Source organism: Bradyrhizobium sp. UFLA05-125 (assembly GCF_059803515.1).
In genome coordinates this window covers 1-57,671 of sequence record NZ_JBANBJ010000050.1, presented here as the reverse complement: position 1 = coordinate 57,671, position 57,671 = coordinate 1, and the positions used below count along the sequence as shown (strand labels likewise).

Below are 57,671 nucleotides of genomic sequence, written 5' to 3'. Positions count from 1 at the left end.
GCATCGTCTCGTAAAGCACTGAACACTTGGGCGGCCATTTCGCTTAGCTTGGCCAGGCTCCTTTCGATGTCGCTGTGCATCCGAGCGAGTTCACGGGATTTTTGATATTTGCTGAACTTTATAATCTGAGCCGACATGGCAATGCTCCGGCGGTATGTCTTGCCAGAGTAGTCGCTGGTAGGCGGATTTTCCTATCTGCCAATTCAGGTGGCAGGCGCATTCTTTTGGGTGGCAAACACGTGTGCCATCGACGAGCCTGCCGTTCACGTTGGCGGGACGTTTCGTCTCGAATTGGGGAAGCTGACGACAAAGCCGACTTCCCGCCCGGCGATCAATCGGCCGGGGTCATATACGGGCCATAGAGTACGTCTCGCCGTCGCCTGTATGTCTTCGAGATAGCCCGGATCGCGGCGAGGCAAATTACAGAACAAGCGATTTCAATGATCACTTGAGTCGTTCCGTATTAAAAAGAACAGATAATAATTGCGGACATTAGCAGATTCTGGGCGGCTGGGGCCGGAAGATCGGCCATTTCCAAAGCCGGACATTGATCTTTTTCTGAGCATGCGACATTTTTGTCACCGCTCGCAATTGCGAGGGAAACAGCGGCTACGTCGGCCCAGGCCTCAAGACAGGCCGGCCACCAACGGGCGCTGCAGGTGTCTTGCCATCAGGTCCGCCGCCTCGGCATACTGCCGCGCTTCCAGGATGTCGAGCAGGCGCAAATGCTCACGCACGTGCCGGCGCATGCCGTCGCGGTCGGCGAAGCTGCGATAGGCGAATAGGCGCCTGATCGAGTTCACGCGCTTGAGAGCCTCAACGAAGAACGGATTGCCGGCGCCGCGGACGATCTCCTCATGGAATTCGCAGCCGGAGTGATAGATCTCGCCGATCGTCATCTTCTCGAGCTCGCCTTCCAGGACGCGCAGCTGGCGCTCGCGCAAACGGGCGATCACCTCCTTCGGCAGCATGAAATCGGGCTGCGCGATCGCCGCGGGCTCGATCACCGCGCGAAACGCCATCGCCTTGGCCTGCGCTTCGGGGCTGGAGATGGTCTCCGCAAAGCGCCAGCCATAGCCCGGCAGGCGTGCGATCCAGCCCTCGGCCGCGATCCGATCCAGCAGCCGCTGCAGCTCGGCCCGGCTCAGATCATAGCGGCGCATCAGCTCCGCCTCGGTGACGTCAGCCGGCAACCTGCTCGCGAGCACGTCGCCCGCGATCGTCGCATAGACCTGCTCGCTGCGCCTGACGGCCGCGAGCGCCGGTTGGGCCGCGCCGCTGGTCGGATTCTTCGCCAGCACGAAGCCGCGATGCGGCTCACCGCGCGCCAGACCTGCCGCCTCCAAAGCCTTGAGGCCGAGCCGGATCGGCGCGCGTGAAAGGTCCAGCGCATCCGCAAGCCTTTGTTCGATCAAGCGATCGCCGGCTTTCATGCCCTCTCGCCGGGCGAGCGCCATGATCAGGCCGGCGAGGTGCTCGGCACGCTCGGAACCGCCATTCCTGGCGCCGCGCAATCGGGAACTGTCGGACGTGGTCATTGCAGTGCACGCAAAGTTTAGGGCTTGACAGACTGTCTCACAGATTGTTCTTTTATGCAATAATATACAATCAGCAGGGAGAGCCCGATGGCGCGCGCGCCGGATGTCCATATATGCGAGGTCGCTCCTCGCGATGGCCTCCAAAATCTGGATGTGTTCGTTCCCACCGAAGCCAAATGCGCGCTGATCGACACGATCGCTGCTGCCGGCGTGTGCGAGATCGATGCCGGGTCCTTCGTGCCGCCAAAGGTCGTGCCGCAATTCGCCGACGTCGATGTTGTGATGGCGCATGCGCTCAGGCACAAGACGGCGACCATCGGTGCGCTTGTGCCGAATCCGAAGGGCGCCGAGCGCGCCATCGCCGCCGGCGTCAACGCCGTCTATTTCGTCATCTCGGCAAGTGAGACGCACAATCGCGCCAATGTGCGCCGCTCGGTCGAAGAGCAGCTCGAAGGATTTCGCGCGGTCCGTGCCGCGATCGACGCCCGGCCGGTGGAGCAGCGACCGCAACTGATGGGCGCGATCTCGACCTCCTTCGGCTGCTCCCTGGAAGGCGAGGTCAGCGAAGCGGCCGTGTGCCGGGTTGCGCGTGCCTTTGCCGAAGCCCGTGCCGACGAGATCGGGCTTGCCGACACCGTCGGCTACGCTACCCCCAAACTGATCAGGCAGATCGTCGAAGCCGTCAGGCGCGAGGTCGGATCGCAGATGACGCTGCGGCTGCATCTGCATGACACGCTCGGCGCGGGCCTTGCCAATGCGGTCGCCGGCCTCGAGGCAGGCATCCGCCGTTTCGATGCGGCGGTGTCCGGGCTCGGCGGCTGCCCCTTTGCCCCGGGCGCGCGCGGCAACGTCGTCACCGAGGATCTCGTCTTCTTGCTGGAGCGGATGGGCCTTTCCACCGGCATCGACCTCGATCGCCTGATGCAAACGCGCGAGATTCTCGCCCGACATATCCCGGCAAAGCATCTGACGGGCCATCTGCACGAGGCGGGCATCCCCAAGGTGCTGCGGAGGGCGGCATGACGGCTTCTATGCGCGAGACCGCATCGGAGCTTCGTCCGCTGGCCGGCCTCCGCGTCATCGAGTTCAGCCAGATGGTGATGGGGCCGAGCTGCGGGCTGATCCTCGCCGATCTCGGCGCCGACGTGATCAAGGTCGAGCCGCCCAAGGGTGACCGCACCCGCTATTTCAAGGGTCCCGCCGCCGGCTTCTTCGCCACCTACAGCCGCAACAAGCGCAGCGTGGCGCTGGATACGTCGACCGTGGAAGGCCAGAACATCGCGCGGCGGCTGATCGAGAATAGCGATGTCCTGATCGAGAATTTCCGGCCGGGCCTGTTGAAGCGCGTCGGCCTCGACTACGAGAGCGTCGCGGCCTTTGCGCCACGCCTGATCTATTGCTCGCTCAAAGGTTATCTTCCCGGTCCATACGAGAATCGCCTTGCGCTCGACGAGGTCGTGCAGATGATGGGCGGTCTTGCCTACATGACCGGCCTGCCGGACCGGCCGATGCGCGCCGGCGCATCGGTCAACGACATCATGGGCGGCATGTTCGGCGTGATCGCGATCCAGGCTGCGCTCGCCGAGCGGCAGCGCACCGGCCGCGGTCGTTACATCCAGAGCGCACTGTACGAGAACAACGTGTTCCTGATGGCGCAGGCCATGATGTGCGAGGTGGTCAGCGGCCAGCCGTCGATCCCCTATTCGATCAAGGACAGCCCCTGGCCGGTCTACGACCTCTTCGACACCAGGGACGGCTCAAAGCTGTTCGTCACCATCGTCGGTGAAGAGCAATGGGAGGCGTTCTGCCGCGCTTTCGATCGCGAGGCGTGGCTTGCCGATCCGCGCTTTGCGACGAGCAATGACCGCGTCGACCATCGCGGCTGGCTGATCCCCGAGATCGCGAAGATCTTCAAGCAATGGGACAAAGCCGATCTCGCCGCGCGCCTTGAGCAGCTCGATCTGCCCTATGCTCCGGTGAACAAGCCCGGCGATCTCTTCGATGACCCGCATCTCAACCAGTCGGGTGGGCTGACCCACATTCACCTGCCTGACGGCGGTGAGGCAAAAACGCCGTTGTTGCCGATCTCCATGGACGGCCGCCGCTTGCCGAACCGTTACGACCCGCCGCAGATCGGCGAGCAGACGAGCGAGATCCTGAGCGAGATTGGCCTGTCCCCGAACGAAATCGAAGCGCTGCGACAAGCTGGAACGATCAAGGTCGCACCGTCCTGACGCTTGGCGCCATCAAAGAGAACACAGGGAGGAGCACATGAGCATTACCAGGCGCCAGGCGCTGATCGCGGGCTCCGCATTGGCCGGCGCACCGCTGCTGGCGGGACGATTGCACGCGGAGGGAAAGCAGGTCTCGCTCGCCTTCGGACCGGTGTCGCCAGTCTACGCGATCGGCATGATCGCGGAGCTGAAGGGTTACTTCAGGGACGAAGGGCTCGATTCGAAGCTCGTGACCGGCAATGCCGGCACGTTCGGTCGTCAAACGCTGGCGGCAGGGCAGGCGCTGTTCGCGCATGGCGATGCCAGCCATCCGTTGCAGCTCAGCGCGCGCGGCAAGCCGTGCAAGATCCTGCTCGCGACCGAGATGGTGTGCTCCTACGCCAACATCATGGTCCGGCAGGATCTCTACGAGAGCGGCATCACCACGGTCGAGAAGCTCGCGGACTATAAGCGCGCGGACGGCGCCAAGCCGATCGTTTCGGCCACCGCGATCGGCTCGGGCACCTGGGTGTTCGGCACCTATGTGTTCGAGGCGCGCGGTCTCGCCGACAAGGTGAATTGGGTCGCCGGCGGAGGGCCGAACACGATGTTCCCCTCGCTCCAGACCAAGCAGTTCGACGCCATCATGGCGCCGCCGAGCTGGATCGTCGAGGTCGAGAAGAAGGGTTTTGGCAGGATCCTCTACGACACGTCAAAACCCGGCGTGTTCGAGAAGGATTTCGGCGGCACGCTGCCCGTGCTCGTAATCTACACACTTCAGGACACGGTCGAACAGGACAAGGCGATGGTGCAGGCCTATGTCAACGCGATCTACCGCGCGATGGCCTTCGTGAAGGCGACGCCGCTCGCGGACGTGCAGGCGCTGGTCACGCCGAAATATTTCTCCGGCATCGACCCCGATGCGATCAGCGCCGAGCTCGGCTTCGACAAGTCGACCTGGGCCTATGACGGGGTCATCGACAAGGTCTCGTTCGAACGCGGCGCCAAGCCCTGGTACCGTAAGGGCACCGACATTCCCGAGACCAAGTACGAGGATGTCGTCGACATGAGCTTCCTCGAGGCAGCCAGGGCGAAATACAAATGATGGCCGCACCCAGCCCGGGCCTCGCGCGCGCGAGAGACGACGATGACAGGGCCGCGGCGCGCACGCGCATCGCCGTGCAAGGTCTGGCCAAACGCTTCAACGCGAGCGGCCGCGAGTTCGTGGCGGTCGATGACGTGTCCTTCGAGGTCAAGCAGGGCGAATTCGTCGCGTTGCTCGGACCATCGGGCTGCGGCAAGAGCACCATCCTCAACATGGTCGCGGGGCTGTTGCCGCGCTCGAGCGGACGCATTCTGATCGACGACGACACCGTCGAGACCGGCAAGGTCAACTCCAGGGTCGGCTACGTCTTCCAGCGCGACACACTGTTTCCCTGGCGGACCGTGGAGCAGAACATCGGCTATGGGCTGGAGATCGCGGGGCTGCCGAAGGCCGAGCGCGCCCGGCGCGTCGCTTCGGCTGTCGAGAAAGCCGGGCTCAAGGGTTTTGCGCAGAGCTTTCCGCGTATGCTTTCCGGCGGCATGCGGCAGCGCGTTGCCTTGATGCGGACGCTGATCCTGGAGCCCGAGATCCTGCTGATGGACGAACCCTTCGGTGCGCTCGACACCCACACCAAGCTCGAGATGCACGAGACGCTGTTGGAGATCTGGGAGCGCGAGCGACAGACCGTGCTGTTCGTGACGCACGACCTCGGCGAGGCCCTGACTCTGGCGAGCCGCATCATCCTGCTCTCGGCGCGGCCCGGACGGCTCAAGGAGGATTTCGACGTCGCCATCCCGCGGCCGCGCGATCCCGTGGCCGTGCGCGAGACCGCCGAATTTGGCCGCCTCTATTCCCACATCTGGCATTCGCTCGGCGAAGAATTTCGCCGCACCAGGGCTGACTGACCATGGCGAAAAGCCGCACCGTGATCCTGTTCTGGCAACTGGCCATTCTCGCAGCTGTTCTCATCATCTGGCAGTGGGGCTTTGAATGGAGCAAGGCGCTGCTGCCGAAGGCTTACGTGCCAAAAATCCTGGATCCCTATTTCGTGGCCAAGCCGTCGCTGATCTGGCAGAGCTTCCTGCGGCTTGGCTGCTTTGCCGATGCCGGCGGCTTTGCTGCCTGCATGAGGGGCAACGATAATAATTTGTGGCTCGCCACGCTGGTTACGTTGAAGAACACCTGGTGGGGATTCTTGTTCGGATCGGCGAGCGGAATCGCGGCGGGCCTGATCCTCGGCCGCTCGGATTTCCTGGCCCGCGTCTTCGGCCCCTACATCGTGGCGCTCAACTCCATCCCGCGCATCGCGCTGGTGCCGCTCGTCATCCTGATCTTCGGCCTCGGCGATCTCTCCAAGATCGCGACTGCCTGGCTGGTCGTATTCTTCGTGGTGTTCTTCAACACCTTCGAGGGGACGCGCGCGGTCGATCGCGACCAGATCGCTGCGGCCCGTCTGCTCGGCGCCAGCGAGTTCACCGTGCTGCGCACCGTGGTGATCCCGTCCGCGCTCGCCTGGGTGTTCGCTTCGCTCCTGCCAGCGGTGTCTTTTGCGCTGATCGGCGTCATCGTCGGCGAGTTCATCGGCGCCGAACGCGGGCTCGGCAAGCTCATCATCGAAGCCGAGGCACGCGCCAACGCCAGCGAGATGATGGTCGCCATCTTCGTCATGATGTTCGTCGGAATTTTGCTGGCGGTTGCCGTGCGCTCGCTGCAATCCTACCTGCTGCGCTGGCAGCCGCAGTTCGAGCCATCAGCATAAGGGCCTGGCGGACCGGCGAGGCAATCGGCTTTCGTCGTTAGCGGCTGAACCGCGCGACCAGCTCGACATGCGGCGTGTGGCGGAACTGGTCGACCGGCACCACGATCTCGAGCTTGTAGCCGCCGTCGATCAGGAGCCGCGCATCGCGTGCGAACGTTGCGACGTTGCAGGACACGGCGATCACGACCGGCACCTTGCTTGCGGCGAGTTTCAACGCCTGCGCCTGCGCGCCCTGGCGTGGCGGGTCGAACACGACGGTATCGAACTCGCGCAGCTCCTGTGGCACCAGGGGACGGCGGAACAGGTCGCGCGGCGCGGCCGTGATCGGTTTCAGGCTTGGGGTGCGCGCCGCTTTCGCGAGCGCTGCGACGGCGCCGGCGTCGCTGTCATAGGCCGTGACGCGAGCCTTCTCCGCAAGTCTCAAGGCAAAGGGACCGACACCGCAGAAGAGATCGGCGATCTCCTTCGCCTTGCCGACGCGCTCGCTCACCAGTGCGGCCAACGTCTCTTCGCCTGCGACAGTCGCCTGGAGGAAGGAGCCGGGCGGCAGCGTCACCTCTGCGCGGCCCATGCGCAGCGTCGGCGGCAGCCGCTGCAGCACGAGCTCGCCATGCCGCGTCAGCCGTGCGAGTCGATGCTGCTCGGCGACGCCCGAGAGCGCCGTGATCATCGCTGCCGGCAGCGGACCCGAACCGCGCACATCGACATCGAGGCCGTTCTCGGTCGCGGTGACCTGGATGTCGAGCGGCTTGGTCGCCGCCATTTTCGACGTCAGCGGCTCGGCGATCGCCCAGGCAGCATCGAGCGCGCCTTCGAGCGCAGGATCGAGGATCGGACAGCGATGGATCGGGATGACGTCATGCGAGTTCGTTGCGGCAAAGCCGACTTTCAGGATCTCATGCGTGCCGAGCCGGCCATGCAGCGTGATCCGCCGCCGGCCCGCGCCATGCGCATCGACCAGAGGTGCCACCTCGCACGCGACGCCAGCCTGTGCCAGCGTCTCGACCACGATGTTGCGCTTCCAGGCCTGGTACGGCGCGGCCGCCCAATGCTGGATCGCACAGCCGCCGCAGACGCCGAAATGCGGGCAGAACGGCGCGATGCGCTCGGGACTTGCCACATCCACCGCGAGCAGCTTGCGGCGGTCGGGATGGTGGCCGGGAACCTGCTCGACCTCGACGGTCTCGCCCCCGAGTGCGTAGGGCACGTAGATCGCCTCGCGCTCATCGAGGCAGACGCCGTCGCCGCGATGGCCGACATGATCGATCGTCAGACGTTCAACCACGGCGCGCGCCCAGGAAGAATTCGATGTTGCCGTCGCCACCCGTGATCGGCGAGGGGAACACCTCGATATCGATGCAGCCGAGCGAGGCGGCGAAGGCCGCGATGTCGTCGCAGATCTCCTGATGCACGGTGGCGTCGCGGATAATCCCCTTTTTGTTGTGCTTCCGCTCGGCCTCGAATTGCGGCTTGATCAGCGCGAGCAGGCTCATCGGTGCCGCCGCCAGCGACAGCGCCACCGGCAGCACCGTCTTCAGCGAGATGAAGCTGACGTCGATGACGACGATATCGGGCCGTGCCGGCAGGCGCTTGCCTTCGTAGGAGCGGATGTCGGTCTCCTCCATCGAGACGACCTTGGGGTGACCGCGCAGCGACGAATGCAATTGCTCGCGCCCGACATCGAGCGCGAAGACGAGGCTCGCGCCGTTCGCCAGCAGCACCTCGGTGAAGCCACCGGTGGAGGCACCGACGTCGAGGCAGACGTGGTCCTCGATCTCGATGGGATAGCGCTCCAGCGCACCAGCGAGCTTGACGCCGCCGCGCGAGACATAAGGATGCGCCGGCTCGGCCAGGAGCACTGCGTCCTCCGCGATCGCCTCAGAGGGCTTTGTGACGGGCTTGTCATCGGCGGTGACGAGCCCGGCCTCGATTGCGGCGCGTGCCCGCGCCCGGCTTTCGAACAGGCCGCGCTCGACCAGCAAAACATCCGCGCGCTTGCGGGGAGGGGACATCAGGCTCTCCGGACGACCAAAGCGCTCATGTAAGCAAGCGTCGCGCGGCCGCCATCCGGACGCAAGTCTCGAACGCGGCGAGATCGTGCCAGACGTCGACGGGCATCTCGGCCGGCGTCACCAGCGGGCAGCCGTGCAGCTCCAGCGCGTGGATCATCATGAGGTTGTCGACCAGACCAAAATCCTCGATCGTCAGCCACTGCGCATCGACCAGGCGGCCGTCCTCAGTGGTGATGTCCATGAAGCGACTGAGGCGGTCGGCGTAGATGGCGGGATCGTTCGAATAGGCGAGGCACAGCTTGCCGCGGCCCGCCATGTAGCCGAGCTCGTAGACGGTGCCGGGATCGGCGCCGGCGCCGCGGAAGGGTGTAAGATTGGCGATGATGGCGTCGGCCGCATCCATCATCGCCTCGTTGGCGGCGAAGATCTGCCGCGAAGCATCGGCCACGGTGAGATCGATCGCGTTGTCGAGGGGATAAAGGCCGACGAGACCGTGCGCGGCGCAGATCGCGGCCTTATGCCGGCCAACCTCGACTGCATCCGGCAGGAACACGTCGGGGCCTGCCAGATAGATTTTCATGGAGTGACCGTTCAGGAGAAGTCAGGCGAGCCGCGAACCGCGGCGAATACTGCGCTCCCCCGCTGGCGGGGGAGGGCTGGGGAGAGGGTGTCTCCGCAATCGAGAACCCCCAAGAGGAGAAAGCCCTCACCCGGATCGCTTGCGCGATCCGACCTCTCCCGCAAGCGGGAGAGGTGAACAGCCGTCAGGCGAGCTTGACCGTCTCGGTCTTCACGTCCTTGCCGAGCGCCTCGAACACCTTGGCAACGATGCCCTTGGCGTCGAGACCGGCGCGGCCGTACATCGCGGCCGGTGTGTCATGGTCGAGGAACACGTCGGGCAGCACCATCGTGCGGAAGCGCACGGCGCCGCTGTCGAGCACGCCCTGGTCGGTCAGGAACTGCGCGACATGCGAGCCGAAGCCGCCGACCGAGCCTTCCTCGATCGTGATCAGGATCTCGTGCTCGCGGGCGAGCTTGAGCACCAGATCGGTGTCGAGCGGCTTCATGAAGCGCGCATCCGCGATCGTGGTGGAGAGGCCGTGCGCGGCGAGCTCGTCGGCCGCCTTCTCGCACTCGGCAAGGCGGGTGCCGAAGGAGAGCAGGGCGATCTTGTTGCCTTGGCGGACGACGCGGCCCTTGCCGACCTCGAGGGGAATGCCGACCTCGGGCATCTCGACGCCGCGGCCTTCGCCGCGCGGATAGCGCAGCGCGCTCGGACGGTCGTCGATCGCGACCTGGGTGGCGACCATGTGTACCATTTCAGCCTCATCGGAGGCGGCCATGATCACCATGTTCGGCAGACAGCCAAGATAGGCGTTGTCGAAGGAACCCGCATGCGTCGCGCCGTCGGCGCCGACAAGGCCGGCGCGATCGATGGCGAAGCGCACCGGCAGGCTCTGGATCGCGACGTCATGCACGACCTGGTCGTAACCGCGTTGCAGGAAGGTCGAGTAGATCGCGCAGAACGGCTTGTAGCCCTCGGTGGCGAGACCTGCGGCAAACGTCACAGCGTGCTGCTCGGCGATGCCGACGTCGAAGGTGCGGTCGGGGAACGCCTTGTTGAAGATGTCGACGCCGGTGCCCGACGGCATCGCCGCAGTGATAGCGACGATCTTGTCGTCCTTCTGGGCTTCCTTGACGAGGCTCTGGCCGAACACGTTCTGGTAGGCCGGCGCATTGGGTTTGGCCTTGACCTGCGTGCCGGTCGCGACGTCGAACTTGACCACTGCGTGGTATTTGTCGGCGGAGGCTTCCGCCGGGCCGTAGCCCTTGCCCTTCTGGGTCACGACGTGGACCAGGATCGGGCCGGTCTCCATGTCGCGCACGTTCTTCAGAACGGGGAGCAGGTGGTCGAGATTGTGGCCGTCGATCGGGCCGACGTAATAGAAGCCGAGCTCCTCGAACAGCGTGCCGCCGTCCATCATGAAGCCGCGGGAGTATTCCTCGACGCGGTTGGCGCGGTTGGCGATGATCTTGGGCAGGCGCTTGTTGATCTGCTTGGCCGCCTCGCGCAGCGTGCGATAGGTCTTGCCGGAGTAGAGCCGCGACAGGTACGCGCTCATTGCGCCAACCGGCGGGGCGATCGACATGTCGTTGTCGTTGAGGATGACGATCAGGCGGGAGTTCATCGCGCCCGCATTGTTCATAGCCTCATAGGCCATGCCGGCGGACATCGCGCCATCGCCGATCACCGAGATGACGTTGTTCTTCCCCCCGGAGAGGTCGCGGGCGACCGCCATGCCGAGGCCGGCCGAGATCGAGGTCGAGGAGTGCGCCGCGCCGAAGGGATCGTAGTCGCTCTCGCTGCGCTTGGTGAAGCCAGAGAGGCCACCGCCGGTGCGCAAGGTGCGGATGCGGTCGCGCCGCCCGGTCAGGATCTTGTGCGGATAGGCCTGGTGGCCGACGTCCCAGATCAACCGGTCGCGCGGCGTATCGAAGATGTAATGGATCGCGGTGGTGAGCTCGACCACGCCGAGGCCCGCGCCGAAATGACCACCGGTCACGGAAACGGCGTCGATGGTCTCCTGCCGCAGCTCGTCGGCAACCTGGCGGACCTGCTCGATCTTGAGCTTGCGCAGATCATCCGGCGTCCGGATGGTGTCGAGAAGCGGCGTCTTGCTGTATGCGTTCACGGCGAGTTCCAATTTTAAGGGCCGGACGACCGTCCGGCGCGAGATGGGTATGCATAATATTGGCGCAGCGCGAGCCCTGACTGTCGGAGCCACCTGCGCGGGGCAAAGCCCCTTCTTCAAGCTTAAGTGAGCCTAAGTGCGCTCCGGTTCAGTCCTGTGATCTCTGTCACCCAGCTCGGCGTCACCCGTCCCAGCCAATTTCATTAGCGATTTGAAGCGCTTGCCGTGAGCAATGCTTGCTCACGAAAGGCTCGCAAAAAGCCATAGTCCGGGCAGCTTTACACCAAAGCTGCCGCCAAAGCCAACCCGTTAGGCCCGTGGACAGGGTATGCGCCCGCAAACCTTGGGTTGGCTTGGTTAACCCCGGCTCCGGGCCGGAGGTTCCATATTGCCGAGTTCCGGGGCAGGAATTTGACCGCGGGGACAGGAATTTTCCAGCTCAAGCCGCCGCCAGGCGAACTCGCGGGCCGAGGGGTCCCCTATCGCGACCGCGAGCGCCGCGTCCGGCATGGCCATGCGCTCCCGCAAGGGAACCGGGCCACACACGATCATGAAGAAGTCGTAGGCGTGTGGCCGCTCATTGGCCATCACGAACTGGAAATGGACGCGGAAGAACTGCCAGCGGAACAATTTGTAGTGCTCGGGCGCGATAATCTCCCGGAAGCGCACCGGCACGATCGCGGCGGGATTGCAGCGCGCCGCGCCGACGTCGATGCCATGGGCCGCGATCGGATCGAACTGGAAGAAGTTCATTACGTCCTTGCGAGCCTGGCAGTCGATCCACTCGATCGAGGGCTCGACCGCGAGCTCGCGCAGGCGATCGCGGAAATCCTGTGCCGCAGCGTGATAGCCGACGACCGGACAATTGCCGCCGACCGTGAGCAGCATGACGCGGACGCCGCGTTGCCCGAGTGCGGGATCAAGCTTGAGCGCGCGCGCCAGAATCTCGATGGCGAGGAACGAACCCGAGGAGTGGCCAACCAGCACGATCTCCTCTGCGCGCGTAGTGCGCGCGACCTTGCACAAATGCTCCGCGAAGCGGTCGATGCGCCGGTCCCATTCCGGCTGGCGACGATGGGCGAATTCCCAGGTCCAGACGTGGTCACGCAGGAGATAGAGCACATAGGTCCTCTCCTCCGTGTATTTCAGCGTGGTGCCGACCAGCGCAACGAACAATGCGGCGGCTGCGAGCAGGCTGAAAGGATCGGGGACGCCGAATGCATCCAGTCCTTTGCGGAACAACCATGCGATGCCGGCCGCGCACAGCGCTTCCGCGAGCAGCACCAGATACGGGTAGCTGACGAAGGTCGCGAATCGCCAGTTCGCCTTGGCGAAACGCGCGATGGTGCCTCCGAACACGAGCTGGCAGTAGACCCACAGCGCCGCGAAGACGGTCTTGCGGATCGGCTGGGCGAGGTCGCGCTTGATGAAATCCTCAAAGCGCAGGAAGTCGTAGGCCGTGCGGGTCTGCCAGTCGTCCGCGCGGGTCTCGATGCTCCAGGACGCGATCTCGCCTTCGCTCAGATCCTGCGGCCGGCTGATCGTGGTCTTGAGCTGGTAGAGCCGGTCGAACTTGCGCAGCTCGGTGCGGAACATGCGATAGTATCGCGCGAGCCCGCGCGGATCATAGCCCTGCACATAGATGATATGGCGGTTCTGAACGCGCACTGAACCTGTGATCCCGCAAGCCGGCCTTGGGGCCCCGACAGGAGCCCCAGCCTCTCTCCCCCGATTGACGTGCTTCTTCGACGAAAAACCGTCGATGCTCGTCCGGACCATTGGCCCGGTCCGCATTCTCTGTCCCGGGACTATAGCAGTCCGCGGGATAGGCCAAGAGCTATTTGCAGCCTGACTGCGCGGCCTTCGGGCGCATTCCCTGAATGTTCTGAATGGCTTGGGGGTATCGGGGAAAGGCGGCTACTGGACGTCGAGGGGCGCAGTGCCGCTCGCCTGGCCGCTGGCGTCCGTGGTGATCTTGTCGACGCGAGCCTCGGCCTGGCGCAAAAGCTCCTCGCAGCGGCGCTTCAAGGCCTCGCCACGCTCATAGATCGCCACCGATTCTTCCAGCGGCACCTTGCCCTCCTCGAGCCGCTTCACGATCGTTTCGAGTTCCTCGATCGCACGCTCAAAGGTCAGCCTGGTGACGTCGATTTGGGTGTTTTCGGCCATATCAGTTTCCGATTGCCCGCCCTTCGCTGGGTTACGAAGCAATATTTTGCGGGCGCAATGTGGCGGGTGTCGTCAGGCGCCCATCAGGGCACCGACATGCGCCGTAACAGATTCTTTCAGTCCTTGCAGGTCATAGCCACCCTCGAGCACTGAAACAACGCGCCCGCCCGCGGTCTTGTCGGCGAGATCCATCAGCTTCCGTGTGACCCAGGCGTAGTCCTCCCCGCGCAGGTTCAGCGAGGCCAGCGGATCGCGGTAATGCGCGTCGAACCCTGCGGAGATGATGAGAAGCTCGGGGCTGAACTTTGTCAGCTGCGGCAGGATCAAGTTCTCGAAGGCGTCGCGAAATTCAGGGCCGCCATCCTCGGAGGCGAGCGGCGCGTTGACGATGGTGTCGTGATCACCGCGCTCGGAGCGCGCGCCGGTGCCCGGAAACAGAGGCATCTGATGGGTCGAGCAGTACATCACGGTCGAATCCGACCAGAAGATGTCCTGTGTGCCATTGCCGTGGTGCACGTCGAAATCGACGATGGCCGCGCGCTTGATGCCGTATTTGCGTTGCGCGTGGCGGGCGGCGATCGCGACATTGTCGAAGAAGCAGAAGCCCATCGGCTTGCCGATCTCGGCATGGTGTCCGGGCGGGCGCACCGCGACGAAGGCGTTGCGGTGCTCACCGGCCATCACAGCTTCGGTCGCGGCGACCGCGCCGCCGACCCCGCGCATGACCGCTTCCCAGGTGCCCGGCGACATTGAGGTGTCGCCGTCGATATAGACCTGGCCGCTGGTCGGCGCGATGTGGCGCAGTTCGGTGACGTAATGCTCGTTGTGGCAGAGCGTGACGAGATCGAGATTGCCCTCCGGCGCCTGATCCCGCACCAGGAACTGGAAGCGTTCGTGCGACAGCGCTTCCTCCACCGCGCGCAGGCGGTCCGGCCGCTCAGGATGGCCCTGCGGCGTCACGTGGTCGAGGCAGGCCTTGTGGGAGAGAAGAAGCGTGCTCATCAGGTAGGGCTCACTGCGAACGGGCTTTTGACGTCGCTTGACGCATCCGGCGCCAAAAGGCAATGCAAAACCGAATGTAGGTGTTTGGCCGGGAATGGCAAAGGTGTTCCTGTTCCGGGCCGTTTGATCCGGATCAATTGACGCGCTGGATGCGGGTCGGTGGCAGCGGGCCGATCGGGCCGTGCGCCCTGAAGAAGGCAAACAGCGCATCCACATCGTAGCCGCCATATTGCGGCGAGATGCCTTGCTTGGCGATGGTGAAACCGTCGCCGCCGACGGCGAGATAGTCGTTGAGGGTAACGCGGTAGCTTAAGGCCGGATCGATCGGCTTGCCGTCGAGCGTCATCTTGTCGGCCATCACGCGCTCGCCGAACGGCTTCGAGGCGTCCCAGACATAGCTGAAGCCGTTCGACACCTGGAGGATCCGCGGCCGCTTCGGATCGAGCCATTGCTGCTCCAGCATCTCCTTGAGCTGGCTGCCCGTGAGCGTCAGGGTGACGAGGCGATTGCGGAACGGCTGGCTCGCGAACACGTCGCCAAAGGACACCGCGCCGTTCTCCTTCGGCACGATGTCGGTGCGGATGCCGCCGGGATTGGTGACGGCGACGACGGCGCCGCCGTCCTTCGCCTCGCGCGTCGCGGCGAGCTGCGCATCGGCGATGACGTCGCCGAGCGCGCTCTCGCCGGCGTCGTTGGGCACGCGCGACAGCGTCTGCGTCACCGCGCCAGCCGGACGGTTGGCGATGGGGGCTGCCAGCTTGTCGTAGGCCTCGATCAGTGCGGTCTGATCGGGATCCTTGGCGAGGGAGGCGTTCGCGACTATCACGTTCTCGGCTTTCGCGCTGACGATGTCGCGCGTCGTGGAATCGAGCGTGACGTCGATGGCGGTCACGAGCGTACCGTATTTGTCGCCGCTGGTGACGAGCCGGCCGTCGATGTTGCAGACATAGGCACGGTGGGTGTGGCCGCTGACGACGACGTCGACCGCGCGGTCGAATTTCTTGACGATGTCGACGATCGGCCCTGAAATGCCCGGGCATTCATTGTAGTCGCCGGTCGGCTCGCCGCCTTCGTGGATCAGGACCACGATCGCCTCGACGCCGCGCGCCTTCAATTGCGGAACGAGCGCATTCACCGTCTCGGCCTCGTCGCGGAATTCGAGCCCGGCAATGCCGGCTGGCGATACGATGCCGGCGGTGCCCTTGAGCGTCAGCCCGATGAAGGCGATGGGGATGCCGTCGAACTCCCTGATCTCATAGGGCGGCAGGATGCTCTTACCGGTCGCGGTCTCGATGGTGGAGGCCGCCAGATAGTGGAATTTGGCACCCGTGAAGGGGTGCGGCCCCTGGCATCCGTCATCGGGATGGCAGCCGCCGTTCTGCATCCTGAGCAGCTCGGCCTTGCCCTCGTCGAACTCGTGATTGCCGACCGAGGTAATCGCAAGCCCCATCATCGACAGCGATTCGACCGACGGCTCGTCGTGAAACATCGCCGACAAAAACGGGCTTGCCCCGATGAGATCTCCGGCCGCGACGAAGATCGTGTTCTTGCGACCCTCGCGAAGCTGCTTGACCAGTGTCGCCATGTACTCGGCGCCGCCCGCTGCGACCGTCACCTTCTTCGCCTTGTCCTCGGGATCGCCGATGCGGATACCGCCGGGCGGCGGCTTGAGATTGCCGTGGAAGTCGTTGATCGCGAGAATGCGCAGCTCGACCGGTGGCGAGCCCTGGGCAAGAGCGGGCAGGGCGCAGCCGAGTGCAAAGGCGAGAGCGGCCGGAATCAGGCGAAGCAGGTGTCGCATGGAACGAGCCTAAACTTTCCGCGGGAAGATTTCACGAAGCTTGTTGCTTCCACTCGGCATTCCGGGGCTCGACATCGATGCGAGCCATCACGGGTGCTGCAAGTCCCCGTTGGGTTCGATAGCGCGGCGTCGTCGAACCGCGATGGGCAGTCTCACTTGTTGCCGGACTGGATCCCGCTGTCCAAAAATTCGTTTCCGAACAAATCTTGTTCGCCTCGGGACAAGCGCATGCGCTGCGGCTGGCCTACGATCGACCGCGCTCGGACCGGCGCCAGTTCCTGCCGTGATCACGACTGGTCGCGACGGGCCTGTTTCTCGGGCTTCGACCAATGAACGCCAACCACCGCTGGGGCGACTAACGGGTCGAGGTGGGTGGCGCGCCCTGCAGCGAATTCATCGTACCGAACGTCAATCAGCGAAACCAGACAGACCCTCATGACTAATCTGAGCCGCCGCACCTTGCTGACCAGTGCCGCCGGGACGGTGGCATTGCCGGCGCTGGCCATAAGCTCCGAGACGGACCAGAGCCAAGACCGAGAGGTCTTTCTGGATCGGGAGGCATGGCTCAGGGCGTTCAAGGGGTGGGATATTGTCGATGTCGCCGTTCGCGATCGCCACATTGTCTATGTTGTGCTCCGTCAGTCAATTCCAATTGAGCAGGCCAGCCACACCTGGGACCATGATATCGCCTCGCGCCTCGTCGCATTCTATTTGAACGAAAGTGACCCAGCGGAGAAATGGGCTTACCAGGGTCTGATTGGCTTCCAGCTCACACGTTGCGTTGCTGTCCGCGCGCCGCTCGGACAGGGGATTGCGCTCAGCTCTAACGGTGATGCGTTCGCAATGGGAAGCAATCAAAAGGCAATGGAGAAGGTGAACCCCACAGGGCAGAGCTTTGTGGGCAACCGGGGTCGTTGCATCGGCAATCGCGCTTACACGGTTGGTCTGAACCGCGACGTCTATCGGAGAATCGACATAGGCTGCTGGGAGCGATTGGACGTGGGCCTCCCGACTCAGACGCGGAAGCTCGACGTCGAGGAAGTGGTCGCAATCGGCTTTAACGATATCGACGGTTTTGCCGAGGATGATATCTATGCCGTCGGCGGGAAAGGCGATGTATGGCACTATGACGGCCGAGGCTGGTCTCAATGCCGGTTTCCGTCACGGTGGCCGCTCTTTACGGTCTGTTGCGCCGGGGACGACGAGGTGTATATCTCCGGCGAAGGTGGAACGCTGTTCGCTGGACGCCGCGACAGCTGGCGACGCGTCCACATTTCGGAATCCACGGTTCCCTACAACGACGCGCGCTGGTTCGATGGTCAGCTGTGGCTTGTATCCGATTACGGCCTGGATCGGTTCGTCGATGGAAAAGTGCAGCGCGCGCATCGCGTTGGCGCGCGCGGCCACATGGACACCGCAGATGGTGTCCTCGCGGTAGCCAGTTTGGAAGATGTACAAATCTTCGATGGTCGATCCTGGCGTGATATAGTTCGACCCTACCGGACCTGAAGCTAGGGTTCGTCGGCATTCTTCGACGCTGCGGCGACCCTGTTCTCTCTAACGCCTCTTCCTCGCGAAAAACGCCTTGATCGCAGCGATCGCTTCCGGAGAGCGTATTCGTTCGCCGAAGAGATGGCTCTCCTGGTCGATGCGGCGCGTCAGCTCTTCCGGCGGCAGGCGCAGCAATTTGCGCGAGGTCGCGACCGCATCTGCCGGCAGTCTGCAAATCTCGCGTCCCACCTTCTTGGCTTCGGCCTCGGTATGTCCGGGCGAGACCACGACATTGACGAATCCCGCAGCCTGGGCCTCCTCTGCGTCGAAGGTCCGCCCCATCACCAGCATTGCGAAGGCGCGCTGATAGCCCATGGTGTGCGGCATCAAGAGGGTGGACGCGCCCTCCGGGATCAGTCCGAGCGGTACGAACGGCGTCCTGAAGGTCGCAGCCGTCGATGCGAGCACATAGTCGCAATGGAACAGCATGGTCGTGCCGATTCCGATCGCGACGCCATCGACGGCGGCGATGATCGGTTTCACATTGTGGGCGAGCGAATAGAGCAGCTTGATGGCGTTGGAGGCTCTCGGCATCTCGGGGCTCGCCGTGGCATCGGCCAGGAACTCCTCGAGATCGTTGCCCGCGCTGAACGCGCCGGAGCCGCCTGTGATGATGAGGCAGCGGATGTCCGGGTTGTTCTGTGCCGTGTCGATGGCGTGGCCGATGTCACGGTACATGGCTTGCGTGACCGCGTTTCTCTTGTCCGGCCGCCGCAACGTGATCACGCGCATCGCGCCTTCGTGCGTAACAATGATCTGGCCGGTCATGCTTCCCAGTCCCCAATAACGGCCTGCGGCGCCGTCGCCGCCGGCTCTGTCGTTTTGCCGCCAGCCTACATCATCTTGCGGAGCTGCCAAACCTGGGGTTCCGCTTTCAACGGTTGGTTGGTGCATACCACCCCCGTTGCCGTTGCGCGGGGGGACGGAACGAATAGTGCCGCCGCTTACCCCAGCAGCACCGCGTCCGCCGCCGCGACCGACTCCGCGCTCTCCGTCACGGTGCGCTCCAGCGAGCTCGCCTGCACCGTGATGTTTTCGGCGAAGAAGCGGGCGAGCGAGACGTAGCGGGGCGCGTCAGGGTTGCCGTCACTCTTGGCCGCGAGTGCCTCGCTTGCCAGCATGCAGCCGCCGAGCGTCGCACCGAACTGCTGGAGATAGGGCGTCGCGCCGGCCAGCGCGTCGTTCGGCGCCTCGGCCAGCCGCTCCAGGAGCCACTTGCTGGTACGCTTGAGCGCGTCCAGCGCCTCGCGCAATTTGACGCCGGTGGTGCCGAAGGCGGGATCGTTGGAGGCCTCGACCTGCTTGATGATGCCGGAGAGCTCGCCGAGCAGCGCCCAGACCGCGGAACCGCCGTTGGCCGCGAGCTTGCGCGTGACGAGGTCGATCGCCTGGATGCCGTTGGTGCCTTCATAGATCGCGGTGATGCGCGCGTCGCGATAGTGCTGGGCCGCGCCGGTCTCTTCGATGAAACCCATGCCGCCATGCACCTGGACGCCAAGATAGGCGACCTCGTTGCCGACGTCGGTCGAATAGGCCTTTGCAATCGGCGTCAGCAGCGCCGCGCGCGCCGCAGCCTCGACCCGCACGCCGGGATCCCTGGCGCGCGTCGAAACGTCGATTGCGACCGCCGTCGCATAGCAGATGGTGCGCGCGGCCGCGGTCTGTGCGCGCATCCGCATCAGCATGCGCTTGACGTCGGGATGCACGATGATGGCATCGGAGCCGTCGCCCTTTTTGCCGAGGGCGCGACCCTGCTTGCGCTCCTGCGCGTAAGCCAGGGCCTGTTGATAGGCGCGGTCGGCGACGCCGACGCCTTCGAGGCCGACGCCGAGGCGGGCCTGGTTCATCATCGTGAACATGCAGCGCATGCCCTGGTTCTCTTCGCCGATCAGAAAGCCGATCGCGCCGCCATGATCGCCCATGGTCATGGTGCAGGTGGGAGAAGCGTGCATGCCGAGCTTGTGCTCGACACCGGACGCATAGATGTCGTTGCGGGCGCCGAGCGAGCCGTCGGCATTGACCATGAGCTTTGGAACGAGGAACAGTGAAATTCCCTTGGTGCCCGCAGGCGCATCAGGCAGGCGCGCGAGCACGAAATGCACGATGTTGTCGGTCATGTCGTGCTCGCCATAGGTGATGAAGATCTTCGTCCCCTTGATGCGATAGGTGCCGTCGGCCTGCCGCTCGGCGCGGGTGCGCAGCGCTCCGACGTCGGAGCCGGCCTGTGGCTCGGTGAGCTGCATCGTGCCGGTCCATTCGCCGGTGACGAGCTTTTCCAGATAGATCTGCTTCAACTCGTCGCTGCCATGCGCCTCCAGCGCCTCGATCGCGGAAGCCGTGAGCAGCGGGCAGAGGCCGAAGGCGACGTTGGAGGCGCTCCAGATCTCGGTGCAGGCCGCGTTGATCGCGAGCGGCAAACCTTGGCCGCCGAACGCCTCTGGCCCCGACACCGCGTTCCAGCCGCCATCCGTCCAGCGCTTGTAGGCATCCGGCCAGCCGGGTGCGGTCGTGACCTTGCCGTCGTCGAGCTTGATGCCATTCTCGTCGCCGACGCGGTTGAGTGGCGCGAGCACGTCGGTCGCGAACTTGCCGGCTTCCTCCAGCACGGCCGATGCGATATCGGCGTCGAAATCGCCATAATGGCCGGCCTCCACGGCGGCCTTGAGGCCCGCGCCGTGGTTGAGCGATAGCAGCATGTCGTTGATCGGCGCGCGGTAGGTCATGGCGTACTCCCGGAAACCTCGTTGGCGCCGTATTCCCACGAAACCGCCGAGGTCTCAATGGCCGGGAGGGCCAAGTTTCGTGACTGGGAGGCCAGGACCGGCGCGGGCAGGGCTCGCATAATAGAGTGTGACGCAGACGGTGCCCGCCGCCGGCCAATTTGCGCGGAGGCGGTTGAAATGGTCGTCTACTCTCTGTAGACCGGCGGGACCCGAAGGGAATCCGCCGGTTCTGGCGCCGTTCCCGAAGGTCGTGTTGGGGCGTAGCCAAGCGGTAAGGCAGCGGATTTTGATTCCGCCATTCGGAGGTTCGATCCCTCCCGCCCCAGCCAACCAGTGTGCCGTTTAGTAATGGACTCTAGGAATGGCAGAAAAGCCCGCCAACAGCGGGCTTTTGCGCACTAGCAGTAGTCTCCAGACTCTCGTTCCGCCGTTTTCGGCGGCCAAACTACCGAAAGTCTCCGGCCAATTCTGCGAATATTCCCGTTTTCGGGAGACTGTAGCTGGAGACTTTGTTCGATCGCGACTGCCGCCCGAGGCTCGCAGTGTCATGTGGGTGATCGTCGCAACAGAACCTACGTCGCAACAGGCAGTCAGTCAGGAAGACTTTAGGGAGGGGATTAGGGCATTTTAGCAAGGGGCATGAACCCTACGAAGTACCACGCCGTCATGACGCCTATCAGAATGCCGAGGTACGCCGCCCGTGCGGAGTTTGAATTTGGCCCACATGCGCAGTCCGTTGACAGTCGCGATGAAAATTCGTGGCGGCGGTTGAAGGTTTTGAGGCGTCAAATAAATCGAGTGATCGGCATCGGCGCCGGTCCGGGATCATGGCGGATGAGTCCGCTTTGCGTGACAGCGCACCTTCGAGCAACCCGCCGACCTCGCCTTGGGGCTATTTCAGACTCATGCGTCGCAGCAAGAAACGCTCTCGAGTCTACGCAGGCAAGTGGTCGAGGGCCCTTGTCGGCTATTCCAGGATTTTCAGCGAGCCGCTTCCGAAGCCGGAGACGTCATTCCCCTGATCACAGGTTAGTGCAAAGCCTCCGGCCGGGCTGACACTGTTCGCCGAAGGCGTGCATCAATGGACCTGACGAACTTCTTCATCTGGCTCTCGCTCGTTTGGGTCGCGGTGGTCTCCGGCACGTTTCTGTTCGTTCTGGTCGCGCCCTAGCATCACCGGCCTCGGCACGTTCGTCGCGAGCAGGCGCTCGATGTCGGCGCGGTCGCGGCCGGTGAGACGATGGACCTTGCCGAGGCGCGCGCGGGCGACGCGCCAGAAGTGGTCCCGCTCGGTGGGATCGTTCAGCCGGTCCTCGACCACGGAGGCAATGCGGCAGACGATCTTGAGCTGCGCTTGGCCGTCGAGCAGAACGCGCTCCAGCAGGATGGCGTCTTGAACCCATGGCGCGGGTTCCTTGAGATAGCGCGATGCGAGGCGACGGCGATTCCAAGCGATCTCGAATCCCGGCATGATCGACTCTCCCTGTCGATGATGCCCCAGCCGGTACGGCAAATGATCACAGCGTCGTTAATATTCTCCTTAGGACTATTAGCGCTCGCGTTTTGGACGCAGTTCATTCGTGGTGAAGGCATAGCAAGAGCACTGGATCAAGCCGAACTCGCCCGTCTGGGCCCTAGGTAGCCGCGCGCTTCTCGCTTCAATCGCCACCATCGGGTCGGGACGCCATCGGCTGACGCTGTACCGCTGCATTCGCGAGAGTAGCATTCCCGACCCTGACACTTGAGAACGGCGCGGATACGAGCGAGGAGGATGACAGCCCCAACGATAGCGACCACCCGCATGGATTCCCGGGTCCTACAGGCCGCGGACGACCCGCGGGGACCGTCGCGACCGCAGCTATTCAAGATATTTGCGGCGAGAAAATCCACGGTTGCAGATGAGAAGGGCGGTGCGTCCTACTTAATGTCCGCTATGCTCCGATAGCGACCAAGCTCCGCAGCGCAGCGAAATGGCGTGGCGGGCCAGGGGCGGAACTGGCGCCCCTGAGGATCTAGCATCTTTTCTTATTGCTCTGGCGGCACTTCACGGCTTACGTTTGCGAATAGAGGTATGCTGAGGATGCCGATCCGGGGAGGGCGGGCGGCGAAATCAACGGTGCCGGCCCACGCCGACTGCGTCGGATTGCTCGCCCCTTATTCCTGACCATTGGCACGCTCGTGCCTTTAGTGAGTGACCACGGCCGCCAAGCGACGCCGCGAGGAGCCTTGGTTCCGGACGTCAACGAGGTGATGATCATGAAACAATCCAAACACACGCGTCGTGCCTTCAGTATTGCCGCTGTCGCTGGCGTGGCGGCCTTGGCGGGTGCAGGCGGCATCGTCGCCGTGCAGGCCCAGCAGAAGGTCGTGAAGGTCGGCGTGACCCTGCCGCTGACGGGCGCCGATGCTGACGATGCGTCGAAGATCCAGCACGGCTTTCAGATTGCGATCGACGAAGCCAACGCCAAGGGTGACATAGCCGGCTATAAGATCGAGATCGTGACTTACGACAGCGGGACTGCGACTGCCGGCCAATATGATCCGGCTCAGGCCGCGACCAACACTAAGAAGCTGATCTCCGATCCGCAGGTCGTCGCCAATCTCGGCCCGCAAATGAGCGGCGAAGGCAAGGCGATGACGCCGATCCTGAGCGAAGCCGATCTCGCCACCATCACGCCGAGCTCGACCAATCCTGATATCACGAACCCGAAGATGGCCGGCCAATTCAGGCCGAAGGGCAAGCCAATCTATTTCCGCACCGTCACGACGGACGCCTTCCAAGGCCCGAACATGGCGAACTTCTATTCCCAAACCTTGAAGGTGAAGTCGGTCTATGTGCTCGACGATGCGGGCGCATACGGGGTCGGCATCGCCGACGCCTTCCAAAAACAGGCCGAGAAGAACGGGATCAAGATCGTCGGCCGCGACCAGCTCAACCCGAAGGAGGCCGATTACACGACGATCCTCACCAAAATCAAAGGCCTCAATCCCGACGCGCTCTATTACGGCGGCGTCGCGCAAGCCGGTGTCAAGCTCGCCAAGCAAGCCTATGACGTCATCCCGAAGATGCCGAAGGGCGGCGGCGATGGCATCCAAGGCGGCAGCTTCTTCACCGGCGTCGGCTGGCCGGCGGTCGAGGGCTGGTATTCGACCAATGCGGGTCCGCATATGACCGATGATCCGGCCGCGGCTGCTTTCGTGAAGACCTTCACCGAGAGGTATAAGCAGCAGCCGACCGACTATTCGATCACGGCCTATGACGGGGCGCTGGTGGTGATCGACGCTATCAAGCGAGTCGTTGTGAGCGGCAAGGAAGTGAACCGCACGAATGTGCGCGATGCCATGCAGGCCTCGAACCTCAAGACCCTGCAAGGCATGATCTCCTTCGACGAAAACGGTGACATCAAGGACCGCACCGTCAGCGTCTTCCAGTACAAGCGCGACAGTAAAGTTCCCGCGGACGACTACCAACATCAGCAGATCTACGTCGGAACGGCGCCCCAGTCCTGATCAGTGCTGACCCTGCAACACTGAGGCGGGAGCCGGAGAGTGAGTTCTTGGGAAATCCTGCTTCAGCAGGTGATAAATGGAGTGAGCCTGGGCGCGATGTATTCGCTCCTCGCGCTTGGGTTCACGATGGTCTACGGGATCATCGAGCTCATCAACTTTGCCCACTTCAACGTTTTCATGGTGGGCTCCTTCATCGCCCTTTGGGTGATGCATGCTCTTGGCTTTTTCGGCCAGAGCGAGGTGCTTTACGGCCTGCCCCTGGTCGGCGTGCTCCTCTTCGTGCTCATCGTGACGATGCTGGGCACAGGCGCGCTGGGCGTGGTGATCGAGCGCTATGGCTTGCGGGCCCTGCGCAACGTATCGGGCACTGCGCCGATGATCACCACCATCGGCATCTCCTACATCCTTTATAACCTCATCTTGCTCGGGGTCAGCGCCGAGACGATCAACTACGCGAACCCCATGCCTCCGGTGCGCTGGGAGATCGGTGGAGTCGTGCTGCGCCTGCGCGAGGTGCTGCTCTGGACGGTGTCGATCCTCCTGATGCTCGCCCTGCATTATTTCGTGCGGCGCACCAAGATGGGCAAAGCCATGCAGGCGACTGCCCAGGATCAGGAAGCGGCCCGCATGATGGGCGTCGACGTGGACCGAGTGGTGCTCATCACCTTCTTCCTCGGCTCGGCGCTGGCGGGTGCCGCGGGCTTCATCTTCGGTCTGTACTATAATTATACTAATTTCGCGATTGGCTACACGGCGGGCTTGCGGGCCTTCACCGCGGCCGTGCTCGGCGGCATCGGCAGTCTGCCGGGCGCCATGCTGGGCGGCGTGCTGATCGGCCTCATCGAATCGCTCGGGGGGCAGTATCTCGAGGTGCGATGGACCGATGTGATCATCTTCTCAATCTTGGTACTGGTCCTGGTCTTCCGTCCGACCGGTTTGCTCGGACGCGCGGCTCCCACGAAATCCTAGAAGTGGTCCTCCATGGCCCAACCGCAACTTCAACAATCGGACGCGGCCCCGGGGATTGACCAAAGCGGAGCTTCCTCGGGCTTCCGGGAATGGACGCAAGGGAGGAGGGGCCGCCGGGCTTTCCTCGTCGCCATCCTCGCTTTCGGCCTCTGCTTTCCCTTCATCTTCCCCAATGAAGGCATCATCGACGCCGCCGCGAACGCGCTCGCTTTCGCGATCCTGGCACTCGGCCTCAATATCGTGGTCGGCTTCGCTGGCCTCCTCGATCTCGGCTATGCCGCTTTCTTCGCCATCGGCGCCTATGCCTACGGCATCTTCTCCTCTTACCAGGTGCAGCCGGAATGGTGGGGTTTCTGGGAGCCGTTCCAGTGGCTCGGCTTAGTCCAGCATATCGAGGACGCGGGCGGCCCAGGCACGGTACATTTCACCGTGTCCTTCTGGTTGATGCTTCCGATCTCGGCGATCATCGCGGCGCTCTTCGGCGTGCTGTTCGGCGCGCCGACCTTGCGCCTCAAGGGCGATTACCTCGCCATCGTAACCTTGGGGTTCGGCGAGATCGTGCCGATCGTGGCGCGCAATACGCCCTATCTGACGAATGGCGCCATGGGCCTGAACGGTGTCTCTTCGCCGTCGCTGTTCGGCTATAGTTTCGGGGTCAAGTCGACCCCGTTCTTCTATCTCGGGCTCGCTCTGGCGGCGCTCCTGATCTTCGTAAGCATTCGCCTCAAGGATTCGCGCATCGGACGCGCCTGGCTCGCCATCCGCGAGGACGAGATCGCGGCGGAAGCCATGGGCGTCAACCGCGTGAAGCTCAAGCTCCTAGCCTTCGCGACGGGCGCCGGCTTCGCGGGCGCCACGGGCACGTTCTACGTCGCGAAGTTGCAGACCGCGACGCCTGAGATGTTCATGTTTCCGGTCTCGGTCATGCTGCTCGTCATGATCGTGCTCGGCGGAACGGGAAGCGTCGCCGGCGTCGTGCTGGGCGCGCTCCTCTTGCAACTCCTGCAATCCTGGTTCCTCCAGGATCTAACGCAGTGGATCCACGCCTTCGGTCATTTCACGGGAATCGAGTTCTTCCAGAGACTCGATCTCGTGCAATCGATCGAGCTCATCTTCGGCGTCATCCTCGTGCTCATGATGCGCTTCAGGCGCCAAGGCCTCATTCCCGAGCGGGCGGCGGTATCGGCGCTCTCCCATGCGCAGCAGACGGCGGTGCCGACGCGCGGCGCAATTCAGAACGCGCTTGCGCCGTTGCACCGCAGGGCGATCGACCCGAACAAGCCGCTCCTCGAGGTCAGGGGCCTCTGGAAATCCTTCGGCGGCATTCAGGCCGTCAGAGGCATCGATCTCGATGTGATGCCGGGAACGATCGTCGGCATCATTGGCCCGAACGGTTCCGGCAAAACGACCTTTTTCAACCTCATCACGGGCTTGACTCCGCCCAATGGCGGCAAGGTTCTACTCGCCGGAGAGGATGTGACGGGGCTGCCGCCCCATCTCATCGTCGAGCGCGGCATCGCGCGCACTTTCCAGAATTTGCGCCTCTTCGCCAACATGTCGCTGATAGAGAATGCGCTCGTCGGCACGCATACGCGCACCTCGACGGGCGCTATCGGCGCCGTGCTGCGCACGTCGCATGTGCGGCGCGAGGAGGAGGCCTCGCGTGCCCGCGTCATCGAGGTCATCTCGATCTTCGGCAATCGCCTGATGCCGCGCATCCAGCATCTCGCGAAGACGCTGTCCTATGCCAATCGCCGCAGGCTCGAGATCGCGCGCGCACTCGTTTCGGAGCCCGTCCTGCTGCTCCTCGATGAGCCGACGGCGGGCATGAACCCGACCGAGACGCTCGAGCTCACCGATCAGATCCGGCATCTGCGCGATCGCGGCGTCACCGTGCTCATGATCGAGCACAAGCTCGCCGTCGTGAACGAGATCGCCGACAAAGTCATCGTGCTTGATTACGGCCAGAAGATCGCCGAGGGCACGCCCAGGGAAGTCCACTCGAACAAGGACGTTCTGCGTGCCTATCTCGGACGCTCAACAGACGAAATCGCAAAGGCTGCCGCCGCTTCTTGAGTTCAACGACGTCAATACCTACTACGGCGAACTTCACGTGCTCAAAGGCGTGAATTACCGGGTGGGTGAAGGCGAGATCGTGTGTCTGCTCGGAGGCAACGCCTCGGGGAAATCCACCACGATGAAAACGATCTTCGGCATCGTGAAGCCGAAGAGCGGCACCGTGACCTATGGCGGCGCCATAATCAACAATCTCCCGACCGCCGAACGCGTCAAACGCGGCATTGCGCCGGTCCCGGAGGCGCGGCGCCTGTTCCCGCGCATGACAGTCCTCGAGAACCTCGAAATGGGCGCCTTCACACGCTCGGACCCCAAGGGGATCGAAGCCGACAAGGAGCGCGTCTTCGAGCTCTTCCCGCGCATCAAGGAGCGGCTGACGCAGCTCGCCGGCACGCTTTCGGGCGGCGAGCAGCAAATGGTCGCCATGGCTCGCGCGCTCATGGCCCGCCCCAGGCTTCTCTGCATGGACGAGCCTTCCATGGGGCTCTCGCCGGCCTTCGTCGATCAGGTCTTCGACATCATCCAGGCGATCAACAAACAGGGCACCGCCATCTTCATGGTCGAGCAAAACGCCAATATGGCACTCTCGATCGCCCATTACGGCTACGTGCTCCAAACCGGCGAGGTGGTGCTGCAAGGTTCCGCGAAAGATCTGCGTGACAACGAGATGGTGCAGCAAGCCTATCTCGGGGAGATGAAGACGCAATAGGAAGCGAAGGTCGGCGCGTCGGCTGGAATGGCCGGAGAGCAATGAGAAGGCAGAAAACACGCCGGCGGGAAAGCAAATCTATCGTAGAAGTCCCGGTGTATATGAATAACCCAAACCAGAAGGTCCTTTGCACCGAGAGCTGCTATTGTTGAGCGTTCTTGCGTCTAGGGGATGACGATTGTGTCTCCAGCAGAACTATCGAGCAGCGAGGCTGCACGACTGCGGGCCTTCGAATGCCAACTTGCCGCGATCATCACAGACGAAAGTAATCGCGAAGCTTTTCCATCTGCGATGAAACCGGCCCTGCAGGCTATTGTCGAGTAGCGGCGTGGTGCACTGCATGAGTCTGCTTCTGGCCCTGACCGGACATGCGCCCCTCCTTTGGGCGCTACAATAAATCGGTGCGCGTGGTAGACTTTCTGTCCTGTCGGTGAGGACGGACAGCGTCAAGTCCGAAGAGGGCCGCGATGCAGCAAATTGCTGAATGGCTCGAAAAGCTCGGCATGGCCGAGTACGCGGAGAGGTTTGCCGAGAACGACATTGATATGGCCGTTCTCCCCGACTTGACCGATCAACATCTCAAAGACCTTGGCGTTTCGCTGGGCCACCGGTTGAAAATGCGGCGTGCGATCCGCGATCTCAGCAACGTCTCGGCTGCCGTAACGGCACCTTCTGCACTCTTGGATATCGAGCCAACTCGGCGAGACGACGCCGAGCGTCGCCAACTGACAGTGATGTTCACCGACCTCGTTGGCTCGACCGCGCTCTCGACCACGCTCGACCCAGAGGATCTGCGTTCGGTAATCGGCGCCTATCATAGGTGCGTCGCGGAAACGGTCGCCCGGTTCGACGGCTTCGTGGCCAGGTACATGGGCGATGGGGTGCTCATCTATTTCGGCTATCCCCACGCCCATGAGGATGATGCCGAGCGTGCCGTCCGGGCGGGACTGGCGATCATCGAGGCGATCGGCAAGCTGGGTATCCAGAAGCCGCTCCGGGCGCGTATTGGGATCGCGACGGGCTTGGTCGTGGTCGGCGATCTCGTTGGTGCCGGCGAGGCGCAGGAGCGCGGGGTGGTGGGCGAGACGCCGAACCTGGCGGCTCGTCTGCAGGGGATCGCTGAGCCGAACACGGTTGTCATTGCCGAAGGCACGCGAAGGCTCCTCGGCAACCTCTTCGAGCTGCGCGACCTGGAGCCAGGGGAGCTCAAGGGGTTCGCCGGGCCAGTGAAAGCTTTCCGCGCGCTGCAGGCAAGTTCTATCGAGAGCCGCTTTGAGGCGATGCACCCCGGCGGGCTGACTGCACTGGTGGGACGAGAAGAAGAACTTGGACTGCTATTGAGGCGCTGGTCGCAAGCAAAAAGGGGCAAAGGTCAGGTGGTGATGCTATCCGGCGAGGCCGGGATAGGCAAATCCAGGCTCTCAACCGCGCTAATGGAGGGGATTGCAGCCGAACCTCACACGCGGTTACGTTACTTCTGCTCGCCGCAACACACGAACAGTGCATTTTATCCAATCATTGGGCAGCTTGAAACTGCCGCCGGATTTGCAGTCGGGGACACACCGCAAACAAAGCTCGAAAAGCTCGGTGCCCTGCTGGCACAGACCAGGACGTCCCCGCAAGACGCGGCGCTTTTGGCCGAGATGCTGTCACTTCCCAACAACGGACGCTACCCCGCTCTGGAGCTTGCTCCCGGACAGCGGCGTCAGAAAATGCTGGAAGCACTCGGCATTCAGCTGGAAACCCTGGCGCGCTTCAGCCCCGTGCTGATGATCGTCGAGGATGCGCACTGGGGCGATCCCACGAGCCTGGAAGCCTTCGGTCGCACGCTAGACCTGATCGCAACGGTTCCCGTTCTCATGATCGTGACGTTCCGGCCGGAGTTCGAGGCGCCCTGGATCGGGCGGCCGCACGTGACCGCCATGACGATCAATCGGCTGACGAAACGCCAAGTCGGCGCCATGATCGACGGCGTAGTCGGCAACACGCTGCTGCCCGCGGGCATCAGGCAGGACATCATCGAACGTACCGATGGCATCCCCCTGTTCGTGGAGGAGATGACGAAGGCAGTGCTGGAGGCGGAGGGCCAGAGCGCGGTCGAACGCACGATTGCCGTCGTTCCGTCCCCGGCCTTGGCGGTCCCCGCAAGTTTGCACGCCTCATTGATGGCGCGGCTCGACCGGCTCGGCCCTGCCAAAGAAGTGGCACAGATTGGCGCGGCGATCGGTCGGGAGTTTTCGCATGCTCTCCTGGTGGCGGTGGTGCGCATGCCAGAGGCGGAACTGGGGTCGGCGCTAGACCGTCTCATACAGACTGGTTTGCTTTTCAGGTTGGACTTGCCGCCGAATGCGACTTATGTATTCAAGCATGCCTTGGTGCGGGACGCGTCCTATGGCACGTTGCTGCGCGAGCCCCGCCGCGCGCTTCACGCGCGCATTGCCGAAGCAGTTGAAAGCCAATTCGCCGAGACAGCCGAGAGCCAACTGGAGTTGCTGGCACATCACTGCACTGAGGCCGGGCTGATCGAGAAGGCGGCGGCCTTATGGGGCAAGGCGGGACAGCGGTCGCTAGCGCGTTCAGCGCTAGTAGAGGCGACGGTTCAGCTAATCCGCGCTCTTTCACAGATTGCGACGCTGCCGGGCACACCAGCGCTGCGTCGCGACCAGATCAACCTGCAGGTCGCGCTCGTGAATGCTTTGATGCACACCAAGGGCCACGCGGCCCCTGAGACTATCGCATCTCTCGATCGAGCCCGCGCCTTCATCGAGCAAGTGGAGTCACTCGGAGAGTCCCCTGAAGACCCGTTGCTCCTGTTTTCAGTCCTCTATGGGTTCTGGGTCGCGAACTATATCGGGTTCAACAGCGACGCTCTCCTCGACTTTGCGACAGAGTGCTTGGCGCTTGCCGAGAAGCGGGGAACGATGGTTCCACTCATGCTTGGGCATCGTCTTATGGGTACGTCTCTGATGTGTACGGGGGCCCTTGCGGAAAGTCGGGCACATTACGATCAGGCGATCGCGATCTACGATCCCGCCGAGCATCGCGCGCTGGCGGCTCGATTTGGCCAGGACATCAGGGTCGCAGCCCTATCCTATCGGTCCTGGGCTCTGTGGCTTCTTGGCTTCCCCGAGGCTGCACGCAGAGACGCTGAACAGGCGCTCAAGGAAGCGCGCGAGATCGGCCAAGCGGCCACGTTGATGTATGCCCTGTTCCATACATCCTTTACCCATATCTGCTGCGGAAACTATGCGGCAGCAAGCGCCGAAGCTGATGAACTTGTGCCCCTGGCAGACGAAAGAGGTTCCTTGTTTTGGGGGTCACTCGGAACGCTGGCCCAAGGTTGCGTCTTGGCCCTCACTGGGAAGGTCTCAGACGCCGTCCATGTGATCACCTCGGGTATCATCGCGCGTCGGTCAACGGCGGCAACAGCGCTAGAGCCATTCTGGTTATCGTACCTGGCAGGCGCTCATGCTGAACTCGACAACTTCGATGATGCACTGTCCTGCATTCACGAAGCCATGATCAAGGCAGAAACAACCAAGGAAAGTTGGTTTGAGGCCGAAATCAAGCGCATGGCAGGCGAAATCGCGCTATCGTTGCCCGATCCTGACGCAACGAAAGCGGAAGAATATTTCGAACACGCGCTGGCGGTCGCTCGTCAGCAGCAAGCAAAGTCCTGGGAATTGCGTGCGGCTGTGAGCATGGCGCGGCTGTGGTACGATCAGGGCAAACGACAGCAGGCCCACGATCTTCTTGCCCCGGTCTATGGTTGGTTCACCGAGGGTTTCGACACCCGCGACCTGAAGGAGGCGAAGGCCCTGCTGGATGAGCTCAGGCAGCGAGAGTGCTTATAGCGGCAAAGGAGCAAAGAGAGGTCGGCTCTTGGCCCGTCGCGCCAGCGCTGCAGAATTTTGTCGCGACCGGGGCATAGCGGGCGTCGATAAATACGCTCTCCTGCTGTTAACGTCGCGGCCGTTCCTTTAAGACGAATTTGAAGCCAATGGCGCGGATCCCGGCCACGGTAAGCAGAGATTGAATGCGGTCAGGTCCTGTTTTTTCATCCAGTCTCAGGGGTAACTGTCAGAGCGCTTTGGGGCATTGTGACCCTGCATTGGAGTAGGTAGATTCCTATTCAGGGGTGCGGGAGCGATCCCGTGACCTGCGACGAAAATGAGTTGCTCTCGGAAGGGCCGTCGTCTTCCGCACTCTCACTTCTGTCTCTTATACACAGCCGCAGCCCCACCCGCAAAAATCGCCGTCACCGAGGGACCAATGACTGTTTACGACCCTGACGTTCCGAAGACTGCCGAAGAGATCGAGCTGGAAGACACAATCGCCGATCTGGCCTATCGCTTGAAGCACGCGCGCGAGGGCAGCGCCGAATACAAGTTTATCGAGCGTCAGCTCACCGGCGTCTTCCATGGCAGCGAGCTTGGCGGCCTCATCATCGAAGAGTATGAGATGCGCGCGGAGCTGGCGGTGCCTCGCCGCCGCTAACGGCTGCCGGACCGGTCGGCCAGACACCCCATCACGCCCGGCGCAACAGTAAGCACACGCTCCGCCTAGCGTCGCGGGGGGAGGACCCGGGGGCATTAGTCGGGATTGAAGCGACCAAGGTACCGGTACCGGTTACTATGGCACGTCTTCTACATCATTTTCCGCGAGGCACTTGAGTACGAGGGCGTGTACTCAGTAAGCGCTTGGCCGACTGATGTCCGCTCAACCCCCAACAGCGGCGGAAGAGCGGACATTGCCCGAGGTCGCAGAAGGGCCATAATCGGACGTAAGCAGGTGCAGCAAGAAACTCCCGAACAGGCACGCCCAACTACTCAATGACCTCGCGCAACTCCACGTCACGTGAATGCTAGTCCGGTCTCAGTCCGCAACTCTGAGGACCACCTTGCCTTCGGTGTTACCTTTCTCGACATACTCGTGGGCTGAACTGACGTCGTGGAAGTCAAACACCTTGCTGATCTTCGGCTTGACCTTGCCGGCATCGATCAAGCTACCTATCTCGCGGAGCTCTTCCCCGTTCTCCTGAACGGTAAAACGCGCAGCGCGCACGCCGAATTCGCGCGTGCTCTCCTGGAACGGCTCCATCATCGTTGAAACGAGGATGCCGCCTTTTTTCAGCACGGGCCAGGAACGCTTCCGCGTCTCGCCGCCGATCAGGTCGAATACGACGTCGACCTCGCACACCACGTCTTCAAACTTCTGCTTCTTGTAATCGACTACGACGTCCGCGCCGATTTCCCTGACGAACGCGAAATGCCTCTCCGAAACGGTCGTAATCACGTGAGCACCCTTCGCTTTCGCCAACTGGATGGCCAAGTGGCCGACGCCGCCTGATCCGCCGTGGATCAAGACGTGCTGCCCTGCCTTCAGTTCTCCATATCTGAACAGCCCCTGCGAGGCGGTCAGCCCTGCCAACGGCACTCCTGCGGCGGTGAGATGGTCGATTGATCTTGGCTTCGGGGCACCCTCGTTGGCTTTGACGATGACATGCTCGGCATAGGCTCCGCGATCGATGCCCAGCATCGCATAGATTTGGTCGCCCTTCCGGTGTCCGGTTGTTTCCGCGCCACAAGCCTCCACGACGCCTGATACGTCGCGGCCGAGCACGTAGGGCAGCATGTCGGATTTGACCGCGGGATATCGGCCTTCGCGGATCTTCCAATCGACCGGGTTGATGCTCGCCGCCTTCACCCTCAGCAGTATTTCGTTCGGCCCTGGCGCGGGGACCGGAAGCCTTCGGAACTTCATGACCTCACGCGCGCCGAACGTGTCGATCCTGACGACATCCATCATGGTCATGAGACACTCCTGGATATGCTTCAATTCAACAGCGCCCGGGCCTGCTCATTACCGGACAGCATCATCCAGCATGTTGGCCGCCGAGATCGACGCAACGATCTGACTGGTGGTCACGACTGCACTCGCGTAATTCGGGATATTGATGTCCAGGGCAGCATGCATCATCTCGTCCGTGTAGTCCGCCGTCGCATCCCGAACGACGGTGACGTCATAGCCGAGCTCGGCGGCGAAGCGCACAGTCGCTTCGATGCAGGTATGCGCGATGAGCCCGACGACGATCAGCTTATGGATGCCGTGTTTCTTGAGCTGCAAGTCCAGGTCGGTGTTGGCGAAGCCGCTGGAACACCAGTGTTCCTGCGCGACAATCTCACCTGGCGCCGGCACGAACTCGGCGCGAAATTCGCCACCCCATGTGCCGTTTTCGAACGCTTTGTGCTGCCACGTGGCGCGTTGAATCGGCGCAATGTAGGTCCATGTCTCGTAGTCGCCCGCACGATATCGATGATGCATCACGTAGAAGACGCGAAGCTTCGCCGCGCGCGCGGCATTCAGGACCTTCAGCATGTTGGGGACGCAGCCATTTGCTTCAGCCACAGCCTTGATGCGGGGCCAGATCTTGCCTCCCTCGGAAATGAAGTCGTTGTAGGGATCGACCACCAGGAGGGCGCTGATGCTCTTGTCATATGTCGGGGTCGTCATGACGTTGTCTCCTCAGTGGCCGGCTGCTGCGCGCTGGCGGACCGGCTCGTCCACGACCGCGCAGCGCACCCCATGAAGTTTCACCACCATTCCGGCAGTCTCTTCTTTCCATCGCGCAAGGGAGGGCCCTTTCAGATGGGCTTCGAATGCCGCGGCATCCCGATACATTTCGTAGACGCGAACTGTCGTATCCTCGTCTTTCGCCAGCAGGACTTCGAATTGCAGCGTGCCCGGCTCATCTTTCAGGCGTGCCTTGTGCGCCAGCAGCAAAGTGACGACCTGATTTCTCTGCCCCGGGACAACCTCGATGGTGACGACATTCGCAAATTTGGACATGACAGCTCTCCTCAATGATGGGCGTTTACGTGATGATCTATCGTCCCGTGACTGCGATCACGGCTTCCTTGACCTTCGCGACGGCATAGTGGGCCGCGAGGTCGAGCTCGATATGGGGAATGTTGGGCAGCTCGTCGGCCGCGACGACGCAATCGATGATCGCGGGCCCGTCGACTGCAAGTGCTTCGGCGATCGCGCCATGCAACTCGTCCGGATGCCTTGCCCTGAATCCATGGCCCCCGCAGGCGCGGGCGAGCGCGACAAAATCCGGATTCGGAAATTCGATCGCCTCCCGAAAAGCCGGCAGACCTACGCCCTCGGCCTCCAGGAAAATGAGGCCAAGGCCGGAATTATTATAGACGATAACCTTCACCGGCAGCTTGTGGTGCACGGCCGTCAGGAACTCGCACATCAGCATGTTGAAACCACCATCGCCGCAAAGGGCGATGACCTGGCGTGAGCGATCCAGCACCTGGATGCCGTTTGCCTGACCAAGCGCGGTTCCGACACCGCAATTGTTGAACGAACCCAGGATCCGCTGCGATCCAGTCTGCCGAATCCAGTTGCCGGACCAGAGTGTGTTGAGACCTGTATCGATGAGGAATACCGCATCGCGTTTGGCAGCATCGCTGACCGCGCGTGCGACCGCCTGCGGATGGATGCGGTCGCGGCTGCGCTTCGGGTCCGCTTGCTCGTCCAGCATCGCATCCCACTTGCGACGCTCGCTAGTCACACGCTCGAGAAATTTTTTGTCGCGCTTGGCGGCGAGCTGGTCGAGCAGCAGCTTCACGGTCGGTCGCACTGACCCAACAACGCCGAATGCGGTCGGAGCCCGGCGTCCGAGCACGGCGGCCCTCTCGTCGACTTGAATGACAGCACCCTTTTGCGGCATAAATTCCGAATACGGGTAGTCCGTACCGAGCATCAGAAGCAAGTCGCAATGCATGATCGCGTTGTAGACCGCTTTCGTGCCAATCATGCCGATGCCGCCCATCCAGCGAAGGTCGTCAAAAGGCATGATATCCTTGCCTTTGACCGAATGGATCAGGGGAGCGTTGAGCCGATCCGAGAGTGCCCGAAGCTCGTTAGCGGCGCCGTGGCATCCGCTGCCGCACATGATGACAATATTCTCGGCCGCATCGATTTGGCGCGCAATTGCAGTGACGTCTGTTGCGCTAGCAGCAAACTCGGACAACGGCCTCAACGTGGCGACGCTCGTAACGCTGCCATCAGCTTTGGCTGCAATCACGTCTTGCGGCAGCGTCAGATGCGCGACGCCGCGGCCCGCATAGGCAGCCGAGATCGCCTGATGAATCACTGCCGGCGCCTGTGCTGGCGAGGAAACGGTTTCGCTATAGAGGCAGACGTCGCGGAAAAGCAGATTCGGTTCAGTTGTCTGGACATAGTCGGTTCCGCGCAGTTTGCGCGGCATGTCGCCGGAAAGCGCAAGCACCGGCGCATGGTCGCGCGCCGCTTCATAAAGGCCGGCGACGAGATGCGTGCTGCCAGGACCGGTCGTGCCCGCGCACACGCCCAAGCGACCGGTCAACTTGGCTTGCCCCGCAGCGGCAAGCGCTGCTCCCTCCTCATGGCGGACACCGATCCACTCTATCTTGCTACGGCGAACGGCGTCGCCCAGCGGGTTTAGGGAGTCGCCGATCAGACCGAAGACCTGCCGAACCCCGATCTGTTCGAGCACACCGACTAGGACGTCCGCTACCATTTGGGCCATCTGCCACTCCTTCGATTGGCTTCGTTCGCCAACCCTATTTACGCGAAGCTGGGAGAAACGCCCGTTATGCGTTGCGAGACCCTGTGAGGTCCCGTGAGGCGGTGTTAGCCGCTGCCAGAGGTGCAACTTGAACAGCGTGAGCGAGCGAACCGGCGCGCGGATGGTTCCCAACCATCAAGGAGTGTGCGCCTGACAATGCCAGGCTCGGTTCCTCTCTTTGATCCGGAACAGGACGTGGTCACGCCACGGGGCGGTGTCAGAAAATGCCCAGCGCTGCCAAGCTTTTAAGAGCCAGATGACTTGAGAGGCCTCCCGTCCTAAATTGGGCCTCAAGGGCCGGCAAGCGTGAAACGCAATGGTTCCGAGGGTGGCGTCAAGCAAAGATGTCCTGTCGTTTGGGCCCTTTCGCCTGGCCCCGAGCGAACGGCTGCTCACCAGAGAAGGCGCTCCCGTTGAATTGGGCGCACGCGCTCTCGACATTCTGATTGCGCTGGTCTCCAGGCCTAACGACGTCATCGGCAAGAATGAGCTACTGTCGCACGTTTGGCCCGACGTCACGGTCGAAGAAAGCAGCCTGCGCTTTCACATGGCGAGCCTGCGCAGGGCGCTCCGCGATGGCAAAGAAGGTGCCCGCTACATCTCGACCTTGGCGGGCCGGGGCTATTGCTTTGTGGCGCCGGTTTCGCGTTCGAGCGACCAGGACTCCGCAGCTGGCGCAGTTGCAGCCAGTTTTCCTTACGCCAACCTGCCGGGCCGTTTATCGCACATGGTCGGACGCGACGAGGACGTTCCGCGCATATCGACTCATCTGATCGATGCCCGCCTGGTCAGCATCGTCGGCATTGGTGGCGTCGGCAAAACCACCGTAGCTATCGCGGTCGGCCACCATCTGCGCGAAGCGTTCAGGGGGGCGATCATGCTCGTCGACCTGAGCATGCTGAGCGATCCTAATCTGGTGGCCACGGCGATCGCTTCGATGCTGGGATTGTCGGTTCACTCGGAGGACGCGACCCCGGCCTTGATCGCTTATCTGCGCACCAAGCGGATGCTGCTTATTCTGGACACTTGCGAGCATCTCATCGACGCCATTGCGGCACTGGCATCGCAGATCTACGCGAAGGCGCCGCAGGTTCACATTTTGGCGACCAGCCGTGAAGTTCTTCAAGTCGAAGGGGAGCATGTCTATCGACTGGATCCGCTCCCCTGTCCGCCCGAAGAATCGGAGGTCATGAGCGCGGCCGCGCAGACATTTCCAGCGCCGCGCCTGTTTATTGAACGGGCGGCAGCGAGTGGCGCTCACCTGGAGTTAAGCGAAGCCGACGTGGCAATTGTTGTGCGCATCTGCCGCAAACTTGACGGTGTGGCGCTCGCGCTCGAGTTGGTCGCCAGGCGCGTCGACGCCTACGGTCTGCAGCAAATCGAATCCCTTCTTGACCAGAGTCTCACGCTGCTTTTGCTGGGACACCGCAGCACGACGCCGCGGCAAAAGACGTTGCAGGCGACGCTCGACTGGAGCTATCAGCTTCTCTCCGAAGTGGAGCGTGTCGTGCTGCGCCGGCTCGCCGTATTCGTCGGGCATTTCAGCCTCGACGCCGCGTTGGCGGTCGTCACCAGCAACGACATCGATCAATCACAGGTTTTGGCGGCCATCGATAGCCTTGCTGGCAAATCGATGATCGCCATCCGTCCGATAGACGCCATGATGCGCTATCGGCTTCTTGACACGACACGCACCTACCTCCTCAACATCGCGATCGACGACACTGAAGCAGCCGGCTTGGCAGGGCGTCACGCGACGTACTATCGACGGTGGCTGGAGCAGTCCGGCAGCGAATGGCCGACATTATCGAGCGGAGTGGAGCGGTTCCCTCACTTTGCCGCGTTGAACAATGTCCGTAAGGCACTTGAATGGTGCTTCGGGCAGGAGGGCGATATTGAAATCGGCATCGGCCTCGCGGCTGCCGCCGCACAGGTATTTCTCGCAATGTCGCTCTTGCCCGAATGTCATCGCTGGTCGGAGCGGGCAATTCTCGCACTCGACGACACGCGCCGCGCGGGTCACGAAGAAATGCATCTTCAGGCGTCGCTTGGAGTGTCGCTAATGTTCACGCGCGGCAACAGTGAAGGGGCACGAGCTGCCTTGGACAGAAGTCGCACAATCGCCGAACAGCGTGATGAAGCACCCTATCAATTGTACCTGATGAACTTGTTGCACCTGTTCCACACTCGCGTCGCGGATTTCAACGGCACTTTACAATATGCAGAGCGCGGCGCTGCCATTGCCAGGAGAATTGGCGGGCCGGCGGCTATGGCGCTGGCTCATTCTCTTCTCGGAAGTTCACTTCTCCATATAGGAGATCTCGCGGGCTCTCGCAGAGAGCTTGAGAAAGCGCGTCTGGGCGGACCGAGTGCTCGTAGGGCCGGTACGGTCTATATCGACTTTGAGTATTACAACTACGCTGATATCAATTTAGCTAGGACACTATGGCTGCAAGGCCAACCAAACCAGGCCTTGGAGCGCGTGCACCAAGGCGTGAAGAACGCAGCATCCATCGGCCATCCAGTAGCGCTTTGCCGAGCTTTGGTCTGGGGGGTGGCGGTCCTCATTCGGGCTGGCGATCTCGAAGGCGCTGATGAGCATGCGAACAGACTTGTCTCTCTTGCCGAACAGCATTCCTTGGAGCCTTATCTGGCCATCGGCCAAGGCCATAGGGGCGCACTGGCGATTCGTCGCGGCAATGCGAGCGAGGGAGTCCGGAGCCTGCAGCGCTCTCTGGAAACGCTCCATTCGGCGCACTACAAGCTGTTTACGACCGAATTCAATATTGCGCTCGCCGAGGGTCTGGCAACAATCGGAGAGTTCCGCGAGAGCTTGGCGCTGATCAATGAGGCGGTTCTCAGCGTAACGACGAACGGCGACCTTATATACATGCCCGAATTGTTGCGCGTGAAGGGAAACGTGCTTGCTTCCATGCCGGAGCCCAACATCGAGGAAGCAGAAGCGTATTTTACGCAGTCGCTTGAACTGAGCCGTCAGCAAGAAGCTCGCGCATGGGAACTGCGCACCGCCATCGATCTGGCCCGACTGTGGGCCAATCGCGGTAAATCGGAGCACGGTCGAACACTGTTGCAGCCGATCCTCGAGCAATTCGTGGAAGGGCGAGACACCGCAGATCCGATGACAGCTGCGCGTTTGCTGGCGGAGTTGGAGCAGCATCAATAGAAGTGAAGCGCAAGGTCGCCCAGCCTGGCCCAGCTTCGGGTGTGACGACGCGCGGAAAACGCCTCGCGCATCGCGAGAATGTGCGCTTTCGCGCCGGAAGCGAATATGACATGTGGGCCCGCCGAAGTCCGCTTCGGGTCAAAACCGGTAATACTCTGACCGAGCGGAATATTTCCGCTTAGCCCTCAAGATCGGACATCTGCGAGTTAATGATTACACGCCCTTCTGTAATGGGCCCGATGATGTCAAGCCTCCCGAGGGAACATCACGCCGCCGAGCTCATGCTTCTGTCCGTGGTCAACGCCTGGCCGCCACATCATGCTGTCAGAGGGAGCGGTGAGCCTATCTAGATACGCGTAGTTCGTCAGATGACGGCCACTGGGCGTGTAACGGCTTCACCGGATCCACCGTCCCGGCGACAGGACTTCGGGCACCGGGCTTCAGTTCAGCCCGGTTGCGTTCCTGATCTCCTCTACCTGTTCTATGCTGCGATCGGTCCCGCTTCAGCCCATCGGTAAGTTGTGCCGTTGACCCAGATCCGATGCAGGATCACAGCGAGCTTGCGCGCCAGAGCGACTTTGGCGCGCTTCGAGCCTCGCCGCTTGGCTACGTCCATCCCCCAGCGCTTGAGTTTTGAGAACCGCGTGATGCGCGATAGCAGAACGTTGGCAGCTTCATACAACACCGTGCGGACTATCTCGTCACCGGCCAGCGTGATCCCGCCCGTGACGTCCTTTTCTCCCGATTGGTATTTCTTTGGCGTTAGCCCAAACAGCGCGCCGGCTGATTTTGACTTCGTGATGCGATTGGGGTCGTCAATCGCCGATTTGTATGTAATAGCCACCAGGGGACCAACGCCTGGCACTGTCATCAGCCGGCGACAGATCGCATCGTCATGTACGGCTGCCAGCACAGCCTTGTGTAGCCTTCCGTACTCTGCCTTCAGAGCCAATCGTGCCGAAAGCATCGCCGTGGCAATGCGCTCCAATGTTGCCTGACCCGCGACCAACTCTCGGATCCGCGCTTCGAAGGTTTTTCGCGTCACAGGGCCAACCTTCAGCCCAAAACCACGCAATATCCCTCGGATACTCAATTCCACATCGATAAGTCGCCCAAGAAGCTGCTTGCGCGCAACCAGCAGCGCTCGAATCTCTTGAGCCCCTATCGACTTCGCGTGCACCGGGCTGAACCATCCCATCCGGATCAACTGGGCAATCCCGCGTGCATCCTTGCGATCAGTCTTCACTGTCATCGCTGACAATGCTGCCTTCACATGCCGTGTTTCCAGCAGAACCGTCTCGAAGCCCGCTTCTTTCAGCCCCGCATGCAGCCATTGCGACAGCGGCCCAGCCTCCAGCCCGATCCGCTTCACTGCAAAGCCAAGCATTTCGAAGAACTCAACTAAGGCGTCGGGTCCGCTCGCGACCTTCGTTTCCTTCGGGATCTTACCCTGGGCATCCACGACGCATACGCTCGACAGTTCCAATGACACGTCAATTCCGGCATAGTTCTCCACGGCTGTTCTCCGTCTCCAGATGCTTGGGGCCGACTCAAGTCGTGACCCCGTTTCATCATCTATCGGGGGACAGCCACCATCATCACCCCTTGGCTCGGAGCCGGGCCCACTACGGCATCTAGCAGATTTCCCATTTCGATCAGCGTTCGGATATTGCGACCAAGGGTCCAGCAGGTCCGCCATCGGAAGTCTCGTAGTGCTTGATGGGGAAGGGGTGAGTCAATTTGACCCACAGAAGCTCCTTGCGGAATTCGCTGCGCAGTCCAGTAGCTCGAGCAGCGGCAGAATCCGTCAGCAATAGCTGGATCGCTTCCCTGGTCATGCGCTGCGGTGCAGGCCTTGCCGATGCTGATCGAGAGATAGTCCCCGGGCTGGGAGCAAGTGCGAAGCCACCTCCGGTCAACAGGATCGCATCGGACTTTTGCTCCTCCATCTTCGGGGCGACAGCCTGAGCGGCGATGAGCGCTCCTCCGATGTTCACGGCGAGATCGCTGTTGAAGTCTGTCGCGCGGCTGTTCAGAGAGGGTCGCCTTGCGCGCGGATACGGCGTTGTAATGCAGGACGTCGATTGAGCCGTGCTGCTTCCCAACCTCAGCGACCAGCTCCGCGACGCTGTTCGGATCGCCTGCGTCCGCTCTGCGAACGTTAGCCTTGTACCCTTTTGATATCAGCCTTTCGGCCAGCTCCTGCGTCTTGGCGACGTTCCGAGCGGCCAAAACCACCTGAAAACCCTCTTTGGCAAAGCGTTCGGCAGTCGCGAAACCCATTCCCCGGCCCGCTCCGATGCTGAGAAATGTCTTAATCTCCTGTTCCTTTCGACGCTGCACTTGAAATCGGTGATGCCATCGTTGCCGAAACCATCAAGCTCGTGGTCGAAAACATTGTCGCTTCCCGCCGCGGCTGCCCCAGTCGATCATGCCATCAGCGTTTACCTCGTCACGAGATGGCATTTGCCGCTCGCTAAGCCAGTCGGCGAAGAAGATGTGTACCTCGTGCGTCGCCGCCAATCGCTCGGGCTCTCGCCGGTCAGCTTCCTGAATGCCGCGGCGAAGGCGGTCTGAGAGGAATAGCCAAGAGCGGCTGCGATCGACACGATTGCATCGTCGGTGTCACGCAGCATGTTCATGGCCTGCTCGAGATGGTGTTGGCGCAGCCAAGCATGCGGCGACAGTCCGGTGCTTTCCTTGAAGGCGCGGCAGAAGTGGAAGCGCGAAAGGCCTGCATCCGTAGCCAGCGCGGCAAGCGATATGTCCGCATCGCTGTCCGAACGCAGACGTTCGATGGCGCGCCTCAGCGCCTTGGGCGACAGCCCGCCCATGACCGGTCGGAATGTTGCAGGTGGGCCGGCGTGCGCCGCGAGCAGGCGCGTCGCCAGAAGATCCGTCAATTGGTGTCTGAATAGCGTATCCAACGCCGCGCAGCCGTCCAGCGCGTCGGCCGCGCTCAGCAGCAATCGGGATGTAATGAGGTCGGGATGCGCAGTTCGCTCCACAAGCTCGCCGGGGGCGGTTGTGCCGGCTTCGTGGGCAACGCGATTGAGCGTTGTCTGCGGGAGATAGAGCTGGAGGACGCTTAAAGGCTGGTAGATGTCCCATCGTGAGGTTGAACCGGCCGGAATGACCGTCACGGTCCCGGGACGGGTCATTCCGTGCACGTACGCTTTACCGTCGCGGCGCTCGAACCGCACTGGCTCGGCGGGGAACGTCATGATGACGTGGTCGGCCATGGGCCGGACCACGTCGTGCAGGGGGTCATGTCTCCAGAAGGTGATCACGCCGCTGGATGGGTCTGAAGCCATGCGGAGTGGCGCCGTCTTGAGCACGCGGGTCATTTCCGCATCGGCGTGGGGGCACTCGGCAATCTGAAAATTGTTCTCCTGCGTGTCGGGCACCACCGCGGAGTCTTGTGAACATTGGTGGTTGATCGGTCTGCTCATGCCAGAAGCTCGCTTCAGGAAGGTTCAAGGTTGCTGCCTCACGTAAGCAACTATGGGCGCAAACGGCACCTGGCGGTATCGTACAGGCTGCCGAATCTGACTAGTTCAGCAGGTAGTTCAACCTCAACCTAAGGATAGTAGGGTACGTACCAATGGCTACTCCGCCAGCGCGTCAAAACGGCCAAGCAGTTACTGACGGTTTCGGGCTTGCCACTGTCCGACATCGCGATATCGGCCGCTTTGCCAATAAAAGCCACTTCACGCGGGTGTGTTCTCGTCGATAGTCGGCATCGGCCCGGGCGCGTGGCACCGCGACAGGCATGTTGCGCCGGAAGGCGAAGATCGGGGGCGGGGCAGAAGCCCGGTTCGATCATCGACCTATTACCTGTGGGATAGCGTAGGAGGCGTGGGGCGCCGCGAAAATCTCGTCCGGCGGATGGCCGATGCGTTCGGCGAGACTGCCCGGATTGAAGTGGTTGCGTCGCATGCGTCGCTTGCTGCAACACCCGGCGAATGTCAGCCGATCGCCGCCCAACGCAAGGCCAAACCGCGCTGTGCCCGGGGGTGTGGCCGCCGGTGCGACAGACGAGCGCCTCCGGCGCGACGGGCGCAAGATCGATGCCGGCGGCATCTAGTCGCGGGCCAACTGCCCGGTCGGGAGCCACTGACAGTTGTTTCAAATTCAAGCGATAATCCATCCAGTCTTATCGCCCGGGAGCCTCGAAACGCGTACGAGGGAGGTCATACATGGATTCCATAGGATGCCAGCCGCGCTTCGTTGGAGAAAAATCAGCCCATCCTGCGATCAAGACCAAGCGCCACGATCGCTGAGGCCCGCGAGCATGAGGTACCAGACTAATGCTGATGGTCAGCCACGCGTCCTTTGTCAGGAGTAGCCGATGATACGCGTCTGGTCACACCGTCCTCAATTTTCGCATTTAGGAATTTTTATCGCGGCCTACGTGTTGGGCTGCGGATTCGCACAGTCGCTCGCCATAGTACCCGGAACAGGAATTTCCATTTGGCCACCAGGCGGACTTTTCCTTGCTACGCTCGTTCTCGCCTCCAGACATAGTTGGCCTTGGTGGATCCTGGGAGGGTGTTTGGCGGAACTGTTTGGCAATTTCTTTTGGTTCGGCAGTCCACTGCTTGTGGCCGTCCTGTTATACGTCGCCAACGCCCTTGAAGCGGTAACCGGCGCATGGCTTATCAACCGATACTGCGGGCGCCCAATTCGGCTGGAAACCTTACAGGAAACTCTCGCATTCGTCGTCTTGGGTGCCGGAATTGCACCGGTGGTCGGTGCGACGGTGGGCAGTGCGACGCTGGTGTGGTTCGGTATACAATCGCAATCACTCACGACAGCATGGCCTCTTTGGTGGATCGGAGATGCTACCGGCATCTTAATCGTAGCGCCGGTCGTTTTGGTGTTATCCCAGAATTGGCGCAGCAAGGGCCACCTCTCGGCCGCGCGGTGGATCGAAGCTGGTGTCCTGGGGCTTATCTTTCTCGGTGTCGCCGCCCTTTCCTTGAGCGGCTACTTGCCTTTCGCTTACATCATCATGCCGCCCCTTCTTTGGGCTGCGGTGCGCTTTGAGTTTAAAGGCGCAGCCATCACATTGAGCCTCCTCGCCTTGATCACGGCGGCGTTCACAATATTCGGCGCTAGTCAGTTTATCGGCGATGCCGAGACCCAGCGGCAGAAGCAGATCATGCTACATCTGTTCCTGGGCGTCTCGGCACTATCGGCTCTGATCGTGGCCGCGATATCCCGGCAACACCAGCGAGCACTGTTCACGTTGAGCGAAAGCGAACGTGAGCTTTCGCAGCTCGTGAACATGGTTCCGAGCCAGGTTTGGCGACTGAGCCCTGACGGCGAGCCAGTATTCTTTAACAAGCGAATGGTCGATTTCCTTGGCATGGAGGTTGCGGACACCGACAGGCCGGGCATGAGACGACTGCAGGCCGTTGTTGAGACAGTCCATCCGGACGACGCGTCGCAGTTCAAAGAGACCCTCCATCACAGCCTTCTCACTGGCGAAAGCTTCGCCATGCGATATCGGCTGCGCCGCGCTGACGGCATTTACCGGTGGATGTCGGGCCGCGCCGAGCCGATGCGAGACGACAGCGGACGTATCGTCCAGTGGTTCGGCCTCTGTCACGACATAGAGGATCAGATGCGCCTTTACAGCGACATCGAGGAGCGAGAAGCCAAAATTCGGCGATTGGTCGATTCAGATATTATAGGGATTGTTATCTGGGACCTGGACGGACTGCTCATCGACGCCAATGACGCGTTTCTCCGCATGGTCCAGTACGAACGCGAGGATTTGCAGGCCGGGCTTCGATGGTTCGATATGACGCCTCCGGAATGGCAAGAGGTGCATGCCCGCTACGAGGCTGAGGAACTCAAGAGGACGGGCATGATGCAAGCCCGCGAAAAAGAGTTTTTTAGGAAGGATGGCAGCCGGGTGCCTGTGCTGATCGGGGCTGCCTGCTTCGAGGGGCAGTCCCGGCAAGGCGTCGCCTACATTCTCGATTTGACCGAACGCAAGCGTGCGGAAGCGGCGTTGCGCGAGCGGGAACAGGAACTCTCGCAGTTGGTAAATATGGTTCCAATTTTTATCAGACGTCTGACGCCCGAAGGCGAGCCAATCTTCTTCAACAAGCGGTTCACAGACTTCATAGGCATGGGCTTGGCGGAGATCGGCGCGCCCAGCACAAGCCGACTTTCGCCGACCGTCGATGGTTTTGTCCATCCCGATGACTCGGTCGGCCTACTTGAGGCGATCCGCCACTCTCTCGCTAGCGACGAGCCCTTCTCCATGAAATATCGCATGCGTCGTGTCGACGGCGCATATCGCTGGATTGATACCCGTGCGGAGCCCGTGCGTGATGCGGGCGGAACGATCGTGCAATGGTATGTCGTCTCCATTGACGTTGACGATGAGGTGCGCGCACAACAAGCCGAAGAGGCGCTCCGCGACACATCAATCAAACTCGCCAAGGCCACTCAGGCTGCAAGTCTTGCCGAACTTTCTGCTTCGATCGCGCATGAGGTGAACCAACCGCTGGCAGCGATCGTCGCCAACTCACACGCCTGTCAACGTTGGCTATCTGCCGATCCGTCGAATGTCGAGCGCGCGAAGATCACGGTCGATCGCATCATCCGGGACGCGAACTCGGCAGCGGATGTCGTCAGCCGCATTCGTGCGCTGTTCAGGCAATCTGTGGAGCCGAGAGACAGCGCGCCGCTCTGTGGCGCGATTGCCGAAGCCCACGGCCTCATGGCGGAGGAAGCGACGCGACGCCGCGTTCAGATGAAGATCGACGTGGAAGGCAATCTTCCGCCTGTCGCGTTCGATCGGGTCCAAATACAGCAGGTGCTGATCAATCTCATCCGAAACGGCTTCGATGCGATGGACTCGACGCCGGACGGTCGCATTCTTGGCATGCGTGTGCACCGAAATGGAAATTCGGTGCAGACTGAAATCAGCGATTTTGGTATGGGCATCGAATTCCCCGACAGGATATTCGAGCCATTCTTCACGACGAAAGAGCAAGGGATGGGCATGGGTTTGGCGATCTGCCGTTCAATCGTAGAGGGTCATGGTGGACGGCTGTGGGCAGAAAAAAACGAGCCTCATGGAGCGAGGTTTATCTTCACGCTACCGGTTGAAGTGAATGCGGCCAAATGAACATCAATGAATATGTTGTCTTCATCGTCGATGACGACGTGCGGATCCGCGAGGCACTAGTCGAGTTGCTGGATTCGCATGGAATCGGCGCCACGGCCTATGGTTCGGCCGGTGAGTATGTCCGGGCCGATAAACCCGACTTGCCCGCGTGTCTTATTCTCGACGTCGAGCTGCCAGACATCAATGGCCTTGATTTGCAGAAGCAGATCGCCAACGACCATCATCCGCCGATCATTTTCATTACGGGGTACGGTGACATCCCGTCGTCTGTAAGCGCCATCAAACGCGGCGCAGTTGACTTTCTAACTAAGCCGTTCGCGGAGAATGACCTGATAACGGCTGTCAGAAGTGGATTGGCTCAAGACCGGCAGGCGCGCCTGGAACGCGCCGAGATGTCCGCACTTCGGGAGCATTATTCTACACTGACACCAAGAGAGAGGGACGTGTTACCCCTGGTAGTAAGCGGGCTCCTCAACAAACAGGCCGCTGCAGAGTTGGGAATCAGTGAGGTAACGCTCCAAATCCATCGGCGGAATGTAATGCAAAAGATGGCGGCGGCTTCGCTCGCAGATCTCGTGCGAATAGCCGAAAAGCTTCAAATTCCGATCACTCATTCTCGACGTGCAGGAGAAATTGATCCGTGATTGGAGGAAAGCCCACGATAGCGGTTGTCGATGACGATCCGCGGGTTCTGGAATCTCTGAGGGAGCTGTTGGAGTCGGCTGAGTATGGTGTTCGCACATTCTCGTCAGCCAAAGCTCTGATCAACGCAGGATTGTCTGACATCGACTGCCTTGTCACCGACATCGGTATGCCATGCATGGATGGTTTTGAGCTTCATGATTTAGTAAAGAAGACCTCGCCGGAACTACCGGTGTTCCTGATGACTGGCCGTCACGAGATCGGTGATCAACAACGGGCGAGCGCGAAAGACATCAACGGTTTTTTCCGTAAACCTCTTGATTGGATGGACTTGCTGTCGGCTGTCGCCGCGGCTTTACATGCAAGGAAAATGGAATGAACTAAAAATGGGGGAAGGATCATGCAGGAGATTCACGTCAACTCTCAGGTGGACGAAGACCAGCCGCTCGTGGTCATTGTTGATGACGATCTCAGCGTACGCGAGTCTCTCCGCGAACTGATACTTTCAGCGGGCATGCAGTCAGCATGCTTTGCTTCGACCCGAGAGCTACTCGATGCTGGTGTGCCGGACCGACCCGGTTGCCTCATTCTTGATGTGCGAATGCCAGGCGCCAGCGGCCTGGACCTGCAACATCAACTAGCGGTCGATGGAAATCCCAAGCCGATCATCTTCTTGACCGGCCATGGCGACATCCCCATGACAGTGCAAGCCATGAAGTGTGGTGCGGTGGACTTTCTCACAAAGCCGGTCCGAGATCAGACGTTGCTCGACGCTGTCATAGCCGCAATCGGGCAGGACGTCACGCAAAGGGCAAAGGCCGGCGCTGTTAACCGCGCAATCGAGCGACTGGCGACACTAACGCCGCGCGAGCGCGCGGTCTTTTCGGCGGTAGCTCAGGGCCGCCTCAACAAGCAGATCGCTTACGAGTTCGGCATCAGCGAAAATACAGTCAAACTTCATCGCGGTAACGTAATGCGAAAAATGCAAGTTGCCTCGATTGGCGAGCTGATCCGCTCGTGGGAATCATTGCCCGATGATCTGCGCGAAGTGCGGGGCGCCTTGACCAAACCCGATCACTCCAGGCCGCCTTGAGCTAGGAAGAAGGTTGGTGAGAGACTGACGGCAGACGGCTAGCCGCAAGCAGAGCGCTCGTCGCGCCTTGTGATGGAGGTGTGGCGCATGAGAATCTGCGCAGGGCGGTGGCGGAGCCAATAGCTCACTTATGGCCGCTGCTTCAGAGTGATTGCCAAAGCTGCGGATCGATTGTTGCTGCCGCAAACCTCGTCAATCACACCCGCGCCGGTAACGTGAAGTGGCGCTGCGCCGCCCTTGCACTGGCGCGGATCATTGAAGGGGCAATAGCGCTGACGCTTTCAAATAGAGTCTCGAGCTTTATTTATAATTTGTTGTGGCCCGGTCACAGCGCGCAGTCGGCACTCAATTCGACGAGATCGCAGGATTGCTCGGCGCAAGGCATTTCATTCCACTTCTGGCTGAGTAGCCGACATGAACGGCGCGGCAGGCAGCCCCGCAGCGATGGGCCGGAGCGGATGCGTTAGCAGCAATCGCTCTTCAGGTGCCGCAATCGTTCTGGCGCAGCCGAAGCTCTGATCCGCTAGATCATCACGGTGCCCACATCCAACCGGACGGAGAAGAAAGATGACCTGGTAGAGCATCGTCAGTCCACGCACGCTCGCACCGGCTTCTGCGCGCTCGTTTGCAATGTCAGGTTTTGCTCACAAGGCGGCTGAGGCGATCTTCGACCTCGTCAGCGTCGTTCACAACCTGGTTCTGGGTGTATGCGACAGTTACCGGCCCGAGCTGCACTACATGAGCGGCCCAGACCCGAAATGGCGCGCGAACATCAACTCGGCCGGCAAAGAGTCGCTTCCTCATCCAATATCGCACCGGCCCGACGCGCTGCGTCGGATCGTACCGGAACCGCTCGTACTCACTCACCGAGCCCCGTGGTGACTACGAGTCCATTCGCATGCCGGATTCAACAGGGCTCGGAGACTAAACGGAAGGTCGTCAAGGGATCGAACGCAACGGCGGCGACAGCCATAACCTTCATGGCCGCCGGGACAACTAAAGGTGCGGAAGCTACCATGAGTATGAGGCCACTCTTGGGCTTACTCGGCGTGCTGATCGCTGCAATGAGCGTCGAGTTCAACGATACGGTTACGTCAACCGCGCTCGTCGATATTCGAGGCTCTCTTGGAATCGATTACGATGCCGGCACTTGGATCGAAAGCCTCTACAGCGCAGGACTTGCCATTGGGATGGCTTTCGCTCCCTGGTGCGCGGTGACGTTCACGCTTCGTAGGTTCACGCTCTGCGTCGTCGCTGTCGTCGCGGCATCGACCATTCTGATCCCATCGGCGCTCAACCTGCAGTCGGTCCTAATTTTGCGCGTGATCCAAGGTTTCGCCGGCGGCCTCACAATCCCGCTTCTCATGACAACGGCGCTGATGGTCCTGCCGCCACCAATCCGGCTCTATGGCTTGGCCGTGTACGGGCTGACAGCGACGTTCACATCGCCTTTCAGTGCCTCGCTCGCCGCGCTCTGGACGGACGTCATCGGCAACTGGCAATTCGCCTTCCTGGCGGCACTCCCTTTGGGCGCTTTAGCGGCTGTGCTGGTCTGGTACGGCATGGACCCCGGCGAACCCGAATACGACCGGCTCAAGCTCTTCGATTGGCGTGGCGCGCTGCTGATCATCCTGAGCTTTGGCGCTTTCACCACAATGTTGATGCAGGGCGATCGGCTGGATTGGTTTAACTCTCCGCTCATCTGTGACCTCGCACTAGTCAGTAGCATCGCCATCCCGTTGCTCCTCGTCAACGAGTGGTTCCATCCACTACCGCTCCTCAAGCTGCAGATGCTGCTGCGACGCAATCTTGCATATGCAGCGCTTGCGCTTTTTGTCTTCGTAGTGCTCAGCGCCTCTTCGACACTGATCCCAACGAAGTTCCTGATAAATGTGCAAGCCTACAGACCAGTCCAGGCTCATCTGATCACACTTGTCGTTGCGCTCGGCCAGTTTGTGATGCTGCCGGCAACGGCGTTCTTGCTCGACCACCGGAACGTGGATGCGCGGGCGGTAACGCTTCTCGGCCTAGCGCTGATGTTGATCGCCTGTGTTGGCGCCTCATCCGTCGACGTCAGCTGGCATCGCGATCAGTTCTATGTCTGGCAGGTACTCCAGATGATTGGCCAGCCGATGATCGTCATGCCATTGCTGATGATGGCAACGAATACGGTGCGTTCCCACGGCGAGGGCCCCCTCGCTTCGGCATTGATCAACACGACCCGCGCCCTGGCCGAGCCGGTGGGGATCTGGCTTATCGAGCTCATCGAGCGTTGGCGTGGCGCCCTACATTCCGAGCGGCTTGTCGATCAGATCGGTCTCAATCGTTTCCGGACCATGGAGGCCCACGGGCTCTTGTCACGAGATCCGGCACCGCTCCTGCCGAACGGAACCCCAAGTGCTACGGGAAGCCTTGAACGCTTCGTCGAGGCCGTGGCGCAGCAGGTGCACGTGCTCACGACAGCCGACGTCTATCTCGTCATGGCTGCCCTCATCGTCGCCTTTATAACGCTCGTGGTGATCCTCCCCGAGCGCACTTATCCGCCACGTGTTCTGTTTGCCAAGAAATAAGGAGGCTATGATCTTGCTCCTTCCTTCCGACAATGTCCGACGCGGTGAGACCACGCCGACGGGCGCTCCTACCCCGCCCAATAAGGTAGAAGAGCTTCCCGCGAAGAAACGGCGAACCCGCTGGCCTTGGCTTCTGGCAGGTGGCGCCATCGCAGCAAGCGCCGCCACTGTGCTTTGGCGCATCTATATGCCTACGTCCGATGTCTGGACAAATGATGCCTATGTACGTGTACACTATGCGACAATCGCGTCGCGCGTTGCTGGTCAGATCACCTCGGTGGCTGTCGATAACAATCAAATGGTCAAGGCCGGCGATCTCCTCGTTCAACTTGACGATCGCGATTTTCGTGCCGCCCTGGACACAGCTCAGGCAACGCTACTGCGCGACCGCGCTGCGGCTGCAAATGCCGCCGCCAATATCAGCCGTCAAACGGCGTTGATCGCCCAGGCCGAAGCGCAGCTGGCAATGGCACTGGCGCAGCTCAGCTTTGCAGAGAAGGATGCCAATCGCTACAATCAGCTCGCCTCCACGGGCGCTGGCACTGTGAAGATGCAACAGCAGGCTGACACTTCCCTATTGACGGGCGAAGCATTAGCCAACGGCGCTAAGGCCGCGCTGGAGGCCGCGCGGGCGCAACTCACGATCGCCAAGGCAGAAGAAGATGCGGCCATGGCCACAATCAAGGCCGACGAAGCCCAGCTGACGCAGGCGCAACTCAATCTTTCTTACACGCAGATTCGTGCACCAGTCGACGGCATGGTCGGCCAGCGCGCCGTGCAGGTCGGAAACTACGTCAGTCCAGGCGCCGGATTGATGGCGGTCGTGCCGCTCGCCGACGTCTATGTCGAAGCGAACTACCGCGAAGTCCAGTTGAAACACGTCCAGCCGGGGCAGCATGCCCGCATCCACGTCGATGCCTATAACATCGATCTCGATGGTACGGTGCTCGGCGTGCCTGCAGCCACCGGGACGACTTTCGCGGCGATCAAGTCCGACAACGCCACCGGCAATTTCACGAAGATCGTCCAACGCTTGCCGGTCCATATCAAGCTGTCTCCGAATCAGCCACTTGCGCGGCTCCTTCGGGTCGGCCTCTCGGTTGAGGCTACGGTCGAGACAGGCCTGCAAGACGTTGTCGGCTCCCATCGGACGTTCGATGCGGGCCGACCCATCGCAGAATCCCTGGCCGCTGCGACCACAGCCAATAGAACCAAGCGTCTCGGTAGATGAACTGCCTCGCATCCCTATCGTGGCGAGCGTGATTCGGCGATGAAGCCTGAGTAAAAAATCGACAGCGCCGACGATGGAATGTGGCCAGGTCCTGGGGTTCCGGATGTCGGGCAGCTCGACATCGTTTCGCCCTCGCCCGCACGAGATTCCAAGTAGCGTGGCAGAAGCTAGCCGCCACCCGGCTAGCGCTTCCGCTGCCGACACAGCGTGGTGCATCCGGCCCTTCCACGCGGTCCAGTCACGCTGGCCACGCCAAGTCTCGAAGTCAGCCTCCGTGCGGCCAATAGGCGACAGCCCGATGTTTTTCAATCGCCTCTCAAGCCTCCTCACGGTATTAGGTAAGGCAACGTGAAACGTGACTTTCAGCAGCTCGATAGGTCGCAGACTTCCAATACCCTCAATGATTTCTCCAAAACACAGTTAGAAAACTCACTACTACCAACGCAGTCATCGATCGCTTTGTTAGTTTGATCTGTCATACAGTTTGAGTATTGGTGTCCGTTGTCTTCCCCGAATTTGTGCCGAAATTTAGCGAGGCAGGATTTGCTCGCTCTTCCAGTTTGCGCGATCCACTTGTCACGATCGATAGGCTCTGCCTCAGCAAGCAGCGTCGACCCAAACAACATCGCGATGACCAAAGCATATCGCACGTTCTTATCTCCGCCGGTTAAATCGGACGATACATGAAAACGCTGGTACGGCCCTCTATTTAGGCGCGCCCTAGACTGCTCCGACCGCAGAGCGCCCATACCCGCCTAGTTTCTCGCGCAGGTGGCCGGAGTCCGTTGTGGGTCATTCTCGACGGATTCGGCGGGGCCGCGGGCCCCCTTGATGTCCGCTTCTGCCCCCCAAGCGCATGCGCAACATCCGCCGAAAAGCAATCGCAACAGCCGTTATTGCGTATCCCGTTGGCGCAAACGGCCGCGTCAGTGTGCGGAGTCAGCTTCTCAGAGTGTGAGCGGTGAGTTCCCAAAAGGCTGCTGAGGGCACCGACCGGCGAATCGTGCGGTTCCCCAGCCCAAGTGAAATCAAGATTTCTCCGCTTTTTGCACCTCGATAGCAGGGTACTTGGTCGACAAGAACATTAAGAGGAGACCTCGCCCAATGCCGACCAAAGACAGTTTTGATCCGGACTATCCTTTACCTATCTTTCTCGCCGATGAACCAGAGCAGCAGGGTATCGGGAAAGCGTGGGACAGAGCAGCTGTTATCTCGTCGCGAGTTCTTAAGACGTGTGGTTTGGTTGCAACGGCGACAGCGATCGGTATCGCGATTCTATCGGTGGGGAATCCAGTGACGCTCTTTGCGGACGTCACGGATTCCATTGCGAAAGCTACGGCTTCGCTGGTCGACAAATCGGCGCTTCAGCCTGGCACCGCCCGGTCGATATCAACAATTCAATCTACCGGTGACGCTCAGACGTTGCCGCCGACCGCAAAGGACGCGCCGACCCGCGACGAAATTGCTGACGCCTCTGAACCCGCCGGTCAGACTCAGCCTAGCACGCCAAGGATTCAATCTACCGGTGACGCTCAGACTTTGCCGCCGACTGCAAAGGACGCGCCGACCCGCGACGAAAGTGCTGCCGCCGCTGAACCCGCCGGTCAGACTCAGCCTAGCACGCCAAGGATTCAATCTACCGGTGACGCTCAGACTTTGCCGCCGACCGCAAAGGACGCGCCGACCCGCGACGAAATTGCTGCCGTCTCTGAACCCGCCGGTCAGAGGCGGACGGAAAATAGTGAGCTGCCAGCTGAAGCCCTGTTTAGGCAATACCAAGCTTGGGCGGCCGAGCAAGATACGCAGGCACAGCCCGTTCAAGATGCACCGGCTCAGGTTGCGGAAAATGCCCGAGTACCGCTTCGGTCCAAGCAAACGCACCAACACGTCCGGCCCGTCCATCATGCCCGGGCAGAGATACGGGCCGTGCAAAATCCGCAAAAAAAGATCCAGCGGGAGCCAACTGCACGGGTACAGGTCCCACCCGCACAAGACGCCCAAGCACAGGCTGTGCAAAATGCCCAGGCCCCGTCGTTCTCACAAATCTTCGGTTTCCGCAATTAGATCTAGCAGGAGTGACTTTTGTCCAAGCCTCCATGTCCTAGGTTTCCCGGCGCGCTTACGAGAGCATCGATTTCACCGACGAAGGAGAGAATCTCACGCCGTTCTCGTTGAGGTGACCTAGCCTTGCGAGTTCGGCTGCGATGTTGCGTATCGAAAGCTTGGCGGCTGCAGGCGCTTTGCTTCCAGCGCCTCCGCGTCCATCAGGCTGGGGGAGGGTGCTCCAGTTTCGCAAACGCGGCAGCGAATACCGCTGCTGTTAGGCCGTGTACCTATAAACCCCGCAGCGTCATTTGACTGAAGACTACGTCCGCTTGGCTCCTATAGTGACCTAGTTCATGCGACACCGCAATGACGCAATCGGCGGCCCATAGCGGACATAAAAGCCGAACCCAAAAGAAAATATCAAATGCCTTTCGCCCGCTTCTTTAGCAGATTGATCGAAATCGGTGCAGGCGTATCGTCTAGCCCGGGTCACCAACCGGTTCCCGAGAAGCTTCCCGTACAGATAAGGTTTTCACTCGGGCCACGGAGCTCGCACAGGCCATCTGTATCGCTCAGCCAGAGCGTCGAGCACAGCATCAACGATTGATTCGCCATCGTCACCATTGGTCATCACTATCGCGCCCTGTGCGCGACCCGGACAAGCAACCAAACCACCGCGGAAACCGAGATTGTTGCCGCGCTTCATCGCGACGAGATCGCGGCCCGAGCCCGCGAGCGCAACACCCAGCCCATAACCAAGGCCGTCGACACTGGTCAGCATTTCGTCAAGGCCGTGTTCAGCAAAGGGCGTACCACGGTCCCCTTGCGCCGCCTTGGCCATTGCCACGATTAGCTTTGCTAAATCCGATGGCGTCGACCACAAACCAGCAGCTGCAAGTTCTGGATATACGTGCCCCCCGCCATCGATCTCGCGCCCGCTGCCATCGTGTGCGCGGGCGAGTTCGGCGTTCTGTGACGCTGCCGGCGGTTGCCAGAAGCCAGACAGGTCCATCGCGAGAGGACGCAGTACTGCCTCTTCGACAAGGCTACTGAAAGATCGTCCGGTGGCATCTTCGAGCGCCAATTGGCCAATCTGACAGCCTCCGCCAGAGTAGGCCTGCACGACCCCGGGAGGCTTAACGATCGCCACTGCAGGCGAATTTGAAGGCGGCAGACCCGATAAGATCGCAACATCCGACGGCAACATCGCGTCTACGGCGTACCCGGCATATCCCGGGACGTTGCAGCCGGCGGTCATCCCAAAAAGGCGACGCAGCGTTACAGGCCTGGACGATCCGACGGGAAGCGCGGGGAGTCGCCAGCGCTTGAGGTACTGTGTGACATCTGCGTCAAGCAACACTTCACCTTGAATCGATAAAACCAACGCCGTGAGAGCGGCAATCGTTTTCGACATTGAGGCCGCCTGATAGCGCGTCCTTGAGTCGACCGCCTCGCCGCTCGATATACGACGCAGACCGCGTTGAATGAGACTGATACCTCCATCCTCGACCAGCGCCAGGCTGATGGAGGGAACGCCGCGTCTCTTCAATTCGCCGTCAAAGGAGCTGAGGATGTCACCCAAGGCGGCCGCTTCCGTCCCGCACGCAAACCTGCTGCTCAAGGTCGCGGCCATTCCGGCGAGGACCGTGCGTCGCGACAGGATCATTTGGCGCCTCGCTTTCCGTGGCCCGAACACAAAGCACCAGATCATACTAGCCTCAAACAAAGCATGCTGGCTGCTGTCGGGCTAGGCCCAGTGTCTCAAATGGGGTCATTCGCGACTGAGCCGGGCAGTGCTCACTACCAATCGATGTCCGCTTCGGTCCCAATAGCGACCGCGTTTGAGCAGACGCAGCGAATGACGCGAAGGGCCAGCAGGCGACATCAACAGACGAACGCCGTGGAAGTATATGCCGCCTTCGATTTCGACGGCGCTCATTCCGTTGTGTTCCCATGCCGTTGAGTTCTCAGCGGATGGGTCAAAGCTTGCAACTGACAGGAAAAGCGCTTCTGAACTTCCGCCAAGCCTCAAAGGTGAAGAAGATTTTCTCACAGACGATGTCGGATAGTCTGCCCTCCATGCGTCCTGGGATCGCAACAGGGAGACTAAGCTATGCCTGAACACGCCAACGCCGAAGAAGCCCCGATCAAAGCTCTGCTTGAGGGCTGGGCCGACGCTGTCCGTCGTCACGATCTTCCCGCGATTCTCGCGCATCATGATCAAGAAATGGTGATGTTCGATCTGCCGCCGCCACTTCAATGCAGAGGCGTCGAAGCGTACGCCCAGACGTGGGACCTGTTTTTTCGCTACCACAAACCCGGCACAGCCTTTGACTTCCGGGAACTCGCCATCACAGCGGGCGCGGAGGTCGCCTTCGCGGTGGCCATCATGTGGTGTGGATTCAATTCGTCTAGCAACCCCGCGGACAAGGACGGTTTTCTCTTCAGGCTCACTGTGGGATTACGCAAAGTCGACGGCAGCTGGTGCATTACGCACGAACATCACTCGGAGCCCGCTAAGGATTGATTCCGCCGGCTAGTCAGCCGGCACGTCGGCTGTGGGTCATGTGTGGACGACGCCCGCGTTGCAAGAAGAATCTGGCGTTCGGCTTGCGGTCGGGTGCAAGTCATGTGTCCGGCCTGTTTGCGCGGCACCATGACCGCTGGCCCTGATGTAGTCCGCGGATCGGGTCCCAATCATTTTCACGGGCTTTGACGCCCATGACCCAGAAGCGGGTTGTCCCAATCGACGGCTCGACCGTTTCGCATCACACCATCATCACCCTCGCAATTTGATTGTCTTGCTCGCCGTCGCCTCACGTTCCCTTTGCCAAGCCTCTTCAGGCGGCTGCAGCGAGCTCCGGCGCTCGATAGTGTCCTCCTTTGGCCATGATCGCCCAAGCGATGCGCGCCATCTTGTTAGCAACGGCAACGGCGACGAGTTTGGCCGGCTTCTTTGCCAGCAGCTTCATGACCCAGGGATGCTTTTGCGGGTGCTGCCGGGCGTGTCGAACAACCGCTGTTGCACCGATGACGAGCAGCCGCCGGAGATAGCGATCTCCCTGCTTGGAGATGCCGCCGAGCCGCTCCTTGCCGCCCGTCGAGTGCTGCCGCGGCACAAGTCCGATCCATGCTGCAAAATCCCGACCGGATTTGAAATCACTCGGGTCTGCGACAGTGGAAGCGATGGCCGTGGCCCCGATCACGCCTATCCCCGGCACGGTCTCGAGGCGGCAGCTCATATCGTTGGCACGATGATGGGCGTGAATGGCGCGATCCAGAGCCCCAATCTGCATTTCCAGAGCTGCGAGTTGATCGACAATGGCCTGCAGCGCCTGTTTCATCGCAGTTGGAAGAGCTTCGCG

The 57,671-nt window shown here is 61.4% G+C and carries 42 protein-coding genes and 1 tRNA gene; 22 read left to right on the top strand and 21 right to left on the bottom strand.

The window, feature by feature from the left end:
* Positions 1 to 626 precede the first annotated feature (626 nt).
* Complete coding sequence (locus SO156_RS32090; RefSeq protein WP_498537553.1) at positions 627 to 1,538, bottom strand: GntR family transcriptional regulator; 912 nt, start codon at positions 1,536 to 1,538, stop codon at positions 627 to 629.
* Positions 1,539 to 1,625: 87 nt separating this feature from the next.
* Here SO156_RS32090 and SO156_RS32085 point away from each other — a divergent pair, with 87 nt between their 5' ends.
* From SO156_RS32085 to SO156_RS32065, 5 genes are read left to right on the top strand one after another with little or no spacing between them, the layout of a single operon-like run.
* Positions 1,626 to 2,561 (top strand): hydroxymethylglutaryl-CoA lyase, encoded by a 936-nt coding sequence (locus SO156_RS32085; RefSeq protein WP_498537552.1) that lies wholly within the window; start codon positions 1,626 to 1,628, stop codon positions 2,559 to 2,561.
* Complete coding sequence (locus tag SO156_RS32080; RefSeq protein WP_498537551.1) at positions 2,558 to 3,772, top strand: CaiB/BaiF CoA transferase family protein; 1,215 nt, start codon at positions 2,558 to 2,560, stop codon at positions 3,770 to 3,772. The genes SO156_RS32085 and SO156_RS32080 overlap by 4 nt, the downstream gene beginning before the upstream one ends.
* 37 nt (positions 3,773 to 3,809) lie before the next feature.
* On the top strand, positions 3,810 to 4,856 hold the full coding sequence (locus SO156_RS32075) for an ABC transporter substrate-binding protein (RefSeq protein ID WP_498537550.1): 1,047 nt from the start codon (positions 3,810 to 3,812) through the stop codon (positions 4,854 to 4,856).
* Positions 4,853 to 5,701: an ABC transporter ATP-binding protein gene (locus tag SO156_RS32070; RefSeq protein WP_498537549.1), complete on the top strand. Its 849-nt coding sequence runs from the start codon at positions 4,853 to 4,855 to the stop codon at positions 5,699 to 5,701. Before SO156_RS32075 ends, SO156_RS32070 begins: the two co-directional genes overlap by 4 nt.
* Positions 5,702 to 5,703: 2 nt before the next feature.
* Positions 5,704 to 6,555, top strand: coding sequence for an ABC transporter permease (locus tag SO156_RS32065; protein WP_498537548.1), 852 nt, complete (start codon positions 5,704 to 5,706; stop codon positions 6,553 to 6,555).
* 37 nt (positions 6,556 to 6,592) lie between these two features.
* On the opposite strand, the gene SO156_RS32060 is transcribed toward SO156_RS32065, so the two are convergent.
* From SO156_RS32060 to SO156_RS32025, 8 genes are all read right to left on the bottom strand, one after another.
* Positions 6,593 to 7,840 carry a class I SAM-dependent RNA methyltransferase gene (locus SO156_RS32060; RefSeq protein WP_498537547.1) on the bottom strand — a complete coding sequence of 416 codons (1,248 nt, stop codon included), beginning with the start codon at positions 7,838 to 7,840 and terminating at the stop codon, positions 6,593 to 6,595.
* Positions 7,833 to 8,567, bottom strand: a complete 735-nt coding sequence (locus SO156_RS32055; RefSeq protein ID WP_498537546.1) for a TlyA family RNA methyltransferase — start codon at positions 8,565 to 8,567, stop codon at positions 7,833 to 7,835. The genes SO156_RS32060 and SO156_RS32055 overlap by 8 nt, the downstream gene beginning before the upstream one ends.
* A 25-nt stretch (positions 8,568 to 8,592) precedes the next feature.
* Positions 8,593 to 9,147, bottom strand: a complete 555-nt coding sequence (locus tag SO156_RS32050; RefSeq protein WP_498537545.1) for a nucleoside 2-deoxyribosyltransferase — start codon at positions 9,145 to 9,147, stop codon at positions 8,593 to 8,595.
* A 184-nt stretch (positions 9,148 to 9,331) separates the two neighbouring features.
* Positions 9,332 to 11,260: a 1-deoxy-D-xylulose-5-phosphate synthase gene (gene dxs / locus SO156_RS32045; protein WP_458151258.1), complete on the bottom strand. Its 1,929-nt coding sequence runs from the start codon at positions 11,258 to 11,260 to the stop codon at positions 9,332 to 9,334.
* 357 nt (positions 11,261 to 11,617) lie between these two features.
* Positions 11,618 to 12,928, bottom strand: coding sequence for a hypothetical protein (locus SO156_RS32040; protein ID WP_498537544.1), 1,311 nt, complete (start codon positions 12,926 to 12,928; stop codon positions 11,618 to 11,620).
* A 249-nt stretch (positions 12,929 to 13,177) separates the two neighbouring features.
* Positions 13,178 to 13,429, bottom strand: coding sequence for an exodeoxyribonuclease VII small subunit (locus SO156_RS32035; protein WP_027526545.1), 252 nt, complete (start codon positions 13,427 to 13,429; stop codon positions 13,178 to 13,180).
* 72 nt (positions 13,430 to 13,501) lie between these two features.
* Positions 13,502 to 14,431, bottom strand: coding sequence for a histone deacetylase family protein (locus tag SO156_RS32030; RefSeq protein WP_458151260.1), 930 nt, complete (start codon positions 14,429 to 14,431; stop codon positions 13,502 to 13,504).
* Between the two features lie 133 nt (positions 14,432 to 14,564).
* Positions 14,565 to 16,232 (bottom strand): bifunctional metallophosphatase/5'-nucleotidase, encoded by a 1,668-nt coding sequence (locus tag SO156_RS32025; protein WP_498537543.1) that lies wholly within the window; start codon positions 16,230 to 16,232, stop codon positions 14,565 to 14,567.
* 435 nt (positions 16,233 to 16,667) lie between these two features.
* Here SO156_RS32025 and SO156_RS32020 point away from each other — a divergent pair, with 435 nt between their 5' ends.
* Entirely contained in the window at positions 16,668 to 17,741 is a 1,074-nt protein-coding gene (locus SO156_RS32020; RefSeq protein ID WP_498537542.1) for a beta propeller repeat protein, read from the top strand.
* Positions 17,742 to 17,789: 48 nt separating this feature from the next.
* Here the strand turns inward: SO156_RS32020 and SO156_RS32015 are convergent, their stop codons facing one another.
* The gene (locus SO156_RS32015; protein ID WP_498537541.1) at positions 17,790 to 18,551 is read right to left on the bottom strand and encodes an enoyl-CoA hydratase-related protein; all 762 of its coding nucleotides are present in this window, start codon (positions 18,549 to 18,551) and stop codon (positions 17,790 to 17,792) included.
* Positions 18,552 to 18,727: 176 nt separating this feature from the next.
* Positions 18,728 to 20,506: an acyl-CoA dehydrogenase family protein gene (locus SO156_RS32010; RefSeq protein WP_498537540.1), complete on the bottom strand. Its 1,779-nt coding sequence runs from the start codon at positions 20,504 to 20,506 to the stop codon at positions 18,728 to 18,730.
* Positions 20,507 to 20,760: 254 nt separating this feature from the next.
* On the opposite strand from SO156_RS32010, the gene SO156_RS32005 reads away from it, so the two are divergent.
* Positions 20,761 to 20,835: transfer RNA gene (locus SO156_RS32005), tRNA-Gln, on the top strand.
* Positions 20,836 to 21,584: 749 nt separating this feature from the next.
* Here the strand turns inward: SO156_RS32005 and SO156_RS32000 are convergent.
* A complete protein-coding gene (locus tag SO156_RS32000; protein WP_498537539.1) occupies positions 21,585 to 22,019 on the bottom strand; it encodes a hypothetical protein in 435 nt (144 codons plus the stop codon).
* A gap of 743 nt (positions 22,020 to 22,762) precedes the next feature.
* On the opposite strand from SO156_RS32000, the gene SO156_RS31995 reads away from it, so the two are divergent.
* From SO156_RS31995 to SO156_RS31970, 6 genes are all read left to right on the top strand, one after another.
* Positions 22,763 to 24,016 (top strand): branched-chain amino acid ABC transporter substrate-binding protein, encoded by a 1,254-nt coding sequence (locus tag SO156_RS31995; RefSeq protein WP_498537538.1) that lies wholly within the window; start codon positions 22,763 to 22,765, stop codon positions 24,014 to 24,016.
* Positions 24,017 to 24,055: 39 nt separating this feature from the next.
* Positions 24,056 to 24,985: a branched-chain amino acid ABC transporter permease gene (locus tag SO156_RS31990; RefSeq protein WP_498537537.1), complete on the top strand. Its 930-nt coding sequence runs from the start codon at positions 24,056 to 24,058 to the stop codon at positions 24,983 to 24,985.
* Between the two features lie 12 nt (positions 24,986 to 24,997).
* The gene (locus SO156_RS31985) at positions 24,998 to 27,061 is read left to right on the top strand and encodes a branched-chain amino acid ABC transporter ATP-binding protein/permease (RefSeq protein WP_498537536.1); all 2,064 of its coding nucleotides are present in this window, start codon (positions 24,998 to 25,000) and stop codon (positions 27,059 to 27,061) included.
* Positions 27,006 to 27,770 carry an ABC transporter ATP-binding protein gene (locus SO156_RS31980; RefSeq protein ID WP_498537535.1) on the top strand — a complete coding sequence of 255 codons (765 nt, stop codon included), beginning with the start codon at positions 27,006 to 27,008 and terminating at the stop codon, positions 27,768 to 27,770. Before SO156_RS31985 ends, SO156_RS31980 begins: the two co-directional genes overlap by 56 nt.
* Positions 27,771 to 28,237: 467 nt before the next feature.
* Complete coding sequence (locus SO156_RS31975) at positions 28,238 to 31,624, top strand: adenylate/guanylate cyclase domain-containing protein (RefSeq protein ID WP_498537534.1); 3,387 nt, start codon at positions 28,238 to 28,240, stop codon at positions 31,622 to 31,624.
* A 418-nt stretch (positions 31,625 to 32,042) separates the two neighbouring features.
* Positions 32,043 to 32,267 (top strand): hypothetical protein, encoded by a 225-nt coding sequence (locus tag SO156_RS31970; RefSeq protein WP_458150852.1) that lies wholly within the window; start codon positions 32,043 to 32,045, stop codon positions 32,265 to 32,267.
* A gap of 378 nt (positions 32,268 to 32,645) precedes the next feature.
* Here the strand turns inward: SO156_RS31970 and SO156_RS31965 are convergent, their stop codons facing one another.
* The 4 genes from SO156_RS31965 to SO156_RS31950 are packed head-to-tail and all read right to left on the bottom strand — an operon-like array spanning position 32,646 to position 36,351.
* Positions 32,646 to 33,584 (bottom strand): NADP-dependent oxidoreductase, encoded by a 939-nt coding sequence (locus tag SO156_RS31965; RefSeq protein ID WP_458150851.1) that lies wholly within the window; start codon positions 33,582 to 33,584, stop codon positions 32,646 to 32,648.
* Positions 33,585 to 33,632: 48 nt separating this feature from the next.
* Positions 33,633 to 34,283, bottom strand: a complete 651-nt coding sequence (locus SO156_RS31960) for a cysteine hydrolase family protein (protein WP_458150850.1) — start codon at positions 34,281 to 34,283, stop codon at positions 33,633 to 33,635.
* 12 nt (positions 34,284 to 34,295) lie between these two features.
* Positions 34,296 to 34,619 (bottom strand): putative quinol monooxygenase, encoded by a 324-nt coding sequence (locus tag SO156_RS31955; protein WP_458150849.1) that lies wholly within the window; start codon positions 34,617 to 34,619, stop codon positions 34,296 to 34,298.
* Positions 34,620 to 34,656: 37 nt separating this feature from the next.
* Complete coding sequence (locus SO156_RS31950; RefSeq protein ID WP_498537533.1) at positions 34,657 to 36,351, bottom strand: thiamine pyrophosphate-binding protein; 1,695 nt, start codon at positions 36,349 to 36,351, stop codon at positions 34,657 to 34,659.
* Between the two features lie 355 nt (positions 36,352 to 36,706).
* Between SO156_RS31950 and SO156_RS31945 the strand changes: the two genes are divergently transcribed.
* The gene (locus tag SO156_RS31945) at positions 36,707 to 39,574 is read left to right on the top strand and encodes an ATP-binding protein (protein WP_498537532.1); all 2,868 of its coding nucleotides are present in this window, start codon (positions 36,707 to 36,709) and stop codon (positions 39,572 to 39,574) included.
* Positions 39,575 to 40,055: 481 nt separating this feature from the next.
* On the opposite strand, the gene SO156_RS31940 is transcribed toward SO156_RS31945, so the two are convergent.
* From SO156_RS31940 to SO156_RS31930, 3 genes are all read right to left on the bottom strand, one after another.
* The gene (locus tag SO156_RS31940; RefSeq protein ID WP_498537531.1) at positions 40,056 to 41,090 is read right to left on the bottom strand and encodes an IS110 family RNA-guided transposase; all 1,035 of its coding nucleotides are present in this window, start codon (positions 41,088 to 41,090) and stop codon (positions 40,056 to 40,058) included.
* Between the two features lie 59 nt (positions 41,091 to 41,149).
* A complete protein-coding gene (locus SO156_RS31935) occupies positions 41,150 to 41,917 on the bottom strand; it encodes an SDR family NAD(P)-dependent oxidoreductase (RefSeq protein ID WP_498537530.1) in 768 nt (255 codons plus the stop codon).
* A 101-nt stretch (positions 41,918 to 42,018) separates the two neighbouring features.
* Positions 42,019 to 43,026 (bottom strand): helix-turn-helix domain-containing protein, encoded by a 1,008-nt coding sequence (locus SO156_RS31930; RefSeq protein ID WP_498537529.1) that lies wholly within the window; start codon positions 43,024 to 43,026, stop codon positions 42,019 to 42,021.
* A gap of 899 nt (positions 43,027 to 43,925) precedes the next feature.
* Between SO156_RS31930 and SO156_RS31925 the strand changes: the two genes are divergently transcribed.
* The 7 genes from SO156_RS31925 to SO156_RS31895 all read left to right on the top strand — a co-directional run bounded on the left by SO156_RS31925 (position 43,926) and on the right by SO156_RS31895 (position 54,324).
* Positions 43,926 to 46,724 (top strand): sensor histidine kinase, encoded by a 2,799-nt coding sequence (locus tag SO156_RS31925; RefSeq protein ID WP_498537528.1) that lies wholly within the window; start codon positions 43,926 to 43,928, stop codon positions 46,722 to 46,724.
* Positions 46,721 to 47,368, top strand: coding sequence for a response regulator transcription factor (locus tag SO156_RS31920; protein ID WP_498537527.1), 648 nt, complete (start codon positions 46,721 to 46,723; stop codon positions 47,366 to 47,368). Before SO156_RS31925 ends, SO156_RS31920 begins: the two co-directional genes overlap by 4 nt.
* Positions 47,365 to 47,745 carry a response regulator gene (locus SO156_RS31915; RefSeq protein WP_458150842.1) on the top strand — a complete coding sequence of 127 codons (381 nt, stop codon included), beginning with the start codon at positions 47,365 to 47,367 and terminating at the stop codon, positions 47,743 to 47,745. The genes SO156_RS31920 and SO156_RS31915 overlap by 4 nt, the downstream gene beginning before the upstream one ends.
* Before the next feature lie 21 nt (positions 47,746 to 47,766).
* Complete coding sequence (locus SO156_RS31910) at positions 47,767 to 48,459, top strand: response regulator transcription factor (protein ID WP_458150841.1); 693 nt, start codon at positions 47,767 to 47,769, stop codon at positions 48,457 to 48,459.
* A gap of 1,034 nt (positions 48,460 to 49,493) precedes the next feature.
* The gene (locus tag SO156_RS31905; RefSeq protein WP_498537526.1) at positions 49,494 to 51,029 is read left to right on the top strand and encodes an MFS transporter; all 1,536 of its coding nucleotides are present in this window, start codon (positions 49,494 to 49,496) and stop codon (positions 51,027 to 51,029) included.
* Between the two features lie 13 nt (positions 51,030 to 51,042).
* Positions 51,043 to 52,260 carry an HlyD family secretion protein gene (locus tag SO156_RS31900; protein WP_458150839.1) on the top strand — a complete coding sequence of 406 codons (1,218 nt, stop codon included), beginning with the start codon at positions 51,043 to 51,045 and terminating at the stop codon, positions 52,258 to 52,260.
* A 1,104-nt stretch (positions 52,261 to 53,364) separates the two neighbouring features.
* Positions 53,365 to 54,324: a hypothetical protein gene (locus tag SO156_RS31895; RefSeq protein WP_498537525.1), complete on the top strand. Its 960-nt coding sequence runs from the start codon at positions 53,365 to 53,367 to the stop codon at positions 54,322 to 54,324.
* 514 nt (positions 54,325 to 54,838) lie between these two features.
* Here SO156_RS31895 and SO156_RS31890 read toward each other — a convergent pair.
* Complete coding sequence (locus SO156_RS31890) at positions 54,839 to 55,972, bottom strand: serine hydrolase domain-containing protein (protein WP_498537524.1); 1,134 nt, start codon at positions 55,970 to 55,972, stop codon at positions 54,839 to 54,841.
* A gap of 447 nt (positions 55,973 to 56,419) precedes the next feature.
* Between SO156_RS31890 and SO156_RS31885 the strand changes: the two genes are divergently transcribed.
* Positions 56,420 to 56,833 (top strand): YybH family protein, encoded by a 414-nt coding sequence (locus SO156_RS31885; protein WP_458150836.1) that lies wholly within the window; start codon positions 56,420 to 56,422, stop codon positions 56,831 to 56,833.
* 313 nt (positions 56,834 to 57,146) lie between these two features.
* On the opposite strand, the gene SO156_RS31880 is transcribed toward SO156_RS31885, so the two are convergent.
* The coding region (locus SO156_RS31880; RefSeq protein WP_498537523.1) for an IS110 family RNA-guided transposase at positions 57,147 to 57,671 on the bottom strand (525 nt) is incomplete at its 5' end.

Excerpts from the sequence above, each read along its gene's own strand:
- SO156_RS32010 (WP_498537540.1), bottom strand. The coding sequence starts at position 20,506 with ATGACCTACCGCGCGCCGATCAACGACATGCTGCTATCGCTCAACCAC.
- SO156_RS32090 (WP_498537553.1), bottom strand. The coding sequence starts at position 1,538 with ATGACCACGTCCGACAGTTCCCGATTGCGCGGCGCCAGGAATGGCGGT.
- SO156_RS32050 (WP_498537545.1), bottom strand. The coding sequence starts at position 9,147 with ATGAAAATCTATCTGGCAGGCCCCGACGTGTTCCTGCCGGATGCAGTC.
- SO156_RS31975 (WP_498537534.1), top strand. The coding sequence starts at position 28,238 with ATGCAGCAAATTGCTGAATGGCTCGAAAAGCTCGGCATGGCCGAGTAC.
- SO156_RS32065 (WP_498537548.1), top strand. The coding sequence starts at position 5,704 with ATGGCGAAAAGCCGCACCGTGATCCTGTTCTGGCAACTGGCCATTCTC.
- SO156_RS31890 (WP_498537524.1), bottom strand. The coding sequence starts at position 55,972 with ATGATCCTGTCGCGACGCACGGTCCTCGCCGGAATGGCCGCGACCTTG.
- SO156_RS31955 (WP_458150849.1), bottom strand. The coding sequence starts at position 34,619 with ATGTCCAAATTTGCGAATGTCGTCACCATCGAGGTTGTCCCGGGGCAG.
- SO156_RS31920 (WP_498537527.1), top strand. The coding sequence starts at position 46,721 with ATGAACATCAATGAATATGTTGTCTTCATCGTCGATGACGACGTGCGG.
- SO156_RS32030 (WP_458151260.1), bottom strand. The coding sequence starts at position 14,431 with ATGAGCACGCTTCTTCTCTCCCACAAGGCCTGCCTCGACCACGTGACG.
- SO156_RS31910 (WP_458150841.1), top strand. The coding sequence starts at position 47,767 with ATGCAGGAGATTCACGTCAACTCTCAGGTGGACGAAGACCAGCCGCTC.
- SO156_RS31925 (WP_498537528.1), top strand. The coding sequence starts at position 43,926 with ATGATACGCGTCTGGTCACACCGTCCTCAATTTTCGCATTTAGGAATT.
- SO156_RS32080 (WP_498537551.1), top strand. The coding sequence starts at position 2,558 with ATGACGGCTTCTATGCGCGAGACCGCATCGGAGCTTCGTCCGCTGGCC.
- SO156_RS32070 (WP_498537549.1), top strand. The coding sequence starts at position 4,853 with ATGATGGCCGCACCCAGCCCGGGCCTCGCGCGCGCGAGAGACGACGAT.
- SO156_RS31945 (WP_498537532.1), top strand. The coding sequence starts at position 36,707 with ATGGTTCCGAGGGTGGCGTCAAGCAAAGATGTCCTGTCGTTTGGGCCC.
- SO156_RS32025 (WP_498537543.1), bottom strand. The coding sequence starts at position 16,232 with ATGCGACACCTGCTTCGCCTGATTCCGGCCGCTCTCGCCTTTGCACTC.
- SO156_RS32085 (WP_498537552.1), top strand. The coding sequence starts at position 1,626 with ATGGCGCGCGCGCCGGATGTCCATATATGCGAGGTCGCTCCTCGCGAT.
- SO156_RS32020 (WP_498537542.1), top strand. The coding sequence starts at position 16,668 with ATGACTAATCTGAGCCGCCGCACCTTGCTGACCAGTGCCGCCGGGACG.
- SO156_RS32055 (WP_498537546.1), bottom strand. The coding sequence starts at position 8,567 with ATGTCCCCTCCCCGCAAGCGCGCGGATGTTTTGCTGGTCGAGCGCGGC.
- SO156_RS31965 (WP_458150851.1), bottom strand. The coding sequence starts at position 33,584 with ATGACCATGATGGATGTCGTCAGGATCGACACGTTCGGCGCGCGTGAG.
- SO156_RS31995 (WP_498537538.1), top strand. The coding sequence starts at position 22,763 with ATGAAACAATCCAAACACACGCGTCGTGCCTTCAGTATTGCCGCTGTC.
- SO156_RS32015 (WP_498537541.1), bottom strand. The coding sequence starts at position 18,551 with ATGACCGGCCAGATCATTGTTACGCACGAAGGCGCGATGCGCGTGATC.
- SO156_RS31970 (WP_458150852.1), top strand. The coding sequence starts at position 32,043 with ATGACTGTTTACGACCCTGACGTTCCGAAGACTGCCGAAGAGATCGAG.
- SO156_RS31985 (WP_498537536.1), top strand. The coding sequence starts at position 24,998 with ATGGCCCAACCGCAACTTCAACAATCGGACGCGGCCCCGGGGATTGAC.
- SO156_RS31930 (WP_498537529.1), bottom strand. The coding sequence starts at position 43,026 with ATGAGCAGACCGATCAACCACCAATGTTCACAAGACTCCGCGGTGGTG.
- SO156_RS32075 (WP_498537550.1), top strand. The coding sequence starts at position 3,810 with ATGAGCATTACCAGGCGCCAGGCGCTGATCGCGGGCTCCGCATTGGCC.
- SO156_RS31950 (WP_498537533.1), bottom strand. The coding sequence starts at position 36,351 with ATGGCCCAAATGGTAGCGGACGTCCTAGTCGGTGTGCTCGAACAGATC.
- SO156_RS31885 (WP_458150836.1), top strand. The coding sequence starts at position 56,420 with ATGCCTGAACACGCCAACGCCGAAGAAGCCCCGATCAAAGCTCTGCTT.
- SO156_RS32035 (WP_027526545.1), bottom strand. The coding sequence starts at position 13,429 with ATGGCCGAAAACACCCAAATCGACGTCACCAGGCTGACCTTTGAGCGT.
- SO156_RS31895 (WP_498537525.1), top strand. The coding sequence starts at position 53,365 with ATGCCGACCAAAGACAGTTTTGATCCGGACTATCCTTTACCTATCTTT.
- SO156_RS31960 (WP_458150850.1), bottom strand. The coding sequence starts at position 34,283 with ATGACGACCCCGACATATGACAAGAGCATCAGCGCCCTCCTGGTGGTC.